The 55,969-nt window shown below is 63.1% G+C and carries 54 protein-coding genes (1 of these 54 running past the window's edge); 34 read left to right on the forward strand and 20 right to left on the reverse strand.

Translation table 11 applies throughout. The annotated features are described in order from the left end of the window. Window positions 1–99: 99 nt before the first annotated feature. The 3 genes from AC1D10_RS14115 to AC1D10_RS14125 are packed head-to-tail and all read right to left on the reverse strand — an operon-like array spanning window position 100 to window position 5,407. On the reverse strand, window positions 100–3,201 hold the full coding sequence (locus tag AC1D10_RS14115; RefSeq protein WP_477272656.1) for an efflux RND transporter permease subunit: 3,102 nt from the start codon (window positions 3,199–3,201) through the stop codon (window positions 100–102). Continuing rightward, complete coding sequence (locus tag AC1D10_RS14120; protein ID WP_477272658.1) at window positions 3,201–4,256, reverse strand: efflux RND transporter periplasmic adaptor subunit; 1,056 nt, start codon at window positions 4,254–4,256, stop codon at window positions 3,201–3,203. The genes AC1D10_RS14115 and AC1D10_RS14120 overlap by 1 nt, the downstream gene beginning before the upstream one ends. Before the next feature lie 17 nt (window positions 4,257–4,273). Then, entirely contained in the window at window positions 4,274–5,407 is a 1,134-nt protein-coding gene (locus AC1D10_RS14125) for an efflux RND transporter periplasmic adaptor subunit (protein WP_477272660.1), read from the reverse strand. A gap of 240 nt (window positions 5,408–5,647) precedes the next feature. On the opposite strand from AC1D10_RS14125, the gene AC1D10_RS14130 reads away from it, so the two are divergent. Next, window positions 5,648–6,925 (forward strand): 4-aminobutyrate--2-oxoglutarate transaminase, encoded by a 1,278-nt coding sequence (locus AC1D10_RS14130; protein WP_477272662.1) that lies wholly within the window; start codon window positions 5,648–5,650, stop codon window positions 6,923–6,925. Window positions 6,926–6,934: 9 nt separating this feature from the next. On the opposite strand, the gene AC1D10_RS14135 is transcribed toward AC1D10_RS14130, so the two are convergent. Both AC1D10_RS14135 and AC1D10_RS14140 read right to left on the reverse strand, forming a co-directional pair. Next, a complete protein-coding gene (locus AC1D10_RS14135) occupies window positions 6,935–8,188 on the reverse strand; it encodes an NAD(P)/FAD-dependent oxidoreductase (RefSeq protein WP_477272664.1) in 1,254 nt (417 codons plus the stop codon). 115 nt (window positions 8,189–8,303) lie between these two features. Continuing rightward, a complete protein-coding gene (locus AC1D10_RS14140; RefSeq protein ID WP_477273104.1) occupies window positions 8,304–8,627 on the reverse strand; it encodes a YcgJ family protein in 324 nt (107 codons plus the stop codon). An 11-nt stretch (window positions 8,628–8,638) separates the two neighbouring features. Between AC1D10_RS14140 and AC1D10_RS14145 the strand changes: the two genes are divergently transcribed. The 18 genes from AC1D10_RS14145 to trmB all read left to right on the forward strand — a co-directional run bounded on the left by AC1D10_RS14145 (window position 8,639) and on the right by trmB (window position 25,813). Beyond that, the gene (locus AC1D10_RS14145; RefSeq protein ID WP_477273106.1) at window positions 8,639–9,931 is read left to right on the forward strand and encodes an imelysin family protein; all 1,293 of its coding nucleotides are present in this window, start codon (window positions 8,639–8,641) and stop codon (window positions 9,929–9,931) included. A gap of 111 nt (window positions 9,932–10,042) precedes the next feature. Then, complete coding sequence (locus tag AC1D10_RS14150) at window positions 10,043–10,354, forward strand: (2Fe-2S)-binding protein (protein WP_477272666.1); 312 nt, start codon at window positions 10,043–10,045, stop codon at window positions 10,352–10,354. Further along, on the forward strand, window positions 10,320–10,805 hold the full coding sequence (gene bfr, locus AC1D10_RS14155; RefSeq protein WP_256748961.1) for a bacterioferritin: 486 nt from the start codon (window positions 10,320–10,322) through the stop codon (window positions 10,803–10,805). The genes AC1D10_RS14150 and bfr overlap by 35 nt, the downstream gene beginning before the upstream one ends. Window positions 10,806–10,817: 12 nt before the next feature. Further along, window positions 10,818–12,419, forward strand: coding sequence for a di-heme oxidoreductase family protein (locus AC1D10_RS14160; RefSeq protein WP_477272669.1), 1,602 nt, complete (start codon window positions 10,818–10,820; stop codon window positions 12,417–12,419). Next, on the forward strand, window positions 12,419–13,498 hold the full coding sequence (locus AC1D10_RS14165; protein ID WP_477272671.1) for an imelysin family protein: 1,080 nt from the start codon (window positions 12,419–12,421) through the stop codon (window positions 13,496–13,498). The genes AC1D10_RS14160 and AC1D10_RS14165 overlap by 1 nt, the downstream gene beginning before the upstream one ends. A 3-nt stretch (window positions 13,499–13,501) precedes the next feature. After that, window positions 13,502–14,608: a DUF1513 domain-containing protein gene (locus tag AC1D10_RS14170; protein WP_477272673.1), complete on the forward strand. Its 1,107-nt coding sequence runs from the start codon at window positions 13,502–13,504 to the stop codon at window positions 14,606–14,608. Window positions 14,609–14,718: 110 nt separating this feature from the next. Beyond that, a complete protein-coding gene (tsaB, locus tag AC1D10_RS14175) occupies window positions 14,719–15,396 on the forward strand; it encodes a tRNA (adenosine(37)-N6)-threonylcarbamoyltransferase complex dimerization subunit type 1 TsaB (RefSeq protein WP_477272675.1) in 678 nt (225 codons plus the stop codon). Further along, window positions 15,396–15,890: a ribosomal protein S18-alanine N-acetyltransferase gene (gene rimI / locus AC1D10_RS14180; RefSeq protein ID WP_477272677.1), complete on the forward strand. Its 495-nt coding sequence runs from the start codon at window positions 15,396–15,398 to the stop codon at window positions 15,888–15,890. The genes tsaB and rimI overlap by 1 nt, the downstream gene beginning before the upstream one ends. Window positions 15,891–15,910: 20 nt before the next feature. Further along, window positions 15,911–16,711, forward strand: a complete 801-nt coding sequence (gene olsA / locus AC1D10_RS14185) for a lyso-ornithine lipid O-acyltransferase (RefSeq protein ID WP_477272679.1) — start codon at window positions 15,911–15,913, stop codon at window positions 16,709–16,711. Window positions 16,712–16,848: 137 nt separating this feature from the next. Further along, the gene (gene miaB / locus AC1D10_RS14190) at window positions 16,849–18,207 is read left to right on the forward strand and encodes a tRNA (N6-isopentenyl adenosine(37)-C2)-methylthiotransferase MiaB (RefSeq protein WP_477273108.1); all 1,359 of its coding nucleotides are present in this window, start codon (window positions 16,849–16,851) and stop codon (window positions 18,205–18,207) included. 83 nt (window positions 18,208–18,290) lie between these two features. Next, entirely contained in the window at window positions 18,291–19,283 is a 993-nt protein-coding gene (locus tag AC1D10_RS14195) for a PhoH family protein (RefSeq protein WP_023758127.1), read from the forward strand. Between the two features lie 18 nt (window positions 19,284–19,301). After that, entirely contained in the window at window positions 19,302–19,802 is a 501-nt protein-coding gene (ybeY, locus tag AC1D10_RS14200; protein ID WP_477272681.1) for an rRNA maturation RNase YbeY, read from the forward strand. 28 nt (window positions 19,803–19,830) lie between these two features. Beyond that, window positions 19,831–20,907, forward strand: a complete 1,077-nt coding sequence (locus AC1D10_RS14205; protein ID WP_477272683.1) for a hemolysin family protein — start codon at window positions 19,831–19,833, stop codon at window positions 20,905–20,907. Between the two features lie 16 nt (window positions 20,908–20,923). Further along, complete coding sequence (locus AC1D10_RS14210; RefSeq protein WP_477272685.1) at window positions 20,924–21,394, forward strand: VOC family protein; 471 nt, start codon at window positions 20,924–20,926, stop codon at window positions 21,392–21,394. A gap of 103 nt (window positions 21,395–21,497) precedes the next feature. After that, window positions 21,498–23,090 (forward strand): apolipoprotein N-acyltransferase, encoded by a 1,593-nt coding sequence (gene lnt / locus AC1D10_RS14215; RefSeq protein WP_477272687.1) that lies wholly within the window; start codon window positions 21,498–21,500, stop codon window positions 23,088–23,090. Between the two features lie 141 nt (window positions 23,091–23,231). Next, the gene (locus tag AC1D10_RS14220) at window positions 23,232–23,651 is read left to right on the forward strand and encodes a helix-turn-helix domain-containing protein (protein ID WP_379106911.1); all 420 of its coding nucleotides are present in this window, start codon (window positions 23,232–23,234) and stop codon (window positions 23,649–23,651) included. Window positions 23,652–23,821: 170 nt separating this feature from the next. Continuing rightward, a complete protein-coding gene (metK, locus tag AC1D10_RS14225) occupies window positions 23,822–25,087 on the forward strand; it encodes a methionine adenosyltransferase (protein WP_477272690.1) in 1,266 nt (421 codons plus the stop codon). Window positions 25,088–25,111: 24 nt separating this feature from the next. Beyond that, window positions 25,112–25,813 (forward strand): tRNA (guanine(46)-N(7))-methyltransferase TrmB, encoded by a 702-nt coding sequence (gene trmB, locus AC1D10_RS14230; RefSeq protein ID WP_477272692.1) that lies wholly within the window; start codon window positions 25,112–25,114, stop codon window positions 25,811–25,813. Between the two features lie 66 nt (window positions 25,814–25,879). Here the strand turns inward: trmB and AC1D10_RS14235 are convergent, their stop codons facing one another. Further along, window positions 25,880–26,044 (reverse strand): hypothetical protein, encoded by a 165-nt coding sequence (locus tag AC1D10_RS14235; RefSeq protein ID WP_111544688.1) that lies wholly within the window; start codon window positions 26,042–26,044, stop codon window positions 25,880–25,882. A 94-nt stretch (window positions 26,045–26,138) separates the two neighbouring features. Here AC1D10_RS14235 and AC1D10_RS14240 point away from each other — a divergent pair, with 94 nt between their 5' ends. The 11 genes from AC1D10_RS14240 (at window position 26,139) to AC1D10_RS14290 (ending at window position 38,572) form a co-directional block, all read left to right on the forward strand. Next, window positions 26,139–26,336 (forward strand): hypothetical protein, encoded by a 198-nt coding sequence (locus AC1D10_RS14240; RefSeq protein ID WP_477272694.1) that lies wholly within the window; start codon window positions 26,139–26,141, stop codon window positions 26,334–26,336. Then, window positions 26,333–26,980 (forward strand): ribosome maturation factor RimP, encoded by a 648-nt coding sequence (gene rimP, locus AC1D10_RS14245; RefSeq protein ID WP_477272696.1) that lies wholly within the window; start codon window positions 26,333–26,335, stop codon window positions 26,978–26,980. The genes AC1D10_RS14240 and rimP overlap by 4 nt, the downstream gene beginning before the upstream one ends. Before the next feature lie 49 nt (window positions 26,981–27,029). Next, on the forward strand, window positions 27,030–28,625 hold the full coding sequence (nusA, locus tag AC1D10_RS14250) for a transcription termination factor NusA (RefSeq protein WP_379106921.1): 1,596 nt from the start codon (window positions 27,030–27,032) through the stop codon (window positions 28,623–28,625). Window positions 28,626–28,663: 38 nt separating this feature from the next. Then, on the forward strand, window positions 28,664–29,314 hold the full coding sequence (locus AC1D10_RS14255) for an RNA-binding protein (protein ID WP_111544685.1): 651 nt from the start codon (window positions 28,664–28,666) through the stop codon (window positions 29,312–29,314). Next, window positions 29,311–31,878, forward strand: coding sequence for a translation initiation factor IF-2 (gene infB, locus AC1D10_RS14260; protein ID WP_477272699.1), 2,568 nt, complete (start codon window positions 29,311–29,313; stop codon window positions 31,876–31,878). Before AC1D10_RS14255 ends, infB begins: the two co-directional genes overlap by 4 nt. Window positions 31,879–32,005: 127 nt before the next feature. Continuing rightward, complete coding sequence (gene rbfA, locus AC1D10_RS14265; protein WP_477272701.1) at window positions 32,006–32,431, forward strand: 30S ribosome-binding factor RbfA; 426 nt, start codon at window positions 32,006–32,008, stop codon at window positions 32,429–32,431. Next, window positions 32,431–33,426 (forward strand): tRNA pseudouridine(55) synthase TruB, encoded by a 996-nt coding sequence (truB, locus tag AC1D10_RS14270; RefSeq protein WP_477272703.1) that lies wholly within the window; start codon window positions 32,431–32,433, stop codon window positions 33,424–33,426. Before rbfA ends, truB begins: the two co-directional genes overlap by 1 nt. Window positions 33,427–33,470: 44 nt before the next feature. Then, a complete protein-coding gene (gene corA, locus AC1D10_RS14275) occupies window positions 33,471–34,565 on the forward strand; it encodes a magnesium/cobalt transporter CorA (RefSeq protein ID WP_477272705.1) in 1,095 nt (364 codons plus the stop codon). 89 nt (window positions 34,566–34,654) lie between these two features. Continuing rightward, entirely contained in the window at window positions 34,655–35,017 is a 363-nt protein-coding gene (gene rpsO, locus AC1D10_RS14280) for a 30S ribosomal protein S15 (RefSeq protein WP_379017668.1), read from the forward strand. 277 nt (window positions 35,018–35,294) lie between these two features. Beyond that, on the forward strand, window positions 35,295–37,439 hold the full coding sequence (gene pnp / locus AC1D10_RS14285; protein WP_477272707.1) for a polyribonucleotide nucleotidyltransferase: 2,145 nt from the start codon (window positions 35,295–35,297) through the stop codon (window positions 37,437–37,439). 113 nt (window positions 37,440–37,552) lie between these two features. Then, on the forward strand, window positions 37,553–38,572 hold the full coding sequence (locus AC1D10_RS14290) for a class I SAM-dependent methyltransferase (protein WP_477272709.1): 1,020 nt from the start codon (window positions 37,553–37,555) through the stop codon (window positions 38,570–38,572). A gap of 17 nt (window positions 38,573–38,589) precedes the next feature. On the opposite strand, the gene AC1D10_RS14295 is transcribed toward AC1D10_RS14290, so the two are convergent. The 4 genes from AC1D10_RS14295 to fabA form a co-directional block, all read right to left on the reverse strand. Beyond that, window positions 38,590–40,134 carry a putative bifunctional diguanylate cyclase/phosphodiesterase gene (locus AC1D10_RS14295; RefSeq protein WP_477272711.1) on the reverse strand — a complete coding sequence of 515 codons (1,545 nt, stop codon included), beginning with the start codon at window positions 40,132–40,134 and terminating at the stop codon, window positions 38,590–38,592. A 205-nt stretch (window positions 40,135–40,339) separates the two neighbouring features. Beyond that, complete coding sequence (fabI, locus tag AC1D10_RS14300) at window positions 40,340–41,152, reverse strand: enoyl-ACP reductase FabI (protein ID WP_477272713.1); 813 nt, start codon at window positions 41,150–41,152, stop codon at window positions 40,340–40,342. Between the two features lie 31 nt (window positions 41,153–41,183). Continuing rightward, window positions 41,184–42,404: a beta-ketoacyl-ACP synthase I gene (gene fabB, locus AC1D10_RS14305; RefSeq protein ID WP_477272715.1), complete on the reverse strand. Its 1,221-nt coding sequence runs from the start codon at window positions 42,402–42,404 to the stop codon at window positions 41,184–41,186. A gap of 36 nt (window positions 42,405–42,440) precedes the next feature. Further along, window positions 42,441–42,959, reverse strand: a complete 519-nt coding sequence (gene fabA / locus AC1D10_RS14310) for a 3-hydroxyacyl-[acyl-carrier-protein] dehydratase FabA (RefSeq protein ID WP_477272717.1) — start codon at window positions 42,957–42,959, stop codon at window positions 42,441–42,443. 243 nt (window positions 42,960–43,202) lie between these two features. Between fabA and irrA the strand changes: the two genes are divergently transcribed. Next, window positions 43,203–43,634, forward strand: a complete 432-nt coding sequence (gene irrA / locus AC1D10_RS14315; RefSeq protein ID WP_024503471.1) for an iron response transcriptional regulator IrrA — start codon at window positions 43,203–43,205, stop codon at window positions 43,632–43,634. Window positions 43,635–43,752: 118 nt separating this feature from the next. On the opposite strand, the gene AC1D10_RS14320 is transcribed toward irrA, so the two are convergent. Next, window positions 43,753–44,313, reverse strand: a complete 561-nt coding sequence (locus tag AC1D10_RS14320; RefSeq protein ID WP_477272720.1) for an SH3 domain-containing protein — start codon at window positions 44,311–44,313, stop codon at window positions 43,753–43,755. A 151-nt stretch (window positions 44,314–44,464) separates the two neighbouring features. Here AC1D10_RS14320 and AC1D10_RS14325 point away from each other — a divergent pair, with 151 nt between their 5' ends. Beyond that, window positions 44,465–45,466: a 2-hydroxyacid dehydrogenase gene (locus AC1D10_RS14325; protein ID WP_477272722.1), complete on the forward strand. Its 1,002-nt coding sequence runs from the start codon at window positions 44,465–44,467 to the stop codon at window positions 45,464–45,466. A gap of 169 nt (window positions 45,467–45,635) precedes the next feature. Here the strand turns inward: AC1D10_RS14325 and AC1D10_RS14330 are convergent, their stop codons facing one another. From AC1D10_RS14330 to AC1D10_RS14370, 9 genes are all read right to left on the reverse strand, one after another. Beyond that, window positions 45,636–46,124 carry a GNAT family N-acetyltransferase gene (locus tag AC1D10_RS14330; protein WP_477272724.1) on the reverse strand — a complete coding sequence of 163 codons (489 nt, stop codon included), beginning with the start codon at window positions 46,122–46,124 and terminating at the stop codon, window positions 45,636–45,638. A gap of 2 nt (window positions 46,125–46,126) precedes the next feature. Continuing rightward, window positions 46,127–46,882, reverse strand: a complete 756-nt coding sequence (locus AC1D10_RS14335) for a molybdopterin-synthase adenylyltransferase MoeB (RefSeq protein ID WP_477272726.1) — start codon at window positions 46,880–46,882, stop codon at window positions 46,127–46,129. Window positions 46,883–46,980: 98 nt separating this feature from the next. Next, the gene (gene recF, locus AC1D10_RS14340) at window positions 46,981–48,120 is read right to left on the reverse strand and encodes a DNA replication/repair protein RecF (RefSeq protein WP_477272728.1); all 1,140 of its coding nucleotides are present in this window, start codon (window positions 48,118–48,120) and stop codon (window positions 46,981–46,983) included. 176 nt (window positions 48,121–48,296) lie between these two features. Continuing rightward, complete coding sequence (dnaN, locus tag AC1D10_RS14345) at window positions 48,297–49,415, reverse strand: DNA polymerase III subunit beta (RefSeq protein ID WP_379106955.1); 1,119 nt, start codon at window positions 49,413–49,415, stop codon at window positions 48,297–48,299. Between the two features lie 305 nt (window positions 49,416–49,720). Beyond that, entirely contained in the window at window positions 49,721–51,268 is a 1,548-nt protein-coding gene (dnaA, locus tag AC1D10_RS14350) for a chromosomal replication initiator protein DnaA (protein WP_477272731.1), read from the reverse strand. Window positions 51,269–52,118: 850 nt separating this feature from the next. Further along, entirely contained in the window at window positions 52,119–52,385 is a 267-nt protein-coding gene (gene rpsT, locus AC1D10_RS14355) for a 30S ribosomal protein S20 (protein ID WP_013533694.1), read from the reverse strand. A 160-nt stretch (window positions 52,386–52,545) separates the two neighbouring features. Beyond that, window positions 52,546–53,319: an enoyl-CoA hydratase gene (locus AC1D10_RS14360; protein WP_477272734.1), complete on the reverse strand. Its 774-nt coding sequence runs from the start codon at window positions 53,317–53,319 to the stop codon at window positions 52,546–52,548. Window positions 53,320–53,351: 32 nt separating this feature from the next. After that, window positions 53,352–54,242 carry a bifunctional DNA-formamidopyrimidine glycosylase/DNA-(apurinic or apyrimidinic site) lyase gene (gene mutM, locus AC1D10_RS14365; protein WP_477272736.1) on the reverse strand — a complete coding sequence of 297 codons (891 nt, stop codon included), beginning with the start codon at window positions 54,240–54,242 and terminating at the stop codon, window positions 53,352–53,354. Next, window positions 54,235–55,476 (reverse strand): phosphopentomutase, encoded by a 1,242-nt coding sequence (locus tag AC1D10_RS14370; RefSeq protein ID WP_477272738.1) that lies wholly within the window; start codon window positions 55,474–55,476, stop codon window positions 54,235–54,237. The genes mutM and AC1D10_RS14370 overlap by 8 nt, the downstream gene beginning before the upstream one ends. Before the next feature lie 138 nt (window positions 55,477–55,614). Between AC1D10_RS14370 and AC1D10_RS14375 the strand changes: the two genes are divergently transcribed. After that, entirely contained in the window at window positions 55,615–55,764 is a 150-nt protein-coding gene (locus AC1D10_RS14375) for a hypothetical protein (protein ID WP_477272740.1), read from the forward strand. Beyond that, window positions 55,761–55,969, forward strand: the start of a protein-coding gene (locus AC1D10_RS14380) for a phosphate/phosphite/phosphonate ABC transporter substrate-binding protein (RefSeq protein ID WP_477272742.1). The gene runs 712 nt beyond the window's last position; 209 of the gene's 921 nt are visible here — the first part of the coding sequence; its start codon is at window positions 55,761–55,763; its stop codon lies off the right edge, out of view. The genes AC1D10_RS14375 and AC1D10_RS14380 overlap by 4 nt, the downstream gene beginning before the upstream one ends.

Consider the following 55,969-nt stretch of genomic DNA (forward strand, 5'->3'; position numbering starts at 1 on the left):
AACTAGCGAAAGCCGAGATGACAGCCAATCTCCCCCTTGTGGGAGAGACGTAGGGCAGGACAGAGGAGAGCACCACCGCTACCCTTCTCGCAACTGCCCTCAGGCTGTCCCGCCTTCCGGGATTGCGTCACCAGTCGGTGCAGTGTTGTCCGACGCCGGCTTAGGCTCCTTGATCCTGAACCACGCCACATAGAGCGCCGGCAGGAACAGCAGCGTGATTGCGGTGCCGGCGATGATACCGCCCATCATGGCATAGGCCATCGGTCCCCAGAAGACCTCACGCGCGATCGGGATCAGCGCGAGGCTCGCGGCCGCGGCCGTCAGCGCAATCGGCCGCATGCGGTGCTCGGTCGCCTCGATCACGGCCGCCCAGCGGTCCTTGCCTTCGGCGACCAGGTCCTCGATCTGCACGATCAGTATGACCGAGTTGCGGATCAGGATGCCGATCAGCGCCAGCACGCCGAGGATGGCGACGAAGCCGAGCGGCGCGCCGCTAGGCACCAGTGCGGCCACCACGCCGATCAGGCCGAGCGGCGCCACAGCAACGACCAAGAACAGGCGCTGGAAGCTCTGCAACTGCACCATCAGGATGGTCGCCATGACGAACAGCATCAGCGGCACGACGGCGGCGATCGGTCCCTGGCTTTTAGCGCTTTCCTCGACCGAGCCTGCGGTCTCTACCGAATAGCCCGGCGGCAGCTTGGCGATGAAGGCATCGACGGCTGGCTTCAGTTCATTGACCACGGTCGCCGGCAGCGTGTTGCCGACCAGTCCGGCGCGCACGGTGATCGTCGGAATGCGGTCGCGCCGCCACACCGTCGGCTGCTCCAGCTCGTAGCGGAAGTTGGCCACCGCCGCGAGCGGGATCGCCTCGCCGGTGCTGGTCGGCAGCTGCATGTTCTGCAGCGTCCCGATCGAGCCGCGTTCGGCATCGCGTGAGCGCGCCACGACGTTGATCAGATAGGTGGCGTCGCGCACCTGCGTGATGGTGACGCCGCCGACCGTGCTGTTCAGCGCGCTGGCGATATCGGAGGAGGTGATGCCGAGCTGGCGCGCCTTGTCCTGCAGCACGTCGACCCTCAGCACACGCTGCGGCTCGTTCCAGTCGAAGGTCGGCGCGGCAAGCTTCGGATTGGTCGAGATGAGGCCGGCGAATTGCTGCGCCAGGCCGCGCACCGTCTGGATGTCAGGACCGCCGACGCGGTACTGCACCGGGCGGCCGACCGGCGGACCGAGCTCGAGCGGCTTGACGAAGGCATCTGTGCCGACGAACTCCTCGCGCAGCAGCTTCTCCAGGAGCGGCTTCAGCCGGTTGCGCGCCTCGATGCTCTTGGTAACGATGACGGTTTGGCCGAAATAGGGATTGGCCGGTTGCACATCGAAGGCGAGCAGGAAGCGCACCGCGCCCTGTCCGATATAGGAGCTGAAATGGTCGATGTCGGGGTTGCCGGCCAGCGCGCGCCCTTCGAAACGCTCGATCTGGTCCCGCGTCTCGGTGACAGACGAGTTCTGCGGCAGGTTCCAGTCGACGATCAGCTCCGGCCGGTCAGAAGGCGGAAAGAACTGCTGCTGGACGAGGCCGAAGCCGGCTATCGAGCCGGCAAACAACAGCACGGTGGCGATGATGGTCAGCCAGTGATGCCGCACGGAGCCGAGCAGCACGCGCCGGAACAGTGACGTGAAGCGGCCCGGCTGGTCGTGGTGCTTCGTCTTCATCGTCGCTGGAAGAATTGTGACGCCGAGTAGCGGCGCAAACAGCACTGCGACGATCCATGATACCAGAAGCGATACCGCGATGACGACGAACAGTGTGAAGGTGTACTCGCCGGCGGCGCTGTTGTTGAGGCCGATCGGGATAAAACCGGCGACCGTCACCAGCGTACCGGTCAGCATTGGGAAGGCAGTCGATGTGTAGACGTAAGTCGCCGCTTTGCGCAGGTTGTCGCCGACCTCAAGCCGCGCCACCATCATTTCTACCGCGATCATGGCGTCGTCGACCAGGAGGCCGAGCGCAATGATCAGCGCCCCCAGGGAGATGCGCTGCAGCGAGATGCCGAGATAGGCCATGACCGTGAAGGTGATGGCCAGCACTAGCGGGATCGACAGCGCCACGACGAAGCCGGCGCGCATGCCGAGGCTGATGAAGGACACAGCGAGCACGATGGCGACGGCCTCGAACAGCGCGCGCGTGAAGCCCGAGACGGCCTCCTCGACGATGACGGGCTGGTCCGCGACCAGATGCACGCCGACGCCGACCGGCAGGTCGGCCAGCACCTTGTTCATCTCCGTGTGAAGCGCCTCGCCGAACTGCAGCAGATTGGCGTTGGGCTTCATGCCGATGGCCAGCGCGATGGCGTCCTGGCCATTGAAGCGGAACAGCGCCGTCGGCGGATCGACATAGCCGCGCGTGATCGTGGCAACATCGCTCAGCCGGAAGAAGCGGTCGTTGACGCGCAGATTGATGGCACGCAGGCTCTCTTCGGAAGTGAACTGGCCACCGACGCGCACGCTGATACGCTCCGGTCCGGACTCGATGACACCGGACGGCGTGATCGCGTTCTGCGCTTGCAGGCTAGCCACAATCGCTTGCTGGTTGAGACCAAGGGCAGCGATCTGGCGGGTCGAGAATTCGAGATAGATCGCCTCGTCCTGCGCGCCGACGAGATCGACCTTGCCGGCATTCGGTACGGTCAGGATTTTGGTGCGGACGTCCTCGACATAGTCGCGCAACTGGCGCGGCGTCAGCCCGTCCGACGTGAAGGCGTAGATGTTGCCGTAGACATCACCGAAGCGGTCGTTGAAGAATGGTCCCTGCACACCCTGCGGAAACTGGGCCCGGATGTCGTTGACCATGTTGCGCACCTGAATCCAATTCGGCACGACATCGCGCGCCTTGGTGGTGTCCTTCAGGTTGACGAAGATGACGGTCTGGCCGGCGGAGGTGACGGATCTGGTAAAGTCGAGGCTGTCGAGCTCCTCGAGCTTCTTCTCGATGCGGTCGGTCACCTGCTGCACGGTCTCCTTGACCGACGCGCCCGGCCAGTTGGCCTGGATGATCATCGTCTTGATGGTGAAGTTGGGGTCTTCCTCACGACCGAGATTGAGGTAGGAGAAGATGCCGGCCACCACGAAGACCAGCATGAAGTACCAGACCATGGAGCGGTGGCTGAGCGCCCAGTCGGAGAGATTGAAGCCCTTCATCAGACGCCGCCCTCCGGCACTTTGACCTTCTGGCCTTCGCTCAGGCTGTGGACGCCGGCGGTGACGACGCGCATACCGGCTTCCAGCCCTTCGGCGACGGTGAAGGTAGCGGCGCCCTTGGCGGCGACCTTGATTTCTCTGGCGTTAACGCTGGATGTCTGCGGATCGACGACCCACACTTTGTCGACGCCGTCCCTTTCAAGCAGTGCTGACATTGGCAATTCTATCGTCGGCGCAACCTTGGTCACGCGGGTCGCCGTCACTGTCGAGCCGAGTCGGAAGGCTTGCGGCGGGTCGGTGAGCGTCAGCCGCACGCGGCGCGTGCGGGTCGAGCCTTCGGCCTGCGGCGCGATCTCGCGCAGCTTGGCCTCGGTCTGGATCGTCGGCAGCGATTGCAGGATGACCTGGAATGGCGTGCCAGCCGTGAGGTCACCGATCAACTGGTCAGGAATATCGACCACCGCCTCGCGCAGGTCCGAGCGCGCCACCGTGACGACCGTCTGGCCAGGCGAGACCGTCTGGCCGACCTCGGCGCCGGTGGCGGTGACGACGCCGTCGAAATCCGAGAACAGCCGGGCGTAGCCAAGCTGCTCCTGCGATTTGGCAAGCGAGGCCTTGGCCCGTTCAACGCCGGCCTCCGCCGCTTTCCGCGCCTGCTGCGCGGAATCGAAGACCGCTTGCGAGGTGTTGGCGGCGGCAAGCAGCTGGCGCTGGCGCTCCTCGCTGGCTGCGGCGTTGGCGAATTGCGCCTCGGCATTGGAGAGTTCCGCCTTGGCGGCCTGGGCGGCCAGCTCCAGTGCGGTCGGGTCGAGCGCGGCGATCGTCGTGCCCTTGCTCACGATGTCGCCGACATTGACGTCGCGCGACACAACCCGGCCAAGCAGGCGGAAGGCGAGGTCGGCACTGACCTGCGGCTCGACCGAGCCGGCAAAGCCGAAGGTCTGGGTTGTGCGCGGCTCGATGACCACCGACAGCACTGGCCGGATGATCTCGGGCGGCTTTTCCTCGGACTTCGAGCAGGACACGAGCGTGCCAAGTGCAAATAGGCCAAGCATAAGGTGCGGCAGCCTTCTCACTGGCCCGCTCCCGATATCTCGACCGTTTGCCCGGGACTGAGCAACTGCCCGCCTGCCGTAACGACGCTTTGGCCTTCGTTCAGGCCGCTGGCGATGACGACCGTACCTGAATCGAACGCCAGCACCTCGACCGGCGCCGTGGCAACCGCCTTGGTCGAGGGGTCGACGACCCAGACAGCCGGTTTGCCGGCACTGGCGGTCAGCGCCTGCCAGGGCAATAGGATAACCTTCACCGGCCTGGCGCTGACCGAGCCGATGACAGCCGCTCCCAGTGGCATGCCGGCGGGCGTATCGGGAATGGCGACCTTGACCCGGATCGAGCCCGAATCCGGATCCACTGCTGGCGAGACTTCGCGCACCTTGCCCACGGCCTTCACCTGCGGGTCGGACAACAGCGTGATCGTCACCGCCGGCGATGGCGCCGTTTTGGCGACCAATGTTTCCTGGACATTGAACACCGCGTCGCGATCGCCGTCCTCAGCGACGGTGAAGACGGTCTGCGCCGCCTGCACCACCTGACCGGTTTCGACCTGGCGGGCGGTGATGACGCCGGCGGCACCCGCCTTGAGCTCGGTGAATGACAGGTTCTGCTGGGCGTTGGTGAGTGCGCTCTGTGCGGCATCGACACTGCCTTGCGCCACTTTCAGCGCCTGGTCGGCAGCGTCATAGTCGCGCCTGGTGGTAAAACCCTGGGCAAGCAGCGTCTTCTGCCGCTCGAAGGCGGCTGCGGACTGGGTCAGCTGTGCCTGCGCCGCGTTAAGATCGGCCTGTGCCGAGCGCAAATCGGACTCCTGCTCCTGCGGATCGATGCGGGCGAGCATGGCACCTTGATCGACATGCTGGCCGACATCGACCAGCCGCTCGGCCACGCGGCCGCCGACCCGGAACGACAGATTGTTCAGCGTGCGCGCCGCGATCACGCCGGTCAGCGAGGTCCTCGGCGAAAAGTCTGCGATCGCCACGGTCTCGGTGCGCACCAGGATCGGCAGTTTGTGTTCGGCCGCCTCCTGCCTTTGGCAACCGGCAAGCAGCAGGCTCGCTATCGCGCAGACAAGGATCGAGGTGTTTCGAAACGGCAAAAGGCTGTGGAGCGATGATTGCAAGGCGGACGATGTCGCGTTCCTGCTCATGGCTTCCCCTGCCTGCTTGGAACGCTCCCACTGCGGAGCCCCGCGGGCCGTCCGAAGATAATCGATCCCGGGGAAAAGGGAACCTCTCCCGTACGCGTATCGGTCGACTGGTCGAGGCCGCGGCGTGCGACAGGCCCAATTGCCTGTTGACGGTGCCGACTTGAGGAAAACGTGAAATAAGGTCAGAAGACGTGTCAGCGACATCAAACAAGAACGGGCGCCGGCCCGATGAGGGATACCATGAAGAATTCAGCCATTTCGGAGCGCAAGAACCAGTCGATCTCACGCGGCGTCGGCATGACCACGCAGATCTATGCGGACCGGGCTGAAAACTCGGAGATCTGGGATGTCGAGGGCCGCCGCTACATCGACTTCTCGTCGGGCATCGCCGTCGTCAATACCGGTCACCGCCATCCGAAGGTCATAGAGGCGGTCAAAGCGCAGCTCGATCGCTTCACCCACACCTGCCACCAGGTGGTGCCCTATGAGAGCTATGTGCGGCTGGCCGAACGGCTGAACGCCATGCTGCCCGGCAAGTTCGAGAAGAAGACGATCTTCGTCACCACCGGCGCCGAGGCGGTCGAGAACGCCGTCAAGATCGCCCGCAACGCCACCGGCCGCCCAGCGGTCATCGCCTTCGCCGGCGGCTTCCATGGCCGCACCTTCATGGGCATGGCGCTGACCGGCAAGGTCGTACCCTACAAGGTCGGATTCGGCGCCATGCCGGGTGACGTCTACCATGCGCCGTTCCCGGTGCCGCTGCACGGTGTATCGGTCGCCGATTCGCTGGCCGCACTCGACCGCCTGTTCAAGGCCGATGTCGACCCGGCCCGGGTTGCCGCCATCATTATCGAGCCGGTCCAGGGTGAGGGCGGCTTCTACGACGCGCCGCGTGAGTTCCTGATCGCGCTGCGCAAGCTCTGCGACCAGCACGGCATGCTCTTGATTGCCGACGAAGTGCAGACCGGCTTTGCCCGCACCGGCAAGATGTTTGCGATGGATCACCATGAGGTGGCGGCCGACATCACCACCATGGCGAAAAGCCTGGCTGGCGGTTTCCCGCTGGCCGCGGTCACCGGCCGCGCCGAAATCATGGATGCTCCCGGCCCCGGCGGGCTCGGCGGCACCTATGGCGGCAGCCCGATCGGCGTTGCCGCCGCCCATGCCGTACTCGACGTGATCGAAGAGGAGAAGCTTTGCGATCGCGCCAACACGCTGGGTGCCAGGCTCAAGCAGCGGCTGCAGTCGATCCGCGACGACGTACCCGAGATCGTCGATATCAGAGGCCTCGGCTTCATGAACGCCGTCGAGTTCAACGACGTCAAGAAAGGCCTGCCGTCGGCCGAGATCGCCAATGCAATCAGGCTGAAGGCGCTCGACAAGGGCCTGATCCTGCTGACTTGCGGCGTCTACGGCAACGTCATCCGCTTCCTTGCGCCGATCACCATCCAGGACGGCGTCATGAATGAGGCGCTCGACATTCTGGAAAGCTCGATCCGCGAAGTCTGCGCCGCCTGATCGGCGGCGTTACCCAGCCGCTGTGGCTGGGAAGTTTTCGAGGAAAGCGGCCAGCGCCGCTTTCAGGCCTTCGGGGCCATCCGCGATCGTCTGCGGCGTCGGCGAAAATCCGGCGCCGAGCATCTTGCGGCCAAGCATATGGTCGCCGGGGCGATTGACGGATTCGATGCCGAGCAGCCGGTCGCCGGCATAGTGGTAGATGGAGAACTTGTTGTCGGGCAGGTCGCCCAGCACGACGTGATTGTCGCCGCCGGCGGTCAGGCCGACCATCTGCAGCTTCATGTCGCCGATGTCGGACCAGAACCATGGCACCGCCGAATAGGCGTCGGCGTGGCCGACAATGGTGCGTGCGGCAAGCCGGGCCTGGTCGGTGGCGTTCTGCACCGATTCCAGCCGCACATCGCCGCCGGTGAACCAGTGTCGGTAAGAGGCCGCGTCGCCAATGGCGAGAATTTCCGGCACCGAGCTGCGCATCTGGTGATCGACGCGGATGCCGTTGGCGACAGCGAGGCCGGCGTCCTGCGCCAGTTCGACATTCGGCACGGCGCCGATACCGACGATGACCATGCGCGCCGGCAGAATTTCACCTGACGAGGTGACCGCGGCCACGACATGGCCGTTTTCGCCTTCGAGCCGGGCAATGCTGGTGCCGCTAAGGATACGCACCCCGGTCGCTTCCAGCCTTTGGCGGACATGGCTCGCCACGACCGGCGCCACGGCGCGGCCGAGCAACCGGTCGAGTGCTTCGACAACCGTCACTGTACGCCCGGCCGCCCGCAGTGTGGCGGCGATCTCCAGGCCGATGAAGCCGCCGCCGAGAATGACGACCTCGTCGCTCTGTGCGCTCAACTCGCGGATCAGCCGCGCATCGGCCAGCGAGCGCAACGACACCACGCCGGACAGTTCAGAGCCGGGCAACGGCAGTGTGCGCGGGCGCGAACCGGTCGCCAGGACCAGGTGGTCAAAGGCAAGTGTCGCGCCGCCGGCGATGTCCAGTCTGCGACGGCCGGCATCGATACGGTCGATCCTGATGCCTGGCCGGTAGTCGATGGCGCTGCCTGTGTAGAAGGCTTCGCCGCGTAGCGGTTGCGGTTTGGCCGCGGCATCCTTGATGAACGTCTTCGACAGCGGCGGCTTGTGGTAGGGCAGCTCGTTCTCGTCGCCGACGAGGATCACCGGTCCGTCATAGCCTTCCTCGCGCAGACTTGCAGCCGCTTGCACGCCCGCATGACCCGCGCCGACAATGACCACACCGTTCTTCATGGCATTCCAATCCCGACTCGATTCTAGGACGTCTCGCCAAGTGGCAATTGTCTGGCGCCGCCGCAAGAGAGCTTTTGCGGGTCGCACCCGGAATGGTGGCTGTCAATCGCACAGTTCACCGGCGAGTCCCGGTGCAGGCTGATGCATAAAGTTGACAGTCGTAGTTTAGAATAATTCTAAACTGTTGTTTCGATTGATTTTTCTTGCCGATCTCCATTGACTTCCGGCGGTGTCGAAGCTTTATGGAGGCTCGCGCATTGGCGCATCCCTTTGATGTCTGGGCCTTGAACCCTTTCGATTGGAGGCATTTCGGTGTCTTTCTTCCGCAGACCACGCCTTGTCGTGGCCATTTTTTTGCCGGATGGCGCTGCCCTGCCCGACTTGGTGCAGGCCGCCCGTTGCCGCCCCCTATTTCAGTGAATTCCTGAGGAGATGACAGTCATGAGAGCGATGATAACGGCACGGTATGGCGGCAGGCTCGCCGCGATCGGCGCCACGGCCCTGCTGACGGCGGCGGTGTTCGTGCTGCCGGCCAAGGCGGGAACCGATGCGAAGGCGGTCATCACGACCTATGCCGACATCGCGCTGGCCAAATACGAGGATTCGCTGACCACTGCGCAGGCGCTAGACAAGGCGGTCGACGCCCTGCTCGCCAAGCCGTCGGTGGAAACCCTCAACGCCGCCCGCGACGCCTGGAAGGCATCGCGCGTCCCCTACCAGCAGACCGAAGTCTATCGTTTCGGCAACAAGATCGTCGACGACTGGGAAGGCAAGGTGAACTCCTGGCCGCTCGACGAAGGGCTGATCGACTATGTCGCCAAGAGCTATGGCACCGAATCGGATGCGAATTCGCTCTATACGGCCAATGTGATCGCCAACAAGGAAATCGAGATCAATGGCAAGAAGGTCGATGCCACCAACCTGACGCCGGAATTCCTCTCCGGCACGCTGCAGGAAGCCGGCGGCGTCGAGGCCAATGTCGCCACCGGCTATCACGCCATCGAGTTCCTGCTCTGGGGCCAGGACCTGCACGGTACCGGTCCGGGCGCCGGCGAGCGCCCCTATACCGATTACGATCTCAAGAATTGCACCGGCGGCAATTGCGATCGCCGCGCCCAATATCTGAAATCGGCCAGCGACCTTCTGGTTTCCGACCTTCAGGAGATGGTCGGAAACTGGAAGGAAGACGGCGCGGCGCGCAAGAACCTCGTCGATGGCGAGCCGAACACCGCCATCTCGACGATCTTCACCGGCATGGGCTCGCTGTCCTACGGCGAACTCGCCGGCGAACGCATGAAGCTCGGCCTGCTGCTGCATGATCCGGAAGAGGAGCATGACTGCTTTTCCGACAACACCTATAATTCGCATCTCTATGACGCCATCGGCATCCGCGCCGCCTATCATGCCACCTATACTAGGCTCGACGGCACCGTCGTTTCGGGGCCGTCGGTCGCCGATATGGTGAAGTTGGCCGATCCGGCAATCGACAAGGAACTGTCGGACAAGCTTGATGTCACGGTCGCCAACATGGAAGCGATCAAGGCGCGGGCACTGGCCGGCGAGGCTTATGACCAGCAGATCGCCGAGGGCAACACCGAAGGCAACGCCACTGTGCAGGCGGCAATCGACGCTCTGATCGACCAGACCAAGTCGGTCGAACGCGCCGTTGGCTCCCTGAAGCTCAATGCCATCGCCTTCGAGGGGTCCGACAGCCTCGACGCACCCGACAAGGTGTTCAAGTAAGCGTCGACAGGCTGGGGCCTGACCGAAGCTGGACATCGGCTTCGGATTGGGCTCCGGCAAGAAATCAAGCCACACGGCGCGGGAGGCGCCGTCAGCCATCCGAGCCATGAAATGCTGATCTGCCATTGCAACATCATCACCGAGAGGGAAATCGAGCAGACGATCATCGGGCTGCTGGACCAGGACCCTTGGCAACTGGTCGTGCCGGCAAAGGTTTATCACGCCATGCAAAAGCGCGGTCGCTGTTGCGGCTGCTTCCCAAATGTGGTCGAAACGATCATTCGGGTCACCGAAAATTACCACGCCCGCTCGGAGGCGAGCGGCGTGGATATCGTTTCACACCTGGATCGCGTCAGAGGCCTGCGCGTCCAATACGGGAGCAGAACCCATGAAAGGCGAACAGCAGATCATCGAGCGGCTTAACGAGGCTCTTTTTCTGGAGCTCGGCGCCGTCAACCAGTATTGGGTGCATTTCCGTCTGCTTGAGGACTGGGGATACGCCAAGCTGGCAAAAAAGGAGCGGGCGGAATCGATCGAGGAGATGCACCATGCCGACCGGCTCGTGGCCCGCATCATCTTCCTGGAAGGCCATCCGAACCTGCAATCCGTGGCGCCGCTGCGCATCGGGCAGAATGTCAAGGAAGTGCTCGAATCCGATCTTGCCGGCGAATATGACGCGCGTACCGCCTACAAGCGTTCGCGCGAGATCTGCGAGGAAGCGGGCGACTACGTGACGATGAAGCTGTTCGAAGAGTTGCTGGCGGACGAGGAAGGGCACATAGACTTCCTCGAGACTCAGCTCGACCTGCTTGCTTCGATCGGCGAGGAAAAATACGGCCAGCTCAACGCCGCATCGGCGGACGAGGCGGACTAAGGACATGCGGGAATGCGGCGCCTGCTAGAATTCGTGCGCCGCTTGCGGCGAGCCAATGGCTCTCCGCCTTGTCACAAAACGCCAGCCGGATCGGCGGGCGGGCGCTGCGTCATCCTCGTTGTGGCATTCACCTCCTCGGCGATTGCCGGCGACCTTCAGCCCACCGGCCTTGCCACCTCGCGTACCGACCTCAATCCGAAGGATCAGGCGCGCGTTACGGCCATCACCACGCCGACGTCGGATTTTTCCAAACCTGAGCAGTTCGAACTGATGCAAGGCGGCGCCGGCACGTCCAGGAAGGATGTCAGCCGCGATTCCTTCTCGCAATCCTCGGCCAACATCACCTTCGAGGAAGAGGGCGACTTCAAGCTCGGCAACGCGCTGTTCCGCAAGAACTGGGTGTCGTCGCCATCCTCGACGCAGGCGTCGGACGGGCTCGGTCCGCTGTTCAACGAACGCGCCTGCCAGAACTGCCATCTGAAGGATGGCCGCGGCCGTCCGCCGCAAGGCGATGCCGGCACCACGTCGATGTTCCTGCGGCTGGCCCGCGACGCCAGCAGCGCGGAAGAGAAGGCAGCGCTCGCCGACCATCGGGTGCTCAACTTTCCCGACCTCGTCTACGGCACCCAATTGCAGGAGCTGGCCGTGACCGGCCTGCGCGGCGAAGGCAGGATGCATGTCGACTACCAGGAACGGCAGGTGACTTTGGCGGACGGCACCGTGATTTCCCTGCGCAAACCCAGCTATTCGGTCGTCGATCTTGGCTATGGGCCGCTTGATCCGCGCACCACGCTTTCGCCGCGCCTGACGCCGCCGATGGTCGGCCTTGGCCTGATCGAGCAGATTGCCCCGGCCGATATCCTTGCCCATGCCGATCCGGAAGACCGGGATGGCGACGGCATTTCCGGCAGGCCCAACATGGTGCGCGACGGCCAGAGCGGCGAGCTGACGCTTGGCCGCTTTGGCTGGAAGGCACAGATCGCGTCGATCCGGCAGCAGGCGGCGGATGCCTTTGCCGGCGACATCGGCATCTCGACGCCGGAAGAGCCGAAACATTGGGGCGACTGCACCGCCGCGCAGGCAAAATGCCTGGCCATGCCGAACGGCGTGCAGCCGCGCCTCGGCCTGGTCGAGGCGCCACCGCCGGTGATGGATCTCGTCACCTTCTATTCGCAGAACCTGGCGGTGCCGGCACGCCGCGACCTCGACCGGCCGGGTGTACTCGCCGGCAAGAAAGTCTTCTACGAGATCGGCTGCATTGCCTGTCACACGCCGAAATTCGTCACCCGTCGCGGCACGCCCAACAAGGCGCAGGCCTTCCAGTTGATCTGGCCGTATTCCGACTTCCTGCTGCACGACATGGGGCCTGATCTGGCTGATGGCCAGTCCGTGGGGGAAGCAACCGGCAATGAGTGGCGCACCCCGCCACTGTGGGGCATCGGCCTCACCGAGACGGTCAATGGCAATTCTTTCTTCTTGCATGATGGCCGCGCGCGCAGCCTGACCGAGGCGATCCTGTGGCATGGTGGCGAGGCGCAGAAGGCGCGCGACCGTTTTGCCGCCGCCAACGCGGCCGATCGTGATGCGCTGCTCAAATTCCTGGAGTCACTGTGATGCTCAAGCGCTCTGCACTGGTTCTCGTACTGCCGTTGGCTCTGCTGGGTGTCGTCCCGACGTCGGCGGCTGTGAAAGCCTCTGAAATCATCCAGCAGGCGATCGATGGCTTCGTCCGCCCGGCCTATGCCAGCCTGCACGACCATGCCGGCCATTTGACCGAGGCGATGCACACGCTTTGCACCGCGCCCTCGCAAGAAGACCTCGATGCGGCGCGGGCCCAGTTTTCGGCGACGGTCGATGCCTGGTCGTCAGCCGAGATCATCGGCTTCGGGCCGATCAAGGAGAACAACCGGCTGGAACGCATGCTTTTCTGGCCGGACCGCAAGAGCATCGGCCTGAAACAGGTGCAGGCGGCGCTGTCGGACAAGGACCCGACCGCCACCGACGCGGCACAGCTGGCCGGCAAGAGCGTTGCCATGCAAGGGTTGGGCGCGCTGGAATTCGTGCTTTACGGCGATGGCGCCGAGGCGCTGACGGGCAAAGCCGATCCCTATCGCTGCGCCTATGGCGCGGCGATCGCCGGCAACATCGAAACCATGGCGGGCGAGGTCAGCACAGCCTGGAACAAACCGGACGGTTTTGCGGCGCTTTGGGCCAATCCGGGGCCGCAGAACGCGCTTTACCGTGATGGCAACGAAGCTGTGACCGAACTGGTCGGCGTCTTCATCAATGAGCTGGAAATGGTGCGCGACGTGCGCCTGAAGGGCTTTTTCGGCGCCAGCCCGGCGGCCGACAAGCCAAGACAGGCAATCTACTGGCGGTCGCAAAACACCACCAATTCGCTAGCCGCCAATCTGTCGGGAATAGACGATTTGTTCCAGGTCTCGAAACTCGGCGGCGCACTGCCGCCTGACGCGCGCTGGATGGCGGAATCGATCCATATCCAGCTGGTCAACGGCGTTGCCACCGCCAAGGCAGTCAGCGGTCCGATCGACAAGGCGCTTGCCGATCCGGCGCTGCATGAAAAACTCGAGCATTTCGCGCTGATCACCTCCAGCCTGTCGACCCTGATCGGCACCAGGCTGACCGCCGAATTCGGCCTGACCGCCGGCTTCTCGTCGCTGGATGGGGACTGATCCTTGAAGACGCCACTGATCGACCGCCGCGATTTCCTCCGGGCAGCAGGCATTGGCTTTGCTGCCGCGATGGCGCCTTCGGCCTGGGCCAAGACGCTTGCAGCCGACGCCGTCTTCGCCACCGCTTTCGTCAAGCGCGATGGCACCTATGGCGCCGCCGTCCTGTCCGAGGCCGGCAAGCTCCTGCATGCGATCGACCTGCCCGACCGCGGGCATGACGTCACCTTCGATCCGGTGTCGAAGCGCTCTGTGGTCTTCGCTCGCCAGCCCGGCACCTTTGCCGTGGTTTTCGATCATTCGGGCCGCGACGCCCCGCTGACGATCGCCAGCATCACCGGCCGGCATTTCTTCGGCCACGGCGTGTTCTCGCCCGACGGCGCGCTGCTCTACGCCACCGAGAACGATTTCGACAATGCTGCCGGGGTGGTCGGTATCTACGATGCACGGGCAAGATTCAGCCGCATCGGCGAATTCCCGACTTATGGCATGGGTCCGCACGAGCTTCTGCTTCTGGGCGACGGCAGCACGATTGCGGTTGCCAATGGCGGCATCGAGACCCATCCGGACTATGGCCGCGCCGAGCTCAACATCGCCACCATGAAGCCGTCCTACGTGCTGATCGACCGCGTCACCGGCAACCTCATCGAGAAGCACGAACTGCCGGCGGCACTGCACCAGCTTTCGATCCGCCACATGGACACCGATCGATCCGGCACGGTCTGGTTCGGCTGTCAGTACAGGGGGCCGGGCACCGATTGTCCTTTGCTGGTCGGCCGCGCGGCGCGTGACAAGGAACTGCAACTGCTCGACATGCCGCAGGACGTGCTGTCCGGCTTCCGCAACTATATCGGTTCGGTCGCCGCCAATCCGCTTGCCGGCACCGTCGCCGTCTCTTCACCGGAAGGCAATTCACTTGTGGTGATCGACGCGGCGAACGGCCGGATCGTCTCGAGCAGCGCGCTGGTCGAGGTTTGCGGCCTTGCGCCCGACGGCTCGAGCTTCATGGCGACCACAGGCGCCGGCGACATCATCGAGGGCAGCGGTGCGACACGCTCCGAACCGGACTATGTCTGGGACAACCACATGCTGCGCATCGAACAGGCTGCATAGATACTTTTCCAGCCGGGCCGAAGCGAAGCCGCTTAACAAATTATGCACTGTCCCCTTGCGGCGGCGGGCTGTGGCGGGCACAGGGAATTGTTTTTCGAACCGGTCGTTTCATGAAATTGCTTGCCATCGACTGTGCCGCCAACCTCTGCGCCGCCTGCGTCTATGACGCGGCGGCGAGGCAGGAGCTCGGCCGCTCGGTGCTCGATCTCGGTAAGGGCCATGCCGAGCAACTGATGGCGGTCATCGCCGAAGCACTCAAAACAGCCGCAACCGACTATGCCGGTCTTGACGCCATCGCCGTCTCTGTCGGTCCCGGCTCCTTCACCGGTCTGCGCGTCGGCGTCTCGACCGCGCGCGGCCTGGCGCTGGCGCTCAAAGTCCCGGCGATCGGAGTGACGACGCTCGAGGCACTGGCCAGTGAGGCAGCAGCGGCATTTCTCGGCCGTCCCGTGCTTGCGGCGCTCGATGCAGGGCGCGAGGAAATCCATGCCGCGTTTTACGATGAACTGTCGGTTTTGACTTACGGTCCGGCTGTGACCACACTGGCGAATGCAGTCACCATGGCGACGGAAAGCGCTTCGGTACTCGCTGGCACCGCGGCAGCGCAAATCGCCGCATCGGCCGGACGCGCCTTTGATATCGGCCCCCAGACGGCCACCGCCGACATTGCCACCTACGCTCGGTTGGCTGCCGCCAAGGGCGGCAGCGAGAGGCCGAAACCGTTATATCTGCGCGGCGCGGACGCCAAACCGCAGGCTGGTTTCATACTATCAAGGCAACAAAACTAATGCGCATACCTTTTCTTCAACCACGCCGCCGGGACTATGCGCTCGAGCCGCTGAAGATCGCCGACAGCCCGGCGGTCTCGCTGCTGCATCGCGAGGATTTTGTCCGCCCGTGGACCGATGGCGAATTCGCCGCCTTGCTCGAACAGGAAACCGTGTTCGGCTATGCCGCTCGCGAAACCGGGCAGGGCTCCAAGCCCCCGGTCGGCTTTGTGCTGGCCAGGCTGGCGGCCGGCGAGGGCGAGATCCTGACCGTCGCGGTGGCGCGCTCCCACCGCCGGCAGGGATTGGGCTGGCAGTTGATGGACGCGGTGTTGCGCGAACTGCATGCGCAGCGCGCCGAGGCGCTGTTCCTCGAGGTCGATGAGACCAATGTTGCGGCGATCGCCCTCTACCGGCGGCTGGGCTTCCGCGAGGTCGGCAAACGCCCGAATTACTACAGGTCGTCCGAGCACGGACCGACCGGGGCGCTTGTCATGCGTCGCGATCTTCGCTAGCCAGAGGCCGGGGTAAAGCGATGATCAAGAAAATCAGGATTTTCCTGGCGCTGGGCCTCGTCGTCGCCGGCTCACTGATCCTTGTGCCGTTGCAGATCCTGTCGATGAAGACCGGCTGGTGGCCGGAAACCTTTATCCTCAAGATCTGGCACAGGATGATCATCAGGGCGTTGGGCTTGCGCATCCATGTCAAAGGTGCGCTGTCGACCAAGCGACCCTTGCTGGTAGCGTCCAACCACATCTCCTGGACCGACATCATGGTGCTCGGCTCGATGGTCGATGTGAAGTTCATCGCCAGAGCCGATATGGAAGGTTGGCCGCTGATCGGCATGCTATCGAAGCTGCAGCGCACCGTCTTCATCGAGCGCGAGCGCAAGCGTTCCTCGGGCGATCAGGCCAGCGAGATCGCCAGCCGCATGGCCAAGGGCGATGCCATGGTGCTGTTCGCCGAAGGCTCGACCGGCGACGGCAACGTCGTCCTGCCGTTCAAGAGCACGCTGTTCGGCGCGGCCTCGATGGCGATTTCGGAAGGCGCGGCGGAGCAGGTCTTCATCCAGCCGGTGGCGATCGCCTATACCCGCCTGCACGGCGTGCCCCTCGGCCGCCGGCACCGGCCGCTTGCCGCCTGGATCGGCGATGAGGACCTGATGCCGCATCTCAAGGTGCTGTTGGCGGAAGGGGCCCTCGACGTCGAGGTGCATTTCGGCGAGCCGATCGCCTTTTCCAAGGGCTCGAACCGCAAGGAAACGTCGAAGCTGATGGAAGGCCAGGTGCGCGCGATGATGCAGGCGGCGCTCGCCGATCCGCGCCCGAGCCGGTAGCCGCACTGCGCGTCCACCGGCTCGCATGACGGCGGCAGCGGAGAATCGGCTGTTTTTTGTCACGGAAAGGCGTTAGAAGCCGCCCGATGGACTTGAATACGACAGAGCGTGACGACATCGCTGCCACGGCCGAAGCAATGGCCGCGCCGGTTCCTGCAACCAGGAAGGTCTTCATCAAGACTTATGGTTGCCAGATGAACGTCTATGATTCACAGCGCATGTCCGATGCGCTGGCCGCCGACGGCTACACCGCGACCGATGCCATCGGCGAGGCCGATCTGGTGCTGCTCAACACCTGCCATATCCGCGAAAAGGCAGCCGAAAAGGTCTATTCCGAGCTCGGCCGTATCCGCGATATGAAAGCCGATCGTGCTTTGGCCGGCCGCGAAATGCTGGTCGGCGTCGCCGGTTGCGTGGCGCAAGCCGAAGGGGCCGAGATCATCCGTCGTTCGCCGGCCGTCGATCTGGTCATCGGCCCGCAGACCTATCACCGCCTGCCCGACGTGCTGGCGCGGGTGCGCGGCGGTGAAAAGATCGTCGAGACCGACTACGCCATCGAGGACAAGTTCGAGCATCTGCCGCAGCCGAAGCGCGCCGAGGTCATCAAGCGCGGCGTCACCGCCTTCCTCACCGTGCAGGAAGGTTGCGACAAGTTCTGCACCTTCTGCGTCGTGCCCTACACCAGGGGCTCCGAAGTGTCGCGGCCGGTGGCGCAGATTGTTGCCGAGGCGCAGCGTCTGGCCGAAGCCGGCGTGCGCGAGGTGACGCTGCTCGGCCAGAACGTCAATGCCTGGCACGGCCAGGGCGAGAACGGCGAGGAGTGGGGCCTTGGCCGGCTGCTGTTCAGGCTGGCTGAAATCCCAGGGCTGGCGCGGCTGCGCTACACCACCAGCCACCCGCGCGACATGGATGACGAACTCATCGCCGCCCACCGTGATCTGCCGGCGTTGATGCCTTACCTGCATCTGCCGGTGCAATCAGGCTCCGACCGCATCCTCAAGGCGATGAACCGCCGGCATACAGCCAAGGACTATCTGGCGCTGCTCGACCGCATTCGCGCCGTCCGGCCGGATATCGCGCTTTCCGGCGACTTCATCGTCGGCTTCCCCGGCGAGACCGACGCGGATTTCGAGGCGACCATGTTACTGGTGCGCCAGGTCAACTACGCCTCGGCCTTCTCGTTCAAATACTCGCCGCGTCCCGGCACTCCGGGCGCCGAGATGGCCGACCATGTGCCGGAAACGGTCAAGGACGAGCGCCTGCAGCGGCTGCAGGCCTTGCTTCTCAAGCAGCAGCAGGATTTCGGCACAAGCCTGGTCGGCAGCACCATCGACACGCTGATCGAGAAGCCCGGCCGACAGGCCGGCCAGAAGGTCGGACGCTCGCCCTGGCTGCAGCCGGTTATTGTTGATGAAAAGGCTGGCGAAATCGGCGACATTATCCGGGTGCGAATCACGAAGACGGGCTACAACAGCCTGTTCGCCGAATTGGCCTAGGGGTCTCGGCAGATGAGGAGAGACGGTTGAGCGCAGCAGAGCTGAAGAACCTGCCCCCGGTACCGGCATCTGGGGCTTCTGACATGGCGCACATCGTTCTGACTTTCGACAACAACAAGCTTGCCAGCGCCCTTTATGGTCAGTTCGACGAGAATCTGGCCAGGCTTGAGCAGAAGCTCGGCGTCGACATCCGCTCGCGCGGCAACCAGTTGACCATCAAGGGTTCGGCGTCGGCCGCCGAGCAGGCCCGCCGGGCATTGGACAATCTCTACGGCATTCTCCAGAAGGGCGTCGATATCGGCCAGTCCGACGTCGACGGCGCCGTGCGCATGGCGATTGCCGCCGACGATCAACTGACCCTGCCGACGCTGGAACGCAAGGGCAAGGTCTCCGCCGCCCAGATCGCCACCCGCAAGAAGACGATCTATGCCCGATCTCTCAACCAGGACGCCTATATGCGGGCGCTGGAGCGGTCGGAACTGGTGTTCGGCATCGGCCCGGCCGGCACCGGCAAGACCTACCTGGCGGTGGCGCATGCGGCGATGCTGCTCGAGCGCGGCATGGTCGAGCGGATCATTCTCTCGCGGCCGGCGGTCGAGGCCGGCGAGCGGCTGGGCTTCCTGCCGGGCGACATGAAGGAGAAGGTCGATCCCTATCTGCGGCCGCTCTACGATGCGCTCTACGACATGATGCCCGCTGACAAGGTCGAGCGCGCCATTGCCGCCGAAGTGATCGAAATCGCGCCGCTCGCGTTCATGCGTGGCCGCACGCTGGCGCATGCCGCCGTCATCCTCGACGAAGCGCAGAACACCACGCCGATGCAGATGAAGATGTTCCTGACGCGTCTCGGCGAGAATTCGCGCATGATCGTCACCGGAGATCCGACCCAGATCGATCTTCCCTCGAACACCAAATCGGGCCTGGTCGAAGCCTTGCGTGTGCTGGACGGCGTGGCAGGCGCGGTAACCGTGCGCTTCAACGATGGCGACGTGGTCCGCCATCCGCTGGTGGCGGAGATCGTCAGGGCCTATGACCGGGACGCCAAACTGGCGCGCGGCCTCGGCGCCGAGAATTGATTGTGACGATGCGGCCTCATGCCTGAGGACAAAATAGCCGGCGACGGGGCACTTCCCGTCGACATCGATATATCAGTCGAAGCTGGCAACTGGCCCGATGAGGCAAGCCTGACGCGGCTGGTCGATCGCGCGGTCAAGGCTGCATTCGCCGAAACCGGCGTGGCTGGCCGTTCCGAACTCAGCCTGGTTTTTTCCGACGACGCCCATATCCGGACCCTCAACGCCGGCTGGCGCGGCAAGGACAAACCGACCAACGTCTTGTCTTTCCCGGCTTTTCCGCTTGTGCAAGGCGCTCCGTTGCCACCGATGCTGGGCGATATCGTGCTCGCCGCCGAGACGGTGGCGCGTGAAGCGGCACTGGAAGACAAGCCTGTCGAGAACCATATCACTCATCTTGTGATCCACGGCCTCCTGCATTTGCTGGGCCATGATCACGAGACCGACGCCGAAGCCGAGGCGATGGAGGCCATCGAACGCGCAGCGCTCGCAAGGCTTGCCATTCCCGATCCCTACGCGTAACTACTTCTGACCAATTGACCGGACGACGATGAACGACAAACCAGAGACTGCCGCCCGCCCCGACGCCGGCAGTGCGATCAAGGCTTCCGATACGTCGGAAGAGGGATCAAGTCCGAGTACCGTTACCGGCAGCGCTGCCATCGAGTCATCGCCTGCCGGTCCCTCCCTGTTCGACCGCGTGCTGGGCCTGTTCCGGCAACGCAACGGAACCAGCCTGCGCGAGGAAATCGCCGGCGCGCTCGCCGAGACGGCGAGCGATGCCGAATCCTTCTCGCCCGGCGAACGCGCCATGCTCAACAACATCCTGCGCTTGCGCGAGGTGCGCGTCGAGGACGTCATGGTGCCGCGCGCCGACATCCAGGCGGTCGAGATCACGACGACGCTCGGCGATCTCCTGGGCACCTTCGAACAATCCGGCCATTCGCGCATGCCGGTTTATTCCGAGACACTCGATGATCCGCGCGGCATGGTCCATATCCGGGACGTGCTGGCCCACATCACCAAGATCGCGCGGGTCAAGAAGGGCCGCACGACCAGGAAAACCCCTGCCGCCACGGTTCTCGATCTCACTCAGGTAGACCTCGCGCGCACCATTGGCGACCTCAGCCTGATCCGTCCGGTGCTGTTCGTGCCGCCGTCGATGCTTGCCTCCGACCTGATGGGCCGCATGCAGACCACGCGCACGCAGATGGCGCTGGTCATCGATGAATATGGCGGCACCGATGGCCTTGCATCGCTGGAAGACATCGTCGAGATGGTGGTCGGCGACATCGAGGACGAGCATGACGACGATGAGCCGATGATCACCCAGAGCGGCGACGGCGTGTTCATCGTCGACGGCAAGGCCGAGATCGACGACGTCGCCAAGATGATCGGCGAGGATTTCGCCGCCGGCGAACACGGCGAATATGTCGACACCATCGGCGGCATGATCTTCAACACACTTGGCCGCGTTCCGGCGCGCGGCGAGGTGGTGCAGGCCATCCCCGGCTTCGAATTCCACGTCCTCGATGCCGATCCGCGCCGCGTCAAGCGCGTGCGCATCGTGCAGAGCCAGAAGGGCGAGCGCCGCCGGCGGGCCACGGTCCGCGCTGAACAGGCGTGAGCCTTTCGCCCGCCCGATGACGCTCGACGATCCGTTCAAGCACTCAAGCCTGGGCTCCGGTGTGTTCTACAAGGACCCTCGTGCCGCGCTGGACTGGCTTGAGGCGGCTTTCGGCTTCGAGCGCAGCATGGTGGTCAGCGATGCCGAGGGAAAGCTCATCCACTCCGAGATGCGGTTCGGCGACAGCTATATCATCGTCGATTCCGAATGGACCGATTACGTCGCCAGCCCGGCTTCCGTCTCGGGCAAGAACACGCAGTCCGTCTATATCAGGCTGAAGGACGGTCTGGACGCACATTGCGAGCAAGCGCGGGCGGCCGGTGCGAAAATAGTCCAGGAGCCTACCGATCAGTTCTATGGCGAACGTCAGTATCGCGCGCGCGATCCCGAGGGCCATGTCTGGACCTTCACGCAGACCATCCGCTTCGTCTCCCGTGAAGAGGCTGAACGGCTGGGCGGCTTGCGGATCGAGGGCTGGCACAGGTAGAGCGTTGGCCGTAGCTCGCAGTGCAGCCAGCCACCCGGCGTTTGGAGGCGGAACCACTGCCTGTTAAATCTTGCGTCCTGATTCGCGCGACTCGGAAGTATGCATGGAGCGCCTGACCGGCCGGATAATTCTGCTTTGGGGTTGGCGGCGCGCGCTCGTGGCGTTTCTCGCAGGCGCATTGGCGGTGCTTGGGCAGGCGCCTTACGATTTCTTCGCCGCCTGTTTCATCTCGTTTCCCCTTCTGGTCTGGCTGCTCGACGGCGCCACGGGCGAGGCCTCCGGCAGCCTGTTCCGGCGTCTGCGGCCGGCCTTCGCCGTCGGCTGGTGGTTCGGCTTCGGCTATTTCCTTGCCGGCCTCTGGTGGATCGGCTCGGCTCTGCTGGTCGAGGCCGACAGCTTCGCCTGGGCGCTTCCCTTCGCGGTGGTCGGCATTCCCTTTGCACTCGCCTTTTTCTACGGCTTTGCGTCAGTGGTTGCCCGCCTGCTGTGGAGCAGCGATATCGGCCGCATCGCCGCCCTTGCCTTCGGCTTCGGGCTGGCGGAGTGGCTGCGCGGCTTCCTGTTCACCGGTTTTCCCTGGAATGCGATCGGCTATGCGGCCATGCCCGTGCCCCTGCTGATGCAGAGCGTCTCGGTGACCGGCATGATCGGCATGAACGCGCTCGCGGTGTTCGTCTTCGCACTGCCGGCGCTGCTGGCCGCGCGCCGGCATCTGCGCCTCGGCGCGGCATTGTTTGTCGTCCTCGCCGCCGCCCATGTCGGTTTCGGCTATGTCAGGCTTGCGGCTCCCGAAAAGCCGGCGACGCACAGCCTGGATGTCCGCATCGTTCAGCCGGCTGTGGATCTGTCGGAAAAGTGGGACGCCTCGGTGCGCGACCGCATTTTCGCGACCCTGATGGGGTTGTCGGCCAAGGCGCCGGACGCAGGTCATGAAAAGCCGCAATTGATCCTCTGGCCCGAAACCTCGGTGCCGTTCCTCTTCACCGAGCGTCCGGACGCGTTGACGGCGCTGGGCGACATGCTCGGACCCGGACAGATGCTGATCGCCGGCGTCGTCCGCGAGGAAGGCGGCTCGGCCGCGAATGCCGACAGCCGCTACTACAACTCCGTGGTGGCGATCGACGACAAGGGTGAAATCGCTGACGCTGTCGACAAGGTTCATCTGGTGCCATTTGGCGAATATCTGCCTTTCGCCGATCTGCTCGAGCGTTTCGGCATTGGGCAACTGGTTGCCGGGCCGATGACGTTTGCGGCCGGCAACGAGCGGCACGCCATCACGCTTCCTGACGGCATCCGTGCGCTGCCATTTATCTGCTATGAGGTGATCTTTCCCGATCTGGTAGCAGTTGACGCAACGTCAGCGCAGCTTATTGTGAACGTTACCAATGATGCGTGGTTTGGCGACACGCCGGGTCCGTATCAGCATTTCAGACAGGCCCAGATCCGTGCGGTGGAGAATGGATTGCCATTGTTGCGTGCTGCCAACAACGGCATCTCGGCCGTCGTTGATCCGCGCGGGCGCATCGTCGATGCTCTCGCGATCGACGCGCGCGGCGCCATTGATGCGCGCGTCCCGATTTCCGGTCAGGCGGTCATATCTTCCGGCCAACGGCGGATTAACGGAATGCTGATCATGTTGCTGTTTGCCATCGCCGCCGCATTGTTGAACGTAAGGCAAAGGCTACGGGTGAATTGACAGCCCACACATTAGAAACTCATACTGTAAGCGCCTGAAAATTCTTCGAAGTCGGTGGATCGTTCTGTTGGGGCAGTTGCCTCCGGCTTCGTTTGGGCAAGAAAAAAATAGAGAAAGCCGAAAAAATTCGGCGAGGAAAAAATGACAGAAGACAACAAGAAGAAACCGAACCCGATCGATATCCATGTTGGCAGTCGCATCCGGCTTCGCCGCAACATGCTGGGAATGAGCCAGGAGAAGCTGGGCGAGAACCTCGGCATCACATTTCAACAGATCCAGAAATATGAAAAGGGCACCAACCGCGTCGGCGCCAGCCGTCTCCAAGCGATCGCGTCCATTCTCGGCGTGCCTGTCGCTTTCTTTTTCGAGGATGCGCCCGGCCAGGAGGCCGTACCCGGCCGTGGCTTTGCCGAAGATGCGTCGATGGCTTTCGCCGTCGAATTCTGCGGCAGTCCCGAAGGTCTTCAGCTCAACCGGGCCTTTGTCAAGATTGCCGACGCCAAGGTGCGTCGCAGGATCATAGACCTGGTCAAGTCCCTCACCACTGACGATCCCGACTGATCCGCAATCCCGTTTACACCGGCGGCGGTTTGCCGCCGGTGGCACAAGATAACTGCATCGATATTCATGCCAGAACGGCAGCACCGCTTGACGAGCGGCGCTCCACCCCGCTAACACGTGGCGCGCCAAAATCGGCAGCCTGCCGATCGTTTTTTCAAGAGGGGACACCCGTGACGCGGCAGAACTACTTCTTTACCTCGGAATCCGTTGCCGAGGGCCATCCCGACAAAGTCTGTGACCGGATCTCCGACGAGGTGGTCGATCTGGTCTATCGCGAAGCCAAGAAGACCGGCATGGACCCGTGGAAAGTTCGTGTCGCTTGCGAGACGCTGGCCACCACCAACCGCGTCGTCATCGCTGGCGAGGTGCGTGTTCCCGACACGTTGCTCAAGAAGGACAAGGAAGGCAACATCCTCAAGGATGCCGCTGGCCATCCGGTCGTTAATCCGGCGAAGTTCAAGTCGGTCGCCCGCAAGGCGATCCGTGAAATCGGCTATGAGCAGGCCGGCTTCCACTGGAAGACGGCGAAGATCGAGGTCCTGCTGCACGGCCAGTCGCCGGATATCGGCCAGGGTGTCGACAACGCCTCCGACCGTCAGGGCGAGGAAGGTGCCGGCGACCAGGGCATCATGTTCGGGTATGCCTGCCGCGAGACACCGGATCTGATGCCGGCGCCGATCTACTACAGCCACAAGATCCTCGAACTCCTGGCCGCCGCCCGCCACGAAGGCAGCGGTGAAGCCGGCAAACTCGGTCCGGATGCCAAGAGCCAGGTCACGGTCCGCTACATCGACGGCAAGGCTGCCGAGGCGACGCAGATCGTGTTGTCGACGCAGCATCTCGATGCAAGCTGGGATTCGAAGAAGGTCCGCAAGGTTGTCGAACCCTATATCCGCGAGGCGCTGGGCGACCTCAAGATCGCCGACAACTGCATGTGGTACATCAACCCGACCGGCAAGTTCGTCATCGGCGGGCCGGACGGTGATGCCGGGCTGACGGGCCGCAAGATCATCGTCGACACCTATGGTGGTGCTGCTCCCCATGGCGGCGGCGCCTTCTCGGGCAAGGACACCACCAAGGTCGATCGCTCGGCGGCCTACGCCGCGCGCTATCTGGCCAAGAACGTCGTGGCGGCGAAGCTTGCCGACCGCTGCACCATCCAGCTCTCCTACGCCATCGGCGTTGCCCAGCCGCTGTCGGTCTATGTCGATCTGCATGGCACCGGCAAGGTCGACGAGGCCAAGCTCGAGGAGGCGCTGCGTTCCGTGATGGACCTGTCGCCATCCGGCATCCGCCGCCATCTCGATCTCAACAAGCCGATCTACGCCAAGACGTCGTCCTACGGCCATTTTGGCCGCAAGGCCGGCCGCGACGGGTCTTTCTCCTGGGAAAGGACCGATCTCGCCAAGGCGCTCAAGGACGCGGTCGCCGCCTGACAGCGGCGCCGCAAAGTCCGGCTCATGGACCCGAAGGACAGACCAAGCCGCGCGACCGAAGCCTTCTTCGGTCGCCGGCGCGGCAAGACCATGCGTCCGCAGCAGGCGGCCGCGCTGGAAAGCGGTTTCGGCAGATATCGGCTCGATCTGACGGCTGAACCGCCGGCGGATCTGAGCACTCTGTTTGAAGCGGATGTTTCGGCGGTTCGTCTCGAAATCGGCTTCGGCGGCGGCGAACATCTCCTGCATCGTGCTACCGAGGCGCCCCCGATCGGCTTTATTGGCGTGGAGCCCTTCGTCAATGGCATGGCCAAGATGATGATGGCGGTGAGGGAGAAGCCGCTCGCAAATCTCAGGGTTTATGACGACGACGCCACGCGGCTGCTCGACTGGCTGCCGCAAGCCTCGCTCGACGGCGTCGATCTACTCTATCCGGATCCCTGGCCTAAGAAGAAGCACTGGAAGCGGCGTTTCGTCAGCCCGGTCAATCTCGACCGTTTCGCGCGCGTGCTGAAGCCGGGTTCAAAATTCCGCTTCGCCTCCGACATCGATACCTATGTGAACTGGACCTTGCTGCATTGCCGGACACATGGCGCATTCGCATGGCAGGCTTCGGACGCGGCGGACTGGCATCGGCCCTACGACGGTTGGCCGGGCACGCGCTACGAGGCGAAAGCCATTCGCGAGGGCCGGCGGCCTGCCTATCTGACTTTCGTCAGGACGTAAGCGCTGATCGCACACCGCCTCCGGCGTTCGCTGGCGGCAAAGGCGAGTGTCATCCCCGCCAAATCCTTAGAAACGGCCGATCCTGTTGAAAACGGCCGGGTCCATGCCGAGCTTGCGCAGGTCGTCCGCGCGTGGCTTGCGGCCGGCTTCGACGGCACGCGAAGCGGCGACTGCACTGCCAAATGTCGTGAAGAGATCGCCTATGGCGGATAAGATCTTGCGGTTGGTCATGGTTGTGTCCTTTCGCTGCTGTGACGTGTCGTCATCTTTGTGCAGCGCAACATAAATGGTGATGCAACGTCGAGGCTCACAGGGGCACAACCGCATGGAGGCCATGCGCCTGGCGCAACGCTTGCGCTGCCACGGCTTTTGTCCGTGCGGGTACGGCGGGCTTGAAACACCGGCCATGATCGTTTATATCAAGCTCAAATTCTTGGTCGGTATGACGAAGAGTGGGTCCACCCGGTCCCGCTCTTTTTTATTACCTGCCGATAGCTTCGAAGCGACGACAGGGATCGAATGACTGCATCGGCAATCGAGGGCGACGACCGCATCATCCGCGAAAGCGGCATCGATGCGCGCATCGCGCTGATCGTCCAGCCGGTTCTGCGCGGCATCGGCTTCCGTCTCGTGCGGGTGCATCTGTCGGGCCAGAACGGGCTGACGCTGCAGATCATGGCCGAGCGCGAGGACGGCACCATGACCGTCGAGGATTGCGAAGAGGTCAGCCGCGCGGTGTCGCCGGCGCTCGACGTCGATGATCCGATCGAAAAGGCCTATCACCTCGAAGTCTCTTCGCCCGGCATCGACCGGCCGCTGGTCCGCAAATCGGATTTCGCGACCTGGACCGGCCACCTGGTCAAGATGGAGACATCGATCATCGTCGCCGACCGCAAGCGGTTCAAGGGCAAGATCGTTGAGGCCGGTGATAGCGATGTGCTGATCGAGCGCGAAAAGGCGGCTTATGGCGAGGAGCCGACGGTGCGGGTCCCCTATGACGCGATTTCCGAAACGCGACTGATCCTGACCGACGATCTCATTCGCGATGCCCTGTCGAAGGACAACAGGGCGCGCAAGGAAGCCAAGAAACGCCGCGGCGAACCGGACGACGAAGCGCCCGAGGGTGCGGAAGCCGGCGCGGAAAACGAAACCGAACAGGAACTATGATTGAGCTGCCGGGCGCAAAGGTCCGGCAAACAGGCTCGGGAGAAAAACGATGGTTGTAAGCGCCAACAGGCTTGAACTGCTGCAGATCGCCGATGCGGTCGCGCGTGAAAAGTCGATCGACAAGTCGATCGTCATCGCCGCCATGGCCGATGCGATCCAGAAGGCGGCGCGTTCGCGTTATGGCCAGGAGACCAACATCCGCGCCGACATCAACCCGAACACCGGCGAGATGAAGCTGCAGCGGCTGATGGAAGTGGTCGAGAAGGTCGACGACTACGCCACGCAGATCGCCATTTCCTCGGCGCGCGAGCGCAATCCCGACGCCCAGCTCGGCGACTTCATTGCCGAACAGCTGCCGCCGATGGATTTCGGCCGCATCGCCGCCCAGTCGGCCAAGCAGGTTATCGTGCAGAAGGTGCGAGAGGCCGAACGCGACCGCCAGTATGACGAGTACAAGGACCGCATCGGCGAAATCGTCAACGGGACCGTCAAGCGTGTCGAGTACGGCAACGTCATCGTCGATCTCGGCCGCGGCGAGGCGATCATCCGTCGCGACGAGCTGATCCCGCGCGAAAACTACAAATATGGCGACCGCGTCCGCGCTTACGTCTACGACGTGCGCCGCGAGCAGCGCGGCCCGCAGATCTTCCTGTCGCGTACCCATCCGCAGTTCATGGCCAAGCTGTTCACCATGGAAGTGCCGGAAATCTATGACGGCATCATCGAGATCAAGTCGGTTGCCCGCGACCCCGGCTCGCGCGCCAAGATCGCCGTCATCTCGCGTGACAGTTCGATCGATCCGGTCGGCGCCTGCGTCGGTATGCGCGGCAGCCGCGTCCAGGCGGTCGTCGGCGAATTGCAGGGCGAGAAGATCGACATCATTCCGTGGTCGCCTTCGGCCGCGTCCTTCATCGTCAACGCGCTGCAGCCGGCGGAAGTCGCCAAGGTCGTGCTCGACGAGGATGCCGAACGCATCGAAGTCGTGGTTCCCGACGACCAGCTGTCGCTGGCCATCGGCCGCCGCGGCCAGAACGTGCGGCTCGCTTCGCAGCTGACCGGCTGGGATATCGACATCCTGACCGAGGCCGAAGAATCCGAGCGCCGCCAGAAGGAATTCGTCGAGCGTTCGTCGCTGTTCATGGAAGCCCTCGACGTCGACGAGATGGTCGGCCAGGTGCTGGCTTCCGAAGGCTTCACCAGCGTTGAGGAAGTCGCTTATGTCGACTCCGGCGAGATCGCGTCGATCGACGGCTTCGACGAGGATACCGCTTCGGAAATCCAGACCCGCGCCCGCGAGTACCTGGAAAAGATCGAGGCCGAGCACGACGACAAGCGCAAGGCGCTCGGCGTCTCGGACGAACTGCGCGAAATCCCCGGCGTCACCACCGCCATGATGGTGACGCTCGGCGAGGACGGCGTGAAGACGATCGAGGACTTCGCCGGCTATGCCGCCGACGACCTGACCGGCTGGAAGGAACGCAAGGACGGCGAAACCAAGGTATTCCCCGGCGTGCTGGCCAATCACGGCGTGACACGCGCCGATGCCGAGCAGATGGTTCTGGCCGCCCGCCTCAAGGCTGGCTGGATCACCGAAGACGAGCTTGCAGCCGAAGAAGAACCGGCTGACGAAGCCGTTGGTGCGTGAGGTGAAACCGCATCGCACCGAACCCGCCCTTGGACGAGATGAACGATCGCACCTGCATCGTCACCCGCAGGCAGGCCGAACCGGATGAATTGATCCGGTTCGTCGTCGGCCCGGATTCGGCCGTCGTACCCGACATCAAGAGAAATCTGCCCGGCCGTGGTTGCTGGGTGAGCGCCGACCGCCTACATATCGACAAGGCTGCGGCGAAGAACCTTTTTGCCCGCGCCTTCAAGGCACAGGTGGTCGTGCCGCCCGATCTTGGCGGCATGGTCGATGGACTGCTTTCCAGATCCGCTCTGGGCATGCTTGGGCTTGCTCGCAAGGCAGGCGCAATTTCTCTTGGAGCCACCAAGGTCGAGAGCGCGGTGCGCGGTGGATTGGCGCTTTTCGTGCTTCACGCGACCGAGGCGTCCGACGACGGCGTGCGCAAGATCAGCCAGGCGCGACGGGCGACAGTCCATCTCGGCGGGCCCGCTATCCTTGCCTACAAACTTTTCTCCGAGGCCGAGTTGAGCTTGGCATTGGGGGGTACAAATGTGATACATGCTGCCGTTCTCGCGGGAGACGCGGGCAGGGCGGTCCAGAAGCGCATGGTTGCGCTCGACCGGTATCGGGGCGGTTCCCCGGACGATCTGGCAATGCTTGCGGCTGTTGCTGACGAAGATGATGCCGCAGAGGATATGGAATGAGCGATACGAAATCGGGTGACGACAATACGCTGAGTGTGACGCCGAAGAAGACTTTGACGCTGAAGCGCCCCGGTATGGAACAGGGCACTGTGCGCCAGAACTTCTCGCACGGCCGCACCAAGCAGGTCGTCGTCGAAACCAAGAAGCGCAAGTTCTCGATGCCCGGCGACAAGCCGGAGCCGGTTGCCGCACCCGTCTTCACACCGAAGCCGGCGGTCGTGGCCGCACCCGTCGTGCAGGAAGCGCCAAAGGCGCCGCCACCGCCGCCGCCTCCGGTCGAGCGCAGCGGCATGGTGCTGAACGAACTGTCGCGCAGTGAAATGGAAGCGCGCCGCAGGGCGCTCGAAGGCTCGAAGGTACGCGAGGTCGAGGACCGTCAGCGCGCCGCCGAGGACGCCAAGCGCCGCGCCGAGGACGAAGAGCGACGTCGCCGCGAACGCGAGGAATCCGCGCGCCGCCAGGCCGAGGAAGAGGCACGGTTGCAGACCGAGGCCGAGTCCCGCCGTCGCGCCGAAGAAGAGGCACGCCGCCGTGCGCCTTTGGCCGCCGAACTGGCGACGGTCGACGACGAGGAAGAGGTCAAGCCGAAGCGGACTGGCGCCGGTGCGCCGGTGCGCCGCCCGGTCACGCCCGAAGTGGCGCGTCCGGCCAAGCCGACCAAGGGCGAGGAAGATCGCCGCCGCGGCAAGCTGACGCTGAATTCCGCGCTTTCCGACGAGGATGCTCGGGCCCGTTCGTTGTCGTCGATGCGTCGCCGCCAGGAAAAATTCAAGCGCGCGATGCATAATGAGCCGCGCGAGAAAGTCATGCGCGAAGTGATCCTGCCCGAGACCATCACCATCCAGGAACTGGCGCAGCGCATGTCCGAGCGTGCGGTCGACGTCGTCAAGTTCTTCATGAAGCAGGGCCAGATCCTGAAGCCGGGCGACGTCATCGACGCCGACACCGCCGAACTGGTCGCCACCGAATTCGGCCACACGGTCCGCCGCGTCGCCGAGTCCGACATCGAAGAAGGCCTTTTCAACATCGCCGACAATGCCGAGGACTTGGTGACGCGTCCGCCTGTCGTGACGATCATGGGCCACGTCGATCACGGCAAGACCTCGCTGCTCGACGCCATCCGCAACGCCAATGTCGTTTCCGGCGAAGCTGGTGGCATCACCCAGCATATCGGTGCCTACCAGGTCGAGAAGAACGGTCACAAGATCACCTTCATCGACACGCCCGGCCACGCCGCCTTCACGGCGATGCGTGCTCGTGGCGCCCAGGCGACCGACATTGCCATCCTGGTGGTTGCGGCCGACGACAGCGTCATGCCGCAGACGATCGAATCGATCAGCCACGCGAAGGCGGCCGGCGTTCCGATCATCGTGGCGATCAACAAGATCGACAAGCATGATGCCGATCCGCAGAAAGTGCGTTCCGAACTGCTGCGCCACGAGGTCTTCGTCGAATCCATGGGCGGTGAAGTTCTGGACGTCGAAGTGTCGGCGACCAAGGGCACCAATCTCGACAAGCTGCTCGAGGCGATCCTGCTGCAGGCCGAAATCCTCGACCTGAAGGCCAATCCGGATCGTACCGCCGAGGGTGTCGTCATCGAAGCCCAGCTCGACAAGGGCCGTGGCCCCGTTGCCACCGTGCTGGTGCAGACCGGCACGCTGATGCCGGGCGACATCCTTGTTGCCGGCAACGAATGGGGCCGGGTGCGTGCGCTGGTCAACGATCGTGGCGGGCAGGTCAAGGAAGCGCCGCCGGCGATGCCGGTCGAAGTGCTTGGCTTGCAGGGTACCCCGCAGGCAGGCGACCGTTTCGCCGTGGTCAACAACGAAGCCCGTGCTCGCGAGATCACCGAATATCGCCAGCGTCTGGCGCGCGAGAAGGCGGTTGCCAAGCATGCCGGCCAGCGCGGTTCGCTCGAGCAGATGATGTCGCAGTTGCAGACGAGCGGGTTGAAGGAATTCCCGCTGGTCATCAAGGGTGACGTGCAGGGTTCGATCGAGGCGATCAACGCGGCGCTGGACAAGCTCGGCACCGACGAAGTGCGTGCGCGCATCGTCCATGCAGGCGCCGGCGCCATCACCGAAAGCGACGTGTCGCTGGCGGAGACTTCGGGTGCGGCGATCATCGGCTTCAATGTCCGCGCCAACGTCCAGGCGCGTGCCGCTGCCGCTGCCGCGGGCATCGAGATCCGCTACTACTCGATCATCTACAACCTCGTGGATGACGTGAAGGCGGCTCTGTCGGGCCTGCTGTCGCCGGAGCGTCGCGAAACCTTCATCGGCAATGCGCAGATCCTCGAGATCTTCGACATCACCAAGGTTGGCAAGATCGCCGGCTGCCGTGTCACCGAAGGCAAGGTCGAGCGTGGTGCGGGCGTGCGCCTGATCCGCGACAACGTCGTCATCCACGAAGGCACACTGAAGACCCTGAAGCGCTTCAAGGACGAAGTTTCGGAAGTTCCCGGCGGCCAGGAGTGCGGCATGGCCTTCCAGAACTACGAGGACATGCGCGTCGGCGACATCATCGAGTGCTTCCGCGTCGAGATGGTGACCCGGACGCTCTGAGTTCGAGTGACTTGTCCATACCGGGCGGCGGTCGAAAGACCGCCGCCCGCAAGTCTATTGAGAATGACCCATATGAGACATGCGGCACGGTCCCATCCCGCGCCTCACGCTTTCAGGATTGAGAAAAATGCCCCGTCCAACCACATCCAGCCCATCCCAGCGTATGCTGCGCGTCGCCGAACAGGTCCGCCATGCGCTGTCCGAAACCCTGCAGCGCGGCGAGATCATCGATCCGCTGATCGAGAACACCGTGGTTTCGGTCTCGGAAGTGCGCATGTCGCCCGATCTGAAGGTCGCCACCGCTTTCGTCTCGCCACTCGGCGCCAAGGATACCGATGCCGTGGTCGAGGCGCTGAACAAGCATGCGAAATTCGTGCGCGGCCGGGTCTCCGGCGCGCTGCGGCAGATGAAGTTCATGCCGGAGTTCCGCTTCAAGCTCGACACCTCCTTCGACAATTTCGCCAGGATCAACGATCTCTTGAAGTCGCCCGAAGTGGCACGCGATCTGGGGCCCGAGGACCAGGACAAAGACGACAACAAGGACATCGAATAGTGGCGCGTCGCGGCAAGAAGAAGGGCCGGCCGATCTCGGGCTGGCTGGTCCTGGACAAGCCTGTCGGCATGGGCTCGACCGAAGCCGTCTCCAAGATCAAATGGCTGTTCCAGGCGGAAAAGGCCGGCCATGCCGGCACGCTCGATCCGCTCGCCTCCGGTATGCTGCCGATCGCGCTTGGCGAAGCCACCAAGACCGTGCCTTACGTACAGGACGGCGCAAAGATCTATCGCTTCACCGTTGCCTGGGGACAGGAGCGTTCGACCGACGACCTCGAAGGTCCGGTGACGAACAGCTCCGACCTGCGTCCGTCGGAAGCCGAGGTGCTTGCGCTGCTGCCGAAATACACCGGTGTCATCATGCAGACGCCGCCGCAATTCTCGGCCATCAAGATCGCAGGCGAGCGCGCTTATGATCTGGCACGCGACGGCGCGACGGTCGACATACCCGCGCGGGAGATCGAGATCGGCCGGCTCGATATTGTCGAGCACAATGCCGACCATACGGTCTTCGAGGTCGAATGCGGCAAGGGCACCTATGTGCGCTCGCTGGCCCGCGACATGGGCCGCGACCTCGGCTGTTTCGGCCATATTTCCGAACTGCGCCGGGTCGAGGTCGAGCCGTTCACATCGGAGGATTTCGTCACCATCGCCGAATTGGAAGCCGCCCGCTTCGGCACGCCGGGTGAAGACAAGCCAGACGCGACGGACGCCGTCGACGCGACGGACGCCGTCGACGCGGTGGAAGTGCCAATCGACTTCGGTGCCATCGATGCGCTTCTGGTGGATACGTCGGCGGCTCTCGACTGCCTGCCGCAGATTGCCATCAGCGACGATGCAGCGACGAAGATCCGCCTCGGCAATCCTGTCATCATTCGTGGTCGCGACGCACCGGTGGAAGCCGAAGAAGCCTGCGCCACGGCGCGTGGCAAGCTGGTCGCCATCGGTGCCATCGAGCAAGGCATGTTCAAGCCAAAGCGGGTCTTTGCCGGGTGACGGCTGTCGTCTAATTTCAGTTCGACTTTATGCTCGAGGGGCACATGGCAAAGGCCGAGGCGGTGAAAAAACGGGCGCCGGTGAAGACGCGGCGGCCGCCGGTCGGCGCATCGCCCGGCACGCTGATCGCCGATCCGGCGGCGCGGCGCTCGGAACTGCGGCTGACCCTGATCTCGCCGCAGAAGTTCAAGACCATCGAAAACGCCAGCATCGACGACCTCAACACCCATTGCGACAAATGGCCGGTCATCTGGCTCGATTGCACCGGCCTCGCCAACATTCCGCTGATCGAGGAGATCGGTCGCATTTTCAGCCTGCATCCGCTGGCGCTGGAGGATGTCGTCAACACCGGCCAACGGCCGAAGGTAGACTTCTTCGAGGATCACGCCTTCGTCGTCGTCAGGATGATCGACGACGTCACGTCGCACCGCTATGAGCAGATCGCCGTCTTCTTCGGCAAGAACTTCGTCGTCACCTTCCAGGAGCGTGAAGGCGATCCGTTCAATCCCGTGCGCAAGCGCATCGAAAGCTCGGCGCCCAACCGGCTGCGCGCGCGCGGCGCCGACTACCTTGCCTACGCGCTGATCGACGCCATCGTCGACAGCTATTTCCCGCCGATCGAGGCTGCCGCCGACACGGTCGACGGCATCGAGGACGAAATGCTGCATTCGCCGCACAAGCATCAAATGCGGCAGCTGCATGAATTGCGTCGCGACGCCAATGTGCTGAAAGGGGTGCTGTGGCCGATGCGCGATGCGCTCGCAACGCTGATCCGCAACGACGTGCCCTATGTGAAGGCCGAGACCAAGATCTTCCTCAACGACACGCTCGACCATGCGCTCAGGCTGATCGAACTGGTCGAAACCCAGCGCGACATGCTGACCGGCCTGATCGAGATGCATCTGTCGTTGAGCCAGGCGCGCACCAACGACGTCATCAGCTATCTCACGATCGTCTCGGTGATCTTCATGCCGCTCACCTTCCTGGTTGGCATATGGGGCATGAATTTCGATCCAGAGTCTTCGCCCTGGAACATGCCGGAGTTGAAAGCCTATTACGGCTACCCGGCATCGCTGCTGTTCATGGCACTTGTCGCATTTGGGCTGATCGCCTTCTTCAAATGGAAGAAATGGCTTTGACAAGGATAAAACCAGCCATTTGGACCTGAAAAGCCGACTTGTGAATTGGGCTGGTGTTTTCCGGGAAATTGCACTATACGCGCCGCAGCATAGCGCTAAGACGCTTTGCTTGCACCGGCCCCTGCTGGACGACATCCCGGCTGAGGGCGACCCGTTTCCTCAAACAGATAAGGAAAAACACGATGTCGATTACTGCCGAGCGCAAACAGGAATTGATGGGTGAATTCGCAACAGCCAAGGGCGATACCGGGTCTCCGGAAGTCCAGGTGGCCATCCTTTCCGAGCGCATCAAGAACCTGACCGACCATTTCAAGGACCACAAGAAGGATAATCATTCCCGCCGTGGTCTGCTCGCTCTCGTCTCCCAGCGCCGCAGCCTGCTTGATTATCTCAAGCGCAAGGACGACGCGCGCTACCAGACGCTGATCGAGAAGCTCGGTCTGCGCCGTTGACGAATTGACCGGCGGGCTTTCTTCGGAAGGCCCGCCGGTCGCGCATTCTGCCAGTCGCATCGATTGGCTAGACCCGGTTTCGAGCATGCAGAGGGCCACTCGAAACCGCCCATGGACGGTCATGGGGCAGGATTGCAGGACGCTCGCGCGCTCGCCGCGCTGAAACCACCCGAGCTTCCCGTTGTCTTGCCCGTGGCTGCCCGAGAAAGGAAGCCAGGGAAAGGGCATCCGCGCACCGTGAAACGGCGCGGCCCTTTCCGCTTATTAAGGACAAGATATGTTCAATCACCACAAAGTGGAAATCGAATGGGGCGGTCGTCCGCTCATCCTCGAAACCGGCAAGATCGCCCGCCAGGCTGACGGCGCGGTGCTTGCGACCTACGGCGAGACCAAGGTTCTCGCCACCGTCGTTTCGATGAAGGAGCCCAAGCCGGGCCTCGATTTCTTCCCGCTGACCGTCAACTACCAGGAAAAGACCTACGCCGCCGGCAAGATCCCGGGTGGCTATTTCAAGCGTGAAGGTCGCCCGAGCGAGAAGGAAACGCTGGTTTCCCGCCTCATCGACCGCCCGATCCGCCCGCTGTTCGCGGCAGGCTACAAGAACGACACCCAGATCGTCGTCACCGTCGTCCAGCATGACCTCGAGAACGATCCCGACATTCTGTCGATCGTCGCCACCTCGGCCGCTTTGACCCTGTCGGGCGTGCCCTTCATGGGCCCGATCGGCGGCGCCCGCGTCGGCTACATCAACGGCGAATACGTCCTCAACCCGCATGTCGACGAGATGCAGGAATCCAAGCTCGACCTCGTCGTCGCCGGCACCACCGACGCCGTTCTGATGGTCGAATCGGAAGCCAAGGAACTTGGCGAAGAGCTGATGCTCGGCGCCGTCATGTTCGGTCACAAGGGCTTCCAGCCGGTTATCGACGCCATCATCAAGCTGGCCGAAGTTGCCGCCAAGGAGCCGCGCGACTTCACCGCGCCGGACTATTCCGCACTTGAAGCCGAGATGCTGAAGATCGTCGAAGGCGAGCTTCGCGATGCCTACAAGAACACCGACAAGCAGAAGCGCTATGCCGCCGTCGACGCCGTCAAGGCGAAGGTCAAGGCCGCGTTTGCTCCGGCTGAAGGTGAAGAGGCCAAGTACACGTCCGAGCAGATCGGCACCGTGTTCAAGGAACTTCAGGCCAAGGTCGTGCGCTGGAACATCCTCGACACCGGCTCGCGCATCGATGGTCGCGACCTCAAGACGGTCCGCAAGATCGTCTCCGAAGTCGGCGTACTGCCGCGCACGCACGGTTCGGCGCTGTTCACCCGCGGCGAGACCCAGGCGCTGGTCGTTGCCACGCTCGGCACCGGCGAGGACGAACAGTATGTCGATTCGCTGACCGGCATGTACAAGGAGAAGTTCCTCCTTCACTACAACTTCCCTCCCTACTCCGTCGGTGAAACCGGCCGCATGGGTTCGCCGGGCCGCCGCGAAATCGGCCATGGCAAGCTCGCCTGGCGCGCTATCCGCCCGATGCTGCCGAGCGCTGACCAGTTCCCCTACACGCTGCGCGTCGTCTCGGAGATCACCGAGTCCAACGGCTCGTCGTCGATGGCGACCGTCTGCGGCACCTCGCTGGCACTGATGGATGCCGGCGTGCCGCTGGCCAAGCCCGTCGCTGGTATCGCCATGGGCCTGATCAAGGAAGGCGAGCGCTTCGCCGTGCTCTCCGACATCCTTGGCGACGAGGATCACCTCGGCGACATGGACTTCAAGGTCGCCGGCACCGCCAACGGCATCACCTCGCTGCAGATGGACATCAAGATCGATGGCATCACCGAGGAGATCATGCAGATCGCGCTTGGCCAGGCCAAGGACGGCCGTCTGCATATCCTCGGCGAGATGTCGAATGCGCTCTCCGGCGCGCGTTCGGAGCTCGGTGAGTTCGCACCGCGCATCGAGGTCATGCACATCCCGACCGACAAGATCCGCGACGTCATCGGCTCGGGCGGCAAGGTCATCCGCGAGATCGTCGAAAAGACCGGCGCCAAGATCAACATCGAGGACGACGGCACGGTCAAGATCGCTTCGTCCAACGCCAAGGAAATCGAGGCGGCGAAGAAGTGGATCCACACCATCGTCGCCGAGCCGGAAGTCGGCGAGATCTACGAAGGCACGGTCGTCAAGACCGCCGACTTCGGTGCTTTCGTCAACTTCTTCGGTCCGCGTGACGGCCTCGTCCACATCTCGCAGCTTGCCAACGACCGGGTCGCCAAGACCTCGGACGTCGTCAAGGAAGGCGACAAGGTCTGGGTCAAGCTGATGGGCTTCGACGAGCGCGGCAAGGTCCGCCTGTCGATGAAGGTCGTCGACCAGGCCACCGGTAAGGAACTCGCCCGCGACAAGAAGACCGAAGAAGAAAACGCCGCCTGATTGGTGCGGGATACTAAATCGAAGCGGGCGCGGCTTATGTCGCGCCCGTTTTTATTTTCGGCCCGATTTTCATTTTCAGAATGCCAAGACAGGCCTCGTTTCGAGATCGAACAATGTCCGCCGAGCCGCTGAAGACGCTTTTTCATCCCTTTGAGGTCGACGCTGTTCCTTTGCCGGGAAAGGGTGATCGCGCCCTGTTTCTCGGCGCCGAGCCGGGCTTTCGCCTGCCCGAAGGCTTCGAGGCCGCGCTGCACCTCGTACAGGGCTTCCGGCCGCATTTTCGAGCGCTACAGGCATCTGGCTTCATCGTCACCGCGCAAGCGGAAGGCGGAGGCTTCGACATGGCACTCGTGCTTGCCGGCCGGCATCGCGGCCTGAACGAATTGCGCCTCGCCGAGGCACTCGAGCGTGTGGCACCGGGCGGATTGGTTGTCGTTGCCGGCGGCAAGGACGATGGTATCGCCAGCCTGCGCAAGCGCATTGACGAACTTGTGCCGCTGGAGGGCCACCTGCCGAAATATCACGGCATCGCCTTCTGGCTTCGCCGGCCTGCCGATCTGGCCGCTGCGCAAGACCTGCGCGCCGCCAATCCCGCCCTACTGGTCGAAGGCCGGTTCGGCACCGCGCCCGGCATGTTTTCCTTCGACCGGGTCGATACCGGCTCGAAATTGCTGGTCGAGAACTTGCCTGGCGACCTGCGGGGCAGCGTTGCTGATTTCTGCGCCGGCTGGGGCTACGTGGCGGCCGAGGTAGCCGCCCGCTGCCCAGGCCTGTCGGTGCTCGATCTCTACGAGGCCGAATTCGATGCACTGGAAGCGGCGAAGCTCAATCTGGCAGGGGCTAGCCAGTCGATCGTCAGGGATTTCTTCTGGATCGATCTGCTGAAGGAACCGGTCGAGAAGTGCTACGACGCGATCGCCATGAACCCGCCCTTTCATCGCAGCCGTGCTGCCGAGCCGGAGATCGGCGCCGGCATGATCCGCGCGGCAGCCAAGGCCCTGAAGCCCGGCGGGCGGCTGTTCATGGTCTCCAACCGTCAGCTTCCCTACGAACCGGTGCTGTCGGCTGCCTTTTCGAGCCATGCCGAGCTCGCCCGCGACGGCATGTTCAAGGTGCTTGTCGCGCGCCGCTGAACCACTCGGCGCCGCGTTCAATGCAGATTGGCGACGCGTCGGACCTCGTCGGTGGCATACGCGTCACCAACCCTGAACCTGAGTGGCGCCGGCCTGCCGAACAGGTAGCCCTGCACCACTTCGCAGCCGGCCGCCCTGAGCAGCGTCGCCTGGCTTTCGGTCTCGACGCCTTCGGCGATGATGCTGACCCCGAGCGCGCGCGAAAGCCCGACGATGGTCGAGACAACCGCGCCGGAGCTTGAGTCTGTATCGAGGCGGCTGACGAAGGAGCGGTCGATCTTCAATTTGCCGAACGAGAAGTCGATCAGGTAGCTCAGATTGGAATAGCCGGTGCCGAAATCGTCGACGGCAACCGAGATACCCATGTCCGCCAGCTCCTTGAGGATCGTGGCGGCGCGGTCGCGGTCTTGCATCATCGCTGTCTCTGTGACTTCCAGTTCCAGCCGCGACGGCTTGATGCCAGTGCTCGTCATGGTGTCGCGCACGATACCGACGAAGTCCTTGGTCATGAACTGCACGGGCGAGATGTTGACGGCGACGAAGCAGTCGTCGGGCAGATGACGGGCGTCACTGCAGGCCTTGCGTAGCACCCATTCGCCGATCGGACCGATCATGCCGGTTTCCTCGGCGATCGGGATGAACTCCATCGGCGGGATCATGCCGCGTTCGGGATGCCGCCAGCGGATCAGCGCTTCATAACCGACGATGCGGCCGGTGGGGAGATCGAGCTGCGGCTGGTAGTGAAGATCGAAGTCGCCGCGCTCGAAGGCAATGTGCAGCTCGGACTCGACCCACTGGCGGTGGTCGGCGACCCTGCCCATTTCTGCGTGGAAGACCGACCAATTGCCGACGCCACTGGCGCGCGCATTCTGCAGCGCCAGATTGGAGCGGCGCAGGATGAGGACCGGATCGACGCCGTCCTTTGGCATCGCCACGATGCCCACCGACAGGCTGACCGATTGCAGGTGCGTGCTGAGCCCATAGGGCTCCATCATCTCGTCGATGAGCCTCTCGATGGCGCTTTCCAGCGACCCTTGCACCTGATTGTCAGGGAGCAGGACCGCGAATTCACCGGCGCCGATGCGTCCGATTATCGCGCGTTGCGGCACGCAGGTCTTCAATCGCTTGGTGAAGGCCCGGATCAACTCGTCGCCCTGGCTGTAGCCGATGGCGTCGTTGATCTGCTTGAACCGATCGATGTCGATGTCGATGAGGAACATCGGCTCGCCGGTCCGGCTTGTCGCACAGGCCGCTTCGGCAATCTTGCCGACCATCGCCGGACGCGCCAGCAGGCCGGTCAGCTTGTCGAAATGGGTTTCCTCGAAGACGAAATCCGCCGATTCATCGACGCCGGCGAAGAAGGACATCGCGGCTACCGACGCCGCCAGGGCGCAAAGGGCGGCCATCATGGCGACCATCATATCCGCCGGTATGCCGGCGAAACCATCGCCGAGACCGTGCTTCAAGCCCCAGAGTCCGAGGACGAAACTGCCAATACCCGAGCTTGCTATGGTGAGCAGCCGGAATACCGGTGTTCGCTTCGGGTTGCTGACGGCGGGCATTGAAGGTCCCCAGAGTACAGGCCCTTCTAGCGGATATATCCTTAAAATGAGTTTCCGCGAAAGCGTCCAATTTTATTGGACCTGAAGTATTTCTTGAGCGGACTAAAGCGCGTCGCGTTGAAACGGAATCAGTCGACGCCCTTTAAGCTTCTGTTTTATGCATGTCGTGGTCCCAAAACCGCTGCGCACTTTTGGGCGACGTGCATTAGTCTCGCCCGCCATCGGTCTGCTTCAATTCATCGAGCGTTGGCATGGAAACAATGTGATAGCCGGAATCGACATAATGGATTTCGCCGGTGACGCCGGAAGACAGGTCGGACAACAGATAGAGCGCGGAACCGCCGACCTCGTCGATGGTCACGGTGCGCCGCAGCGGCGAGTTGCGCTGCTGGTAGGAGAACATATGGCGCGCATCGGAAATCCCGGCGCCGGCGAGCGTGCGCACCGGTCCGGCCGATATGCCGTTCACCCGGATGCCGCGCGGACCGTAGTCGTTGGCGAGGTAGCGCACACTGGCTTCCAGCCCGGCCTTGGCGACGCCCATGACATTGTAGTTCGGCATGACACGGACCGAACCCGCATAGGTCAGCGTGATCATCGATCCGCCGCCCTGCATCAAGGCGGCGGCATGGCGGGCGATCTCGGTGAAGGAATAACAGGAGATCACCATGGTGCGGACGAAATTGTCACGGCTGGTGTCGGCGTAGAGCCCCTTCAGTTCGTTCTTGTCGGAAAAGCCGATGGCGTGGACGACGAAATCCAGCCCGCCCCAGGCGTTGCCCAGGGTCTCGAACGTGGCCGCCACCGAAGCGCTGTCCTCGACGTCGCATGGCACGACCAGCGAGGCATCGAGCTTGTCGGCGAGCGGTTTGACCCGGCGCCCGAAGGCGTCGCCTTGATAGGTGAAGGCAAGCTCCGCCCCATGTTCGGATAATTTCCGGGCGATACCCCAGGCGATCGAATGATCGTTGGCGACACCCATGACAAGCCCGCGCTTGCCCTTCATCAATCCGTCCATGGCCGCCAATCCTTATACAAAAACGCTGGCCTTATGCGGAATAGCGCTGGAAAACGAGCGTTGCGTTGGTGCCACCGAAGCCGAACGAATTCGACAAAACAGTGTCGATCTTGGCGTTGTCGATGCGCTTTCGCACGATCGGCATGCCCTCGAATTCGGGGTCGAGGGTTTCGATATGGGCGCTTTCGCCGATGAAACCGCCCTGCATCATCAGGATCGAGTAGATGGATTCCTGCACGCCGGCAGCACCCAGTGAATGGCCGGTCAGCGATTTCGTCGACGTGATGTACGGCATCTTTTCGCCGAACACCTCGCGGATAGCGCCCATCTCCTTGGAGTCGCCCACCGGCGTCGACGTGCCGTGAGTGTTGATGTAATCGACCGGCGCGGAAATCGTCGCCATTGCCTGGCGCATGCAGCGGACCGCGCCTTCGCCGGATGGCGCCACCATGTCGTAGCCGTCCGAGGTCGCGCCGTAGCCGACGATCTCGGCGTAGATCTTGGCGCCGCGCGCCTTGGCATGCTCCAGTTCTTCCAGCACCAGCACGCCGGCGCCGCCGGCGATGACGAAGCCATCGCGATCGGCGTCATAGGCGCGCGAGGCGGCGGATGCCCGCTCGTTGAATTTCGAGGACATGGCGCCCATGGCGTCGAACAGATCCGACATCGTCCAGTCGAGATCCTCGTGACCGCCGGCAAAGACGATATCCTGCTTGCCCCACTGGATCAGTTCGTAGCCATTGCCGATGCAATGCGCCGAGGTCGAGCAGGCCGACGAGATCGAGTAGTTGACGCCGTGGATCTTGAACCAGGTGGCAAGCGTTGCCGATGCGGTCGACGACATCGCCTTCGGCACCGCGAACGGACCGATGCGCTTGGGGCTGCCGTTCTTCAGGGTGATTTCGGCCGCTTCGACGATGGTGCGGGTGGAGGGTCCGCCCGATCCCATGACGATGCCGGTGCGCTCATTGGTGACGTCGCTCTCGCCGAGGCCCGCATCCGCGATAGCCTGATCCATGGCGACGTGGTTCCAGGCGGCACCTTTCGACAGGAAGCGCATCGCACGGCGATCGATCATGGCGGATGGATCGAGCGTCGGCGCTCCCCAAACCTGGCAGCGGAAGCCATGTTCGGCGAAGGAATCGGAGAAGCTGATGCCGGATCGGGCGTCATGCAGCGAGGCCTGCACCTCGTTGGCATTGTTGCCAATCGACGACACGATGCCGAGGCCTGTGACTACGACACGTCTCATTCGCAACTCCTTCCAGGGGGCCGGCAGGGATGCCGGTCAGCCAACCGCCGACTGCTTGGACAGACCGACCTTCAAATCCGTAGCCGCGTATATGGGTTCGCCATCCGCCTTCAGCCAGCCATCGGCGATGCCGAGCACCAGCCGGCCACGCATCACGCGCTTGAAATCGATCCCATACTCGACCTTCTTCACCGAGGGCGTCACCATGCCCTTGAATTTGACCTCACCGGTCGACAGCGCCATTCCCTTGCCGGGTTCGCCGAGCCAGCCGAGATAGAAGCCCGTCAATTGCCACATGGCGTCGAGGCCGAGGCACCCCGGCATGATCGGATTGCCGATGAAATGGCAGGCAAAGAACCACAGGTCCGGCTTGATGTCGAATTCCGCGCGGATGAACCCCTTGTCGAAGGCGCCGCCTGTCTCGCTGATCTCGGTGATGCGGTCGAACATCAGCATGGGCGGATAGGGAAGCTGGGCGTTGCCCGGTCCGAACAGTTCGCCGCGGGCGCAGGCCAGCAATTCGTCATAGTCGTAGCTGGATTTCGAACCCGCCATCAATCTCGTCCCCATATCGTTCCGGGCTATCGGGTGCCCTTGTCGTTGGTTTCCTAACACAATCTGTTTCAGGCCGGAAACCGGCGTTTGCGCTTAACCTGCTCGGTTGTCCGGGTCAATGCGCGCTATTGATCGCTTTCGGACGACAGAATATATGTCAGCAGAGGTCCGGTTTCGGCAGACGTTCATTTTTTTGCCATTCTGGGCGTGTCTTGGGGCGGAACTGTGGGGTTCGACGAGAAGATGGACCTGGACGGTCGGAAGGAAAATGTCGCTGTGGACAAGCGGGTCCGTGAAGCCGGCCTGAGGCCGACACGCCAGCGTATTGCGCTGGCCGACCTGCTTTTCGCCAAGGGCGACCGTCATTTGTCGGCCGAGGAACTGCACGAGGAGGCGGTCGCCGCCGGCGTGCCGGTGTCGTTGGCCACCGTCTACAACGCCCTCCACCAGTTCACCCAGGCGGGCCTGTTGCGCATCCTCGCCGTCGAGGGCGCGAAGACCTATTTCGACACCAACACCTCCGATCACCACCATTTCTACATCGAAGGCGAAAACCGCATATTTGACATCGACAGCGGTCCGGTGACGGTTGCCAACCTGCCGGAGCCGCCAGAGGGGATGGAGATCGCCAATGTCGATATCGTGGTGAGGCTGCGCCCAAAACGCCGCGAATGACCGGCGAGGGATGAAATCCCTCGATCCGGCTTTCAGGACACCTATCTCGGCCACATCGGGCGCTGATCCACGACCGCGATCTTTGGCACGGAACGATCTTGGTCAAAGGGTCTAAAAATCAGTCCTTGACCCGTTCGCCGGGATAGGCGCCCCAGACAAGCGACTGGGCGAGCCAGCCAGTGTGGCCGTCGAACGTCATTTCGCACCACTGGCCGTCGCAGGACTTGATCGTGCCCATGACGCCCGGCTCGACCATCGCGACCACCCTTGCATCCTTTTCGGGGCTGTTGAGAAGGTTGACCTGGGCGTCCTTGCCGCGCTGCCATGGGGCGACGATTGCCGTGCGCCGACCGGAAAGCAGCGACTGGTTGATCCAGCCCTCCGAACCGTCGGCATCGCGCACGCGGCGCCATGTATCGAATTCCTGGATGATCTCCATCGGCAGGCCAGCCTTCATATACATCCAGTCGACCGAGTAGTTGGCGCCGGGGCCGACGCGCGAGTTGACGCGGCCGGATTTCAGGCTGACGAATCGCGGCAGCGGCAGACCGCTCGGGCCGAGCGTGATGACGCTCTGGGCAGGGGCCGCCGCACTCTGCGCCGCGGCAAGCGGAGAATAAAGCAGAGCGCCGATAAATGCTGCGCTGAGGGTCAGGCGAAGCGACGCGAAACCAGACACTTTCATTCCTTTCGGCGCTTGCCTTGGCGCCCCTTTTTCTTTGTCTTCGGCGGCACCGCTTGTTACATGGGGTAATCGGCACCGCGACCGGCTTTCAGTTTCGCCGGTCTTGGTTAAAGAGGTCTCAACGAGATCGGGGTACGAGGAAACAATGGCAGGCAAAAAGAAGCCTCTCGTCGTCATCACGCGAAAGCTGCCCGACCCGGTCGAGACCCGCATGCGTGAACTGTTCGATGCCCGGCTGAATGTCGAGGACAGGCCGATGACGCAGCCGGAACTGGTTGCGGCGGTCAAGGAAGCCGACGTGCTGGTGCCGACGGTGACCGACCAGATCGACGCCGCGCTGATCGCCCAGGCCGGCGACAATCTTAAGCTGATCGCCAATTTCGGCAATGGCGTCGACAAGATCGATGTCTCGGCGGCGGCCAAGAAGGGCATCACCGTCACCAACACGCCCAATGTGCTGACCGAGGACACCGCCGACATGACCATGGCGCTGATGCTGGCGGTGCCGCGGCGGCTGGTGGAAGGCGCCAACGTGCTCACCGGCGACAAGAAATGGGCCGGCTGGTCGCCGACCTGGATGCTTGGCCGGCGCATCTGGGGCAAGCGGCTCGGCATAGTCGGCATGGGCCGCATCGGCACCGCGGTCGCCAGACGGGCCAAGGCCTTCGGCCTGTCGATCCACTATCACAACCGCCATCGCGTGCTGCCGGCCGTGGAAGACGGGCTGGAGGCGACCTATTGGGAAAGCCTCGACCAGATGCTGGCCCGCATGGATATCATTTCGGTCAATTGCCCCTCGACGCCCGCGACCTTCCATCTGCTTTCGGCGCGGCGGCTGGCGCTGCTGCAGCCAACGGCCTATATCGTCAACACCGCACGCGGCGACATCATCGACGAAGAAGCGCTGGTCAAGTTGATCCAGGACGGCAAGCTCGCCGGGGCCGGCCTCGACGTCTACGAGCACGAGCCGGCACTGAACGGCAAGCTGCTGAAGCTCGCCGCCAAGGGCAAGGTCGTGCTTCTGCCGCATATGGGCTCGGCGACGCTCGAAGGCCGCATCGACATGGGCGAAAAGGTCATCATCAACATCCGCGCATTCGTCGACGGCCACCGCCCGCCGGATCGCGTGCTGCCGCTTAGAGTATGATCCCGAAAAGTGCAGACTGGTTTTCTCGGACAAACGGAAACCGTTTGTCCAGAGACCATGCTCAAACAAAGGGATAGAGCCCATCCCGATTCCATCGGGATGGAACAGATCCAGAAGCCGATGCTATCGAAGCACGGCGTTCGTGGCTTTTTCGAATGAAAGTCCGGGCTTACGAAAGCACCTTGCGCAGGGTGATCGAGGTCGGCTTGAGGTAGCCCTCATGGGCCGTCCGTTCGGTCTCGTGAAAGCCGAAGCGCGCAAAGGCCGCATGGTTCCCGGTCAGTTCGATCCGCGTCTGAAGCTCGACCGCAGCCTTGCCGCGGCTGCGGGCAAGATCTTCGACCGCCTGCATCAGCCGTCGGCCAATGCCTTGTCCCTGACAAGCCGGCGCGACGGCGAGCTTGCCGACATAATATTCCGTCCCCTTCTCAAGGGCAAAAACGCAGCCGACGATCTTGTCGCCGTTGAGCGCCACGAAGCCGGTCTCTCGCCGCGCCTTGTCCCGCAGAGTGTCGGCGGTCAGCAGGTGTGCTGACGATGGAGGGTCGATGACGCCGTCCATGGCGGCGAAGGCGTCCATGATCAGTGCCAGCACATCGTTCCAGCGGTCGAAATCGGCCGGGATCCGCGTGATGGAGGCAGGTTCGGTCGGGTCCACGGTCAGTTTCTCTTGTAGCGGATGGTCTCGAAGCGCGCGGCCAGCGCATCATAGAGCAGCAGCCGGCCGACCAGCGGCTCGCCAATGCCGGTGATCAGCTTGATCGCCTCCATCGCCTGCAGCGTGCCGACGACGCCGGTCAGGGCTCCAAGCACCCCGGCCTCGGCACAGGATGGCACCAGGCCAGGTGGCGGCGATTCCGGAAACAGATCGCGATAGCCCGGATTGGGCCTGCCGTCCTTGCCGTCTTCGAATGGCTTCAGCACGGTCACCGAGCCGTCGAAGCGTCCGACGGCGGCATGCACCAGCGGTCTCCTTTCGCTCGCGCAGGCGTCGGCAACGGCATAGCGGGTTTCGAAATTGTCGGAACCGTCGACGACAATGTCATAACGGGCGACGAGGGCAGGAGCGTTGTCAGTGCTCAGCCGGAATGGATGCGTCTCGACAATGGAGTTGGGGTTGATGCGCGCGATTGCCGCCTTGGCACTATCGGTTTTCAGCATGCCGACAGTGTCGGTGGCGTGAATGACCTGGCGCTGCAGATTGGACAGCGAAACCGTGTCATCGTCGACAACGCCGAGCGTGCCGACGCCGGCGGCGGCAAGATATTCGAGCACCGGCGCGCCCAGCCCGCCGGCGCCGATGACCAGAACCCGCGCCTGTTTCAGTCTCTGCTGGCCGGCGCCGCCGACCTCGGGCAGCACGATGTGGCGGGCATAGCGTTCGATCTCGTCGGCGGTCAGGGCGGCTGCGGTCATTGCCGGACCATATCGTGGCTGAAAAACCTTGTCAGGAGCCAATGCATGTCGCCCAAAAGTGTGAAGCGGTTTGCGGCAACGACATGCATAGGCAAAGATCAGTCCGTTGGCCCAACCGTGCCGTGGTCGACAGTCAGGAACTGCGCACGCCCCTTGAGACTGGAAAACAGCGCCGCATCGGTTCCGGTCATGAACGCCTGGCAGTTCAAGTCCTCGAGGATGGAGAACAGCGCCGCGCGCCGCCCGCCGTCGAGATGCGCAGCGATTTCGTCAAGCAGCAGGATTGGTGTCATGCCGGACATCTCGCCGGTCAGCCGGGCGTGCGACAGCACGATGCCGACCAGCAGCGCCTTCTGCTCGCCTGTCGAGCAGAGTTCGGCCGGCATCGCCTTGGGACGGTGCCGAACCACCAGGTCCGAACGGTGCGGGCCGTCGAGCGTGCGCCCGGCGGCGCGGTCGCGGTCACGGCCGTCGGCAAGCGTTTGGCGGAACCGCTCCTCGACATCGACTGCCGGCGCGCTGGCGACCTCCGCCTCCAGGTCACCCGAAAGGCCGATATCGGCCTGCGGAAACGGTCCGGTATCGGGCAGCTTGTCGATCATCGCGGCCAGCAGGCGCACCATCTCGGCGCGTGCGGCAGCAATCGCCACGCCGGTTTCGGCCATTTGTGTCTCGATCGCGTCGAACCAGCGGTCGTCTCGGGATCCTTCGGTAAGCAATCGGTTACGGCCACGCATAGCCTTCTCGTAGTCGATCGCACGCTGGCCGTGGCCGGGGTCGATCGCCAGCACCAGCCGGTCGAGAAAGCGCCGGCGATCTGCGGCCGGGCCGGTGAACAGCGCGTCCATCGCCGGTGTCAGCCACACCACGCGCAGCCATTCCAGCATGTCCTCGGCCGAACGCGCAGAAGCCCCGTTGATACGCACTCGCCTGCCGCCTTCGCCGACACTGTCGCCACCCGAAATGCCCGTACCGATCTCGACATGGCCGTCGGGACCGTCGAGCCGCGCGTGCAGGGCAAAGCCGCCGTCGCCGCCCTCGCGCGCGACATCCGCGTAAGGCGCGCGGCGCAAGCCCCGCCCTGGCGTCAGCAAGGAGATCGCTTCGAGGAGGTTCGTCTTGCCGGCGCCGTTGTCGCCGGAAAAAACCACGGCACCCGGCGCCAGGTCGATCGCTAGCCCCGCGTAGTTGCGGAAGTTAGTAAGCGTAAGCTTACTTATGTGAGTCTGTGCCGGCAACCGCTATCCGCCTATAGGGCGGTTCGTCGTTTCATGGAAACGTTGAACCGCTCTATCTCCTTGTTTTGATGCAATTCCGGACGAAAACCCGTTTCACGCTGGAATTGCTCTGGAAGTCGCCGAAACCATCCTTCCGCCCATCCTGTCGCGGAGCCGGATTGATGACGCAGCGTCGGCTACACCCGCATCGGCATCAGCACGTAGAGCGCGGTCTCGTCGGCCATGTCGTGGATCAGCGTCGGCGAACCGGCGTCGGCCAGCATGAATTTGGCTTCCGTGCCGGTCAGCTGCGCGGCAACGTCGAGCAGGTACTTGGCGTTGAAGCCGATCTCGATCGGATCGGACGAATAGTCGGCGGCCAGTTCCTCGGTGGCGCTGCCTGAATCCGGATTGTTGACCGCAAGCGTCACCTGACCCTCGCTGATCGAAAGCTTCACCGCCCGGCCGCGTTCGGAAGAGATGGTCGAGACGCGATCGACGGCGGCAGCGAAACTCTGGCGGTCGATGATCAGCCGCTTGTCGTTGCCGGTCGGAATGACCCGCTGATAGTCCGGGAAGGTGCCGTCGATCAGCTTCGAGGTCAAAACCACGCTGCCGATGGTGAAACGGATCTTGGTGTCCGACAGTTCCGTGGTGACCGCGACATCCGGATCGTCGACCAGCTTCTGCAGCTCGCTCACCGTCTTGCGCGGAATGATGATCCCGGGCATGCCCTCGGACCCCGCTGGCGCGTCGATCTCGGCGCGCGCCAGACGGTGGCCGTCGGTCGCCACCGAGCGCAGCTTCAGCTTGCCGCCGACCTCATGCGTGTGCAGGTAGATGCCGTTCAGATAATAGCGCGTCTCTTCGGTGGAGATGGCGAACTGGGTCTTTTCGATCAGGCCTTTCAGGGCAACCGAGTCGAGACGGAAGATATGCGAGAAGGATCCGGCCGAAAGCTCGGGGAAGTCGGATTGCGGCAGGCACTGGAGGCGGAAGCTCGAACGGCCGGACGTCACCGTCATGGCGTTGCCGTCCTCGTCCGTCTTCAGCATCACCTCGGCGCCATCGGCGAGCTTGCGCACGATGTCGTAGAGCAGATGTGCCGGAACCGTCGTCGCCCCGCCGCGCTCCACCTTGGCCGGCGTTGCTTCCGTCACCTCGAGGTCGAGGTCGGTCGCCTTCATTTCGAGGCTGGCGCCCTCGGCGCTGAGCAGCACGTTGGACAGGATCGGTATGGTGTTGCGCCGCTCGACCACACGGTGGACGTGGTTGAGCGACTTGAGGAGATTTGACCGTTCCAGGATAACACGCATGACGAAACAGGCTCGCTTGAATGAATGACGGGTCACCAGTAAGCGGTGCCCCGCGAAAGGTCTGAACAGGCTCAGAATCTGCGTAAACTGACAGGAAAAAACCAGCAAACGCAAGCCCGCGCCACCGGTTCGGTCCGGCTACGCGGGCTTTCTGGGGATAAAGGCCATGAAGTCCGCGAGCCGATGTCGTAAAACCGAAATTCGGATCGCTGCCAGACGCCGCCACGAGCCCATTCAAGATCCAGGGTCGCACCAGCAAGTCCTTGAATTCCGGTGCTGTTCCGGTTCGGTCTTCCCCAGGTCGGTCAGGCCTGGTCGTTGATCAACCGCCTCAAGAGCTCAAGCTCCTGTGCCAGCGTGTTGTCGTTGCCGGAAAGGTCCTCGATCTTGCGCACGGCGTGCAGAACCGTGGTGTGATCGCGGCCGCCGAAACGGCGTCCGATCTCGGGCAGCGAGCGCGGTGTCATCACTTTCGACAGGTACATGGCGACCTGCCGCGGCTTGACGATGGTGCGCGTGCGCCGGTTGGACAGCAACTCGGTTTTCGACACGTTGTAGTGGCGCGCGACGATGCGCTGGATGTCCTCGATGCGGACCCGTTTCGGCTCGCCGGTGCGATAGATGTGGCCGAGGATCTCGTCGATCCGATCGATGGTGATCTGCGGTTCGAAGGACTGGCGAAACAGCAGCTGATTGAAGGCGCCTTCCAGCTCGCGTCCGCTGCCGGTCACGGTGCGGGCGACGTGATTGAGGATCTCCTCCGAAATATTGAGCGATGCGTCATCGACCCTGGCAGTGGCAAGGCGCAGTTTGAGCATGCCAAGGCGCATGACGAAATCGGGCGCCGACATTTCAAGCGCGACCCCGCCATTGAGCCGCGAGCGGACCCGCGGTTCGAGCGATTCCAGTTCCGAAGGCGGCCGGTCGGCGGCAACGACGACTTGCTTGGCGCTGTCGAGCAACATGTTGATCAGATGGCAGAATTCATGCTGGATCGACTTGCCCTGCAGGAACTGCATGTCGTCGATGATGAGCAGGTCGATGTCGCGCAGCTGTTCCTTGAGCGTCAGCGCATTGTTGTCACGGATCGCGGTGGCAAAGCGCCACATGAAATACTCGGCCGTGAGATAGACGACGCGCGACTTGGGGTTCTGCTTCAGCGATTCCGCGGCGATCGCCTGCAACAGGTGTGTTTTGCCGAGCCCGACGGTTGCGTGAAGGAAAAGCGGATTGAAGCGCACTGCGCTCGATTGCGATTCCGCCACTGCCTTGGCGGCGGCGAAGGCCACCCGGTTCGACGGTCCCTCGATGAAGGAGCCGAATGTGTAGCGCGGATCAAGCGGCGAGCCGAGCACATTGTGCCGGAATTCGCTCTCGACCGGTGTGCCCGGACGCGGAGCCGGGGCACGCTCTGTCCGGCCGGGGCTGACGGTGCCGGCGGCGAGCGCCGTCTGCGTCTGCCGCGTCATCTTGGCTCGCGCAGGGATTACTTCCGGCTCGGCCTGGCTGCGCCCCTGGCGCGTCGCCGTGCGCACGACGATCTCGATCTTGAGGAGATCGGGATCCTCCTGCTTCCACAGCTCGGAGATGAGGTCGAGATAGTGACCGTTGATCCATGAGCGCAGGAAGGCGGTGGGCACCGAGATGCGGATGATGCCCTTGGAAGCCTCCGCGACCTTCATGCGGCCGAACCAGCTCGAGTAAACTTCGGTTCCCAGACGCGCCTTCAACTGGGTCTTGACCCTGTCGAATCTCTGTTCCGCGTCGCTGGAGACCACCATGTCGTTTGCTCCGATCAAAGTTCCAGGAAATGGGAGGTCGCCCGTAAGCTCCCGTTCGATGCCGCTCTGCATTGTCTTTTCCTTGTCCTTCCGTACCTGTTTCCACCGGGGATGCGCCTCCTGCATCCGTGTTCCGGCACCTGCGCCTTCGCTACGATGCCTGCTGCCGCCGCCGGCAGATGACATCGCCAATATCGGGGGGAAACCGGTACCGGCCCATCGAAGCCAGTCCGCGTTGGGTATGTCAGGGCAATACAACACCGTCCGGCGAAAAGTGCGCCGGCGCGCCGTCTACCTGCCATGTCTAGTTACGCCCGTCCCCTACCGTATCGAAAAAGACAAACCAAGCCCGTCCACGGACTTGATCCGCGTCGCAAATCCCGCCAATTTAAGCTGGCCGTTTCAGGCTGGGTTAAGGGCCGGAGCCCGTCCCTTTCGATAGACCGACATTACCGAAATCGCTGTGGATAGGGCAAGGGCGGGACTAACTGATTTTTAAGGAATCTGGTTACTGGAGGCCGGTTCGGGTGGCGTGCCGCAACGGCACATTTTAACAAAGCCATTGTGATTCAAACTCTTTTCCGGCGAATATGAAAAAGCCGGCACGGGTTGAAATTTTATGAAATAATTCGCTTGACAGCCACTTGTCCCCCATCGCTCCGGCTCGATGTGAACAAGCTGTGGATGACTGTCTGTAACTATCTGAAAAATAGACGTTATTTATGAGTGTCGAGTTTTTTCCGGAGAACCCTTTTCAGGGATACCGGCGATCAACCAGCATGGCTGTGCCGGCAAAGCATTTCGAACCGTGAAATCCGCGTTGGGCGCCGTTTCCGAGTATTCTTTTTAAGTACTTGCCGGCAAAAGAAAAAACCCGGCACAATCGGCCGGGTTCGAAGAACGTCAGTCCAGGAAAGGGATGTCAGGCAGACAGTACCTTAACCCGCTGGGCCAGTCGCGACACCTTGCGGGACGCCGTGTTCTTGTGGATCACGCCCTTGGTTGCGGCGCGCATCAATTCCGGCTCCGCGATCTTGAAGGCAGCCTGCGCGGCAGCCTTGTCACCGGAGGCAAGTGCCTCTTCGACCTGACGGATATAGGTGCGGACGCGCGAGCGGCGGTTCTTGTTGATCGCTGCGCGGCGTACGATCTTGCGCGTTGCCTTTTTGGCCGAGGATGTATTGGCCATGATGCCTCTCTTCTGATCTGGTGGGCGCATGCGGGATGCCGCAGGGCGCAAAAAACAAACGGGCAGCCACGGGGCCGCCTCGGTTGGTGCGGCTTATAGTTCAGCTTTTCCGGCGCGTCAACGCTGCCCGGCCTTCTTTTTGGCGGCCATCCGACTGACGTCAACGGTTGGTGAAATTCGGCTTCCGCTTCTCGGCGAAGGCCGCCATGCCTTCCTTCTGGTCATCGAGTGCGAACAGCGAGTGGAACAGTCGGCGCTCGAACCGCAATCCCTCGGCAAGGGTCGTCTCGAAGGCGCGATTGACAGCTTCCTTCGCCATCATCACCGATGGCATCGAGAAGTCGGCGATCTTGGCTGCCGCCTTCAGCGCCTCCTCGACGAGTTCGCCGGCAGGCACGACCCGCGACACCAGGCCCGAACGCTCGGCTTCCGCTGCATCCATCATCCGCCCGGTCAGGCACATGTCCATCGCTTTCGACTTGCCGACGAAGCGGGTCAGCCGTTGCGACCCGCCCATGCCTGGAATAACGCCGAGTGTGATTTCGGGTTGGCCGAATTTGGCCGTGTCGGCGGCAATGATGAAATCGCACATCATCGCCAGTTCGCAGCCGCCGCCAAGCGCATAGCCGGCCACCGCCGCGATGACGGGCTTCCGCGCCCGCGTAAACTCTTCCCAGCCGACGAAGAAGTCCTGCAGAAAGGCGTCGGCATAGGAGATCGACTGCATCTCCTTGATGTCGGCGCCTGCGGCGAAAGCCTTTTCGGAACCGGTGATGACCATGGCGCCGATGCCGGCATCGGCGCCGAAGCCATTCACGGCCGCCACCAGTTCGGCCAGAATCTGGGAGTTCAGCGCATTGAGCGCCTGCGGCCTGTTCAGCGTGATAAGCCCGACCTTGCCGCGCGTCTCGGTGATGATCGTCTCATAGGCCATGACTGCTTCTCCTCACTGTGCCATCGTCTAGCTTACCGCTGACATGTCCGGCAATAGAAGGTCGATCGCCCGCTCTGCACGATCCGCTCGATGTGGCCGCTGCAGCCGGGTTTCGAGCAAGGCTCGCCCTCACGGTCGTAGACGGCGAAGGAATGCTGGAAGTAGCCCAGCGACCCATCGGTCTGCATATAGTCCCTGAGCGAGGATCCGCCGGCCGCGATCGCATCTGATATCACCGAGCGAATGGCCTCGGCGAGGCGTTCGCTTTGGGCCTGGGCCTTCTTGCCGGGCTTTGCGATCGTGCCCGCCTCGCGCAGCGGCGACAGGCTGGCGCGCCATAGCGCCTCCGACACATAAATATTGCCGAGCCCGGCGATCAGTCTCTGGTCGAGAAGCGCTGCCTTCAACGGTGATCGCCGCCCTTTCATCAATGAGGCAAGCAGCGCGCCGTCCAATGTGTTGCCCGTTGGCTCGACGCCGAGCCCGGCCAGCATCGGATGGACGTCCGGCGGCCCCTCGGCAAACAACATGAAGCCGAAGCGGCGCGGATCATTGAAGATCACGCGGGAACTGGCGCCGGCCGGCGATACGACATGGAAGACGACGTGGTCGTGACTGGAGCTCTTCGAGCGGTCGTGCTGGAAGACGCCCGGCATGTCGCTGCCATCCGCGGTCTCGATGCGGAATGAACCTGACATGCCGAGATGGCAGATCAGCATCGGACCGCCTTCAAGGTCCATCGTCAGATACTTGGCCCGGCGGCCGAGCGCGGTGACCGTCTTGCCGGTCAGCCGCTGCGAGAATTTCTCGGGAAATGGAAAGCGCAGATCCGGTCGGCGCGCCTCCACACGGGTGATGGTGGCACCTTCCAGAACCGGCTGCAGCCCGCGCCGGACCGTTTCGACCTCCGGCAATTCAGGCATGGCCGCCAATCGCTGTATAGAAAGACGTGCCGTGACGGCCGCGCGCCAACCCAAGATGCTCGGCCACGGTTTCACCGATGTCGGCGAATGTCGTCCTCAGCCCGATGTCGCCGCCCGTGAAACCCGGTCCGGTACCGATCACCGGAATGCGTTCACGCGTATGGTCGGTACCGCGCCATGTCGGATCGTTGCCGTGATCGGCCGTCAGGATGAGAAGATCGCCCTGCCGCAGCCTTGCAAATGCCTCCGGCAGTCGCAGGTCGAAGGCTTCGAGTGCCGCGGCATAGCCGGCGACGTCACGGCGATGCCCGAATTCCGTGTCGAAGTCGACGAAATTGGCGAAGACGAGGTCGCCGTTGTCAGCATCATCCATCGCGCCCAGCGCCTCGTCGAACATGGCCATGTTGCCTGCCCCCTTGCGCACTTGCGAAATTCCGCGATGGGCGAAGATGTCGCCGATCTTACCGACGGCGATGACGCGGCTGCCACGCGCCGTCAGCCGATCGAGCAGGGTCGGCTCCGGCGGCGGTACGGCGTAGTCATGACGGTTGTAGGTTCGCTCGAAGGTAGCGGTGGTTTCCCCGACGAACGGCCGCGCAATCACCCTCCCGATCCTCAGCGGGTCAACCAGCCTGCGCACCACCTTGCAGAATTCATACAGCCGCTCGAGGCCGAAATGGGCTTCATGCGCGGCGATTTGCAGGACCGAGTCGACCGACGTGTAGCAGATCGGTTTGCCGGTACGGATGTGCTCTTCGCCGAACCGCTCGATGATTTCGGTGCCCGGCGCGTGACAGTTGCCGAGAATGCCCGGCACCTTGCCCTCGCGGATGATCGCCTCGGTCAGCGCTGCCGGAAAGGCAGGAACCGTATCCGGGAAATAGCCCCAGTCGAAAAGCACCGGCAGGCCGGCGATTTCCCAATGGCCCGACGGCGTGTCCTTGCCGCTCGAAACCTCTTGCGCCGCGCCGTGGAAGGCGGTGGCGAGCAGATCCGTCCCGCTGCTTGCGAAGCCCAGTCCAGTGGCGGTTTCGGCAGCCTTGCCAAGCCCGAGCGATCCCATGTAGGGGACAAACAACGGTCCGCTGCGAAGCCCTTCGCTATCCGCGCGGCCTTCGGCGCAGGCTTCCGCGATGTGCGCGAATGTATTGGCGCCGGCGTCGCCGTAGCGCTCGGCGTCGGCCGCGCCGCCGATGCCGAAGGAGTCCAGAACGAAGAGGAAAGCGCGCGCCATCGAATTGTTGCCAGTTTGAACGACCAGACATAGGGTTCCGCGACTTCATTGGCAATTCGGAAACCAAACGGCAACGGCCAGGCGTGATAGTCTAGTGGATGTCGCCCAAAAGTGCGCAGCGGTTTTGGGATAAACGACATGCACAACAGAGAATGGATGTCGCCCAAAAGTGCGCAGCGGTTTTGGGATAACGACATGCACAAAACGGCACAAATAGAGAATGCGTGTCGCAACGATGCGCCGGGCATGGGCATGGATCGAGGAAAGCAGACGGCGGTTCTGTCATGAGGGTTGCCTTGAAGGCGTATGCCGCTCTCTTGCTGGTGCAGGGCGCGCTCTGGTCCAATCCGGCGCATGCCGACTGGCGCGATGATATCGGCACGTTTCGCATTGGCATTGTTGCCGAGCCAGGCGCCGGCAACACCGTTCCAGGGCTGGCACGTTTGACCGATGCCTACACCAAGGCCCTGGGCATGAAGGTCGAGTTCGTCGT

Source organism: Mesorhizobium sp. P2_A8 (genome assembly GCF_056404935.1).

What these genes read in the sequence shown, in the direction of transcription:
- AC1D10_RS14115 (WP_477272656.1), bottom strand. Translation starts at nt 3,201, where the DNA reads ATGAAGGGCTTCAATCTCTCCGACTGGGCGCTCAGCCACCGCTCCATG.
- AC1D10_RS14120 (WP_477272658.1), bottom strand. Translation starts at nt 4,256, where the DNA reads ATGCTTGGCCTATTTGCACTTGGCACGCTCGTGTCCTGCTCGAAGTCC.
- AC1D10_RS14125 (WP_477272660.1), bottom strand. Translation starts at nt 5,407, where the DNA reads ATGAGCAGGAACGCGACATCGTCCGCCTTGCAATCATCGCTCCACAGC.
- AC1D10_RS14130 (WP_477272662.1), top strand. Translation starts at nt 5,648, where the DNA reads ATGAAGAATTCAGCCATTTCGGAGCGCAAGAACCAGTCGATCTCACGC.
- AC1D10_RS14135 (WP_477272664.1), bottom strand. Translation starts at nt 8,188, where the DNA reads ATGAAGAACGGTGTGGTCATTGTCGGCGCGGGTCATGCGGGCGTGCAA.
- AC1D10_RS14145 (WP_477273106.1), top strand. Translation starts at nt 8,639, where the DNA reads ATGATAACGGCACGGTATGGCGGCAGGCTCGCCGCGATCGGCGCCACG.
- AC1D10_RS14150 (WP_477272666.1), top strand. Translation starts at nt 10,043, where the DNA reads ATGCTGATCTGCCATTGCAACATCATCACCGAGAGGGAAATCGAGCAG.
- bfr (WP_256748961.1), top strand. Translation starts at nt 10,320, where the DNA reads ATGAAAGGCGAACAGCAGATCATCGAGCGGCTTAACGAGGCTCTTTTT.
- AC1D10_RS14160 (WP_477272669.1), top strand. Translation starts at nt 10,818, where the DNA reads ATGCGGCGCCTGCTAGAATTCGTGCGCCGCTTGCGGCGAGCCAATGGC.
- AC1D10_RS14165 (WP_477272671.1), top strand. Translation starts at nt 12,419, where the DNA reads ATGCTCAAGCGCTCTGCACTGGTTCTCGTACTGCCGTTGGCTCTGCTG.
- tsaB (WP_477272675.1), top strand. Translation starts at nt 14,719, where the DNA reads ATGAAATTGCTTGCCATCGACTGTGCCGCCAACCTCTGCGCCGCCTGC.
- rimI (WP_477272677.1), top strand. Translation starts at nt 15,396, where the DNA reads ATGCGCATACCTTTTCTTCAACCACGCCGCCGGGACTATGCGCTCGAG.
- olsA (WP_477272679.1), top strand. Translation starts at nt 15,911, where the DNA reads ATGATCAAGAAAATCAGGATTTTCCTGGCGCTGGGCCTCGTCGTCGCC.
- miaB (WP_477273108.1), top strand. Translation starts at nt 16,849, where the DNA reads ATGGCCGCGCCGGTTCCTGCAACCAGGAAGGTCTTCATCAAGACTTAT.
- AC1D10_RS14195 (WP_023758127.1), top strand. Translation starts at nt 18,291, where the DNA reads ATGGCGCACATCGTTCTGACTTTCGACAACAACAAGCTTGCCAGCGCC.
- ybeY (WP_477272681.1), top strand. Translation starts at nt 19,302, where the DNA reads ATGCCTGAGGACAAAATAGCCGGCGACGGGGCACTTCCCGTCGACATC.
- AC1D10_RS14205 (WP_477272683.1), top strand. Translation starts at nt 19,831, where the DNA reads ATGAACGACAAACCAGAGACTGCCGCCCGCCCCGACGCCGGCAGTGCG.
- AC1D10_RS14210 (WP_477272685.1), top strand. Translation starts at nt 20,924, where the DNA reads ATGACGCTCGACGATCCGTTCAAGCACTCAAGCCTGGGCTCCGGTGTG.
- lnt (WP_477272687.1), top strand. Translation starts at nt 21,498, where the DNA reads ATGGAGCGCCTGACCGGCCGGATAATTCTGCTTTGGGGTTGGCGGCGC.
- AC1D10_RS14220 (WP_379106911.1), top strand. Translation starts at nt 23,232, where the DNA reads ATGACAGAAGACAACAAGAAGAAACCGAACCCGATCGATATCCATGTT.
- trmB (WP_477272692.1), top strand. Translation starts at nt 25,112, where the DNA reads ATGGACCCGAAGGACAGACCAAGCCGCGCGACCGAAGCCTTCTTCGGT.
- AC1D10_RS14235 (WP_111544688.1), bottom strand. Translation starts at nt 26,044, where the DNA reads ATGACCAACCGCAAGATCTTATCCGCCATAGGCGATCTCTTCACGACA.
- AC1D10_RS14240 (WP_477272694.1), top strand. Translation starts at nt 26,139, where the DNA reads ATGGAGGCCATGCGCCTGGCGCAACGCTTGCGCTGCCACGGCTTTTGT.
- rimP (WP_477272696.1), top strand. Translation starts at nt 26,333, where the DNA reads ATGACTGCATCGGCAATCGAGGGCGACGACCGCATCATCCGCGAAAGC.
- nusA (WP_379106921.1), top strand. Translation starts at nt 27,030, where the DNA reads ATGGTTGTAAGCGCCAACAGGCTTGAACTGCTGCAGATCGCCGATGCG.
- AC1D10_RS14255 (WP_111544685.1), top strand. Translation starts at nt 28,664, where the DNA reads ATGAACGATCGCACCTGCATCGTCACCCGCAGGCAGGCCGAACCGGAT.
- infB (WP_477272699.1), top strand. Translation starts at nt 29,311, where the DNA reads ATGAGCGATACGAAATCGGGTGACGACAATACGCTGAGTGTGACGCCG.
- rbfA (WP_477272701.1), top strand. Translation starts at nt 32,006, where the DNA reads ATGCCCCGTCCAACCACATCCAGCCCATCCCAGCGTATGCTGCGCGTC.
- corA (WP_477272705.1), top strand. Translation starts at nt 33,471, where the DNA reads ATGGCAAAGGCCGAGGCGGTGAAAAAACGGGCGCCGGTGAAGACGCGG.
- pnp (WP_477272707.1), top strand. Translation starts at nt 35,295, where the DNA reads ATGTTCAATCACCACAAAGTGGAAATCGAATGGGGCGGTCGTCCGCTC.
- AC1D10_RS14290 (WP_477272709.1), top strand. Translation starts at nt 37,553, where the DNA reads ATGTCCGCCGAGCCGCTGAAGACGCTTTTTCATCCCTTTGAGGTCGAC.
- AC1D10_RS14295 (WP_477272711.1), bottom strand. Translation starts at nt 40,134, where the DNA reads ATGCCCGCCGTCAGCAACCCGAAGCGAACACCGGTATTCCGGCTGCTC.
- fabI (WP_477272713.1), bottom strand. Translation starts at nt 41,152, where the DNA reads ATGGACGGATTGATGAAGGGCAAGCGCGGGCTTGTCATGGGTGTCGCC.
- fabB (WP_477272715.1), bottom strand. Translation starts at nt 42,404, where the DNA reads ATGAGACGTGTCGTAGTCACAGGCCTCGGCATCGTGTCGTCGATTGGC.
- fabA (WP_477272717.1), bottom strand. Translation starts at nt 42,959, where the DNA reads ATGGCGGGTTCGAAATCCAGCTACGACTATGACGAATTGCTGGCCTGC.
- irrA (WP_024503471.1), top strand. Translation starts at nt 43,203, where the DNA reads ATGGACCTGGACGGTCGGAAGGAAAATGTCGCTGTGGACAAGCGGGTC.
- AC1D10_RS14325 (WP_477272722.1), top strand. Translation starts at nt 44,465, where the DNA reads ATGGCAGGCAAAAAGAAGCCTCTCGTCGTCATCACGCGAAAGCTGCCC.
- AC1D10_RS14335 (WP_477272726.1), bottom strand. Translation starts at nt 46,882, where the DNA reads ATGACCGCAGCCGCCCTGACCGCCGACGAGATCGAACGCTATGCCCGC.
- dnaN (WP_379106955.1), bottom strand. Translation starts at nt 49,415, where the DNA reads ATGCGTGTTATCCTGGAACGGTCAAATCTCCTCAAGTCGCTCAACCAC.
- dnaA (WP_477272731.1), bottom strand. Translation starts at nt 51,268, where the DNA reads ATGCAGAGCGGCATCGAACGGGAGCTTACGGGCGACCTCCCATTTCCT.
- rpsT (WP_013533694.1), bottom strand. Translation starts at nt 52,385, where the DNA reads ATGGCCAATACATCCTCGGCCAAAAAGGCAACGCGCAAGATCGTACGC.
- AC1D10_RS14360 (WP_477272734.1), bottom strand. Translation starts at nt 53,319, where the DNA reads ATGGCCTATGAGACGATCATCACCGAGACGCGCGGCAAGGTCGGGCTT.
- mutM (WP_477272736.1), bottom strand. Translation starts at nt 54,242, where the DNA reads ATGCCTGAATTGCCGGAGGTCGAAACGGTCCGGCGCGGGCTGCAGCCG.
- AC1D10_RS14370 (WP_477272738.1), bottom strand. Translation starts at nt 55,476, where the DNA reads ATGGCGCGCGCTTTCCTCTTCGTTCTGGACTCCTTCGGCATCGGCGGC.
- AC1D10_RS14375 (WP_477272740.1), top strand. Translation starts at nt 55,615, where the DNA reads ATGCACAACAGAGAATGGATGTCGCCCAAAAGTGCGCAGCGGTTTTGG.